The following is a 57671-nucleotide window of genomic DNA, read 5'->3' on the forward strand; positions in this document are numbered from 1 at the left end:
CGGCAAGCTGTATCGCGGTGGCCAGTGCTGCGTAGTAAAGAATATTGCCGACGAACGACAGCTTGATCGCCGCGATCCAGTCGGCGCGCGTCAACGCCGCGATGCGTTGCCGGTCGAAGAAGGCCGGCACCAGCGCGATCAAGCCAAAGCCGATATAGCGGCCAAACGACAATACCAGGCCAGGATAGTCGCCCAGCATCAAGGGTGCGACGAATACCAGGCCCCACATCAGGCCCGCTCCCAGTGCGCAAAGTAAACCGATCAACATGATGCAGAAGAAAAAAGTGCAAGAGCGCCCGATTATGCGCGCGACGATCCTGGCGGTCTTGTACCGATTTGCTGTTGATACTGCGCCGGCGTCACGCCGTAGGTGCGCTTGAACCAGCGGTTCAGGTGACTTTGGTCGGTCAGGCCGGCGGCGGCTGCCGCGTCGGATGGCGTGGCGCGCCGGGCCAGCAGGAATTTCGCCCGCGCCGCGCGCCGCGCCTGCAGGTACTGGTGCGGCGTCGCATGAAAGATCGCGGAAAAAGTACGGACGAAATGAAATACCGACAAGCCGGCTTCGGCTGCCAGGGTTGCAATGCTGAGCGTCTGGTCGAGATTGGCCTCGATGCAATCCAGCACGCGCTGCATACCCGCCATCCGCTGCTGCGTGCGTGCGCTGGCTGGCGAGATGTCGCGTGCATTGCGCCCATAGCGCGCCACAAGCGCGTCCACCAACTGTGTAAAGCCTGACACAAAGGCAATGTCGTCGGGCGCATCCCACATCTGGCGAAATACCGCCTGATAGGCGGCAGCCAGCGCGGGGTCATGCACGGCAGCGTCTGGAAAGAAGGCTTCGCTGCCGGTCATCGCACGCAGCGTATCGGGTTCGATGTACAGCATTTGATAAGTCCAGCCGGTCGCAATTTCGGCTTTTCCGGTATGCAGTTCGTCCGGATTCAGCATGACCAGTGTCCCGGCCGGCGCGATGTGTTCCTCGCCCTGGTAACGGAAACGTTCGACCCCGGCTTCTATCGCACCCAGCGAATAGCCGTCATGCACATGCGGCGCGAATGCATGATCGATCAGGCGCGCGGAATACAACTCTACTCCCGGCAGATGCGGACTGGCTTTGAACATAACGAATTCGGATGGATGCTGGAACATGCGCGCTTGGCATTTTGCGCATCTTGCCTGGTCGGCAAGATGGCGCGTGGCGAAAGACAATTGCCATGATAAGTCTTTATCGCTCCAGCCGTGCGCAAGCTCAGACACCGAAATGCGTCGCCATGCGCCGCCGTGCAAAACCGATGGCAGCAGACAGCAATTGCCGCGGCGAGGACCGAGCCTGTTCGTCAATAACGCAAAGCAACTCGGCTGAAGTCTGTGCGGTTACCCGGATCCAGCCTGGATCGGCAGGCACATGCGCTTGGCCTTCGTGCAGGATGGATTTCGGGCTGATCATCCGTTCGCCAAGCGAGGCGAGCGGCCCGTCGATGCGCACGCGGCCGCAAGCCGCAACAATGCGCATGCCGGCAGCGCTGTGTAGTTGCAGCGCCTGTCCCGGCTGCAAGATAATTCTTTGGGGAAAGCGTTCCATGATCTTCATCCCGTTCGGTGAATTGACATGGCCCCATGTTAAAAAGCGCACGTGCATCGCAACAGGTACAGGCAGGCATCAACTGCACCGTAACAGATCGGCATCCGAGCATCTGTTATTGTTCAATTTATCGATATCTATATCTGTTCCGGTTGGCCCGGACAGGCGATTATCCGGTATGGATCCGCAACCACTTTATCGGCAGTTGGCAAATCACTATCTCGGCGCCATCAAGGCCGGCACGCTGGGACAGGGCGAGCGCATGCCCTCGGTACGGTCGATGATGCGGCTGCACGATGTCAGCCTGTCGACCGCGCTCCAAACTTGCCGTCAGCTGGAAAGCGAAGGATGGATAGAAGCGCGGCCGCGTTCGGGCTATTTCGTGCGTCAGCCCAGGCGCGTGGCGATGATGCCGCCCGAAGAACCGAATTTCGGACTACCTCCCGATCCCGCCCAATATGTTGGCATCCATGCCCGCGTATCGGACTTCATCGCAAAGGGACGCGCTTCGCCGATCAAGGTCAATCTGTCTGGTGCGCGCGCCGCACCCGAACTGTATCCGGCCGCACAACTGAAGAATGCGGCCATTCGCGCCTTGCGCCGCAATCCGGAACTGCTGGTGCGCAGCTGTCCGCCCGGCGGCAATGCGCAGTTTCGCGCAATACTTGCCCGGCGCGCGCTCGCGCTCGGCATGGTGCTTTCGCCCGACGACATCACCATCACGCATGGTTGTATCGAAGCGCTGAACCTCGCGCTGCGCGCAGTGACGCAGCCGGGCGACACCGTCGCTGTCGAGTCACCGACTTTCTACGGCCTGCTGCAAATCCTGGAAAGCCTGGGATTGCGGGCGCTGGAAATTCCGGCGGGAACCGGTAGCGGCATTTCCATCGAGGCGCTGGAACTGGCAATGCAAACCTACGGCAACATCAAGGCCGTGGTGGTGGTGCCGCATCTGCAAAACCCGCTCGGCAGCATCATGACCGACGTCAGCAAGCAGCGGCTGGTGCACTTGTGCGAACAGCATGGCGTCGCGCTGATCGAAGACGATACCTACAGCGCGCTGGTGGAAAGCGAAGTGCCGCTCAATGCCCTCAAGGCATGGGACCGCAGCGGCAATGTGATCTATTGCGCCTCGCTGCACAAGATCCTGGCGCCCGGCATGCGGTTGGGATGGATGGTCGCCGGAAAATGGCAGGCGCGGGTGGCGATGCTGAAATATGCGCAGACACGTGACAATGAAGAATGGTCGCAGATCGCCGCGGCCGAATTCATTGCGTCCACCGATTTCGACCGTCACTTGCGCCGCTTGCGCGCCGCATTGCGGCCGCAACGCGAACGCATGGCCGAAGCGATCGCCGCCGGCTTTCCGCTCGGGACAAGGATGACCATGCCACAAGGCGGCATCACGCTGTGGATCGAATTGCCGCACAAGCTGTCCGCGAAAAAGGTATTCGACGAAGCGCTGCGTCATCAGATACTGATCGCGCCGGGATCGATGTTTTCAAACTCGAATCGATACGACGCATTCATTCGCGTAAGCTGCGGCTGGCGTTATTCCGAGGAGATTGATGACGCGGTGCGCCGGCTCGGCCATATCGTGTCCGGACTCGCGCGCTGAGCCGATAGCGGCAGCATCGCGAATCGTACGAGCGGTGTACCATTTGGGCAGCGTCTGTACCGGCACATACCCTGACAGAATAGACATCCTTCTTCCCGACACTGCAAAACATCTTGGCCAAACTCAGCGCGCGCTCCATCGGCATTCTTTGTCTGATCGTCACCTCGGTCGGCTGGGGCTTGAATTGGCCGGCAATGAAAATCCTGCTGCGCGAATGGCCGCCACTGTTTGCGCGCGGAACGGCAGGAATGACCGCGGCAATCATTATCGCGGCGATCGCCGCCAGAGCGGGCCAGACGCTTGCGGTGCCGCGCGGGCAGGCCGGCCGGCTGTGCATCAGCGCTGCCATCAACGTGTTTGCCTGGATGGGTTTTTCCACGCTGTCGATGCGCTGGCTAAGTGCAGGGCAAGGCGCATTGCTGGTCTATACCATGCCGGTGTGGGCGACGCTGCTGGCATCGGCTTTTCTCGGCGAGCGATTGACGACCAAGGCCATTTGTGGCCTGGTGCTGTGCATTGCCGGCGTGGGCATCCTGTTCGGCGACCAAGGCTTATCACTGGGCATAGACAAATTGCCGGGGATCCTGTTCGCACTCGGCGCCGCATGGCTGTTTGCATTGGGAACGATTGTGATCAAGCCAACTGCCATGCCACCGCTTTCCTCGGTCGCATGGCAATTGGCAATCGGTTGCCTGCCGATGATCGTGCTCGGTGTGCTGTTCGAGCATCCGCAATTGTCGGCGCTGTCTCCGGCTGGCGCGGCAGTGATGGTCTACATGACGATTGTCCCGATGGGCGTGTGCTATATCAGCTGGTTTGCAGCGCTGCGGAGGCTGCCGCCCGCCACTGCTTCGATGGCGACCTTGATGACACCGATCGTGGGCGTGGTCGCCGCTGCGATCAGCTTGGGTGAGCCTTTGGGGTTCAAGGAATTTGCCGCATTGAGTTTCACTATTGCCGGAATCGCACTGGCATTGCGGAGGCCTGCATGATTGGCGTATGTCGTGTGCATCGCGGTCTGGAAGTCCTATCTGCAAACTATCGTTCACGCAACGCACGCCGATACTGAATCGCCTCGGCCATGTCGGCAATCGTATTCAAATGCTAGAAGGAAAAATGCTAATGTAGAACTAGCAACAATATTTCAGGTGCTTCTACACCACGTAACGTACATTTGTTCACTTCACCGACTCAACAAGGAAACAGCTGGATGAGAGTGGTTTCGAGCGATGTTATATTTTTCTAACTGTTCAAACCATACGAGGAGGAGCGGTGCTTTATCTAACTTTGGTTGTTCCAATTTTCATAATCATTAGTCTCTACATGACTGTAGATAGCTGGTTCATGAAGCGCCCGTGGGTGTTACTTCTCATGGGATTTGTTACTGCTTCATTCGGACTAGGCATTAAAGCAATCCCGTTGACGCTCAAGTCATTTGAAGCCTCTGCGTTTGAAATAACTTTCCTCGAGATTGCAGCATCTGCTTTAGACCCTACGCTACTCGCTTTGGCCGGTGGATTGATTGCATCGGCATTCATTCTCAAAATCCAACATGACTATGACAATGTGAGCGCTGAAAACAAAGAAAGCTTCGCACGGGCCGAAGAGCACAAGAACGAAGCCGTGGAATATGCAAACGAGCTGGCAAGAGTTCGTCCAACTCTCTCAGAGGAAGAGTATGAACGTCGCCAACGGGAACTAGAGTTTAAGAGGGAGCTCGCGATCTGGGCGATGCAGAACGCAAAGGCAGCGTACCGTAGGCTGGAGGGACGGGGATGGAGCAAGAGCCGATGAATGGCATTCCACAATGTTCCCGGATGATGGCTGCCAGCGTGTCGAACGCCGACCGTATCTGTTCCACAGGTACGCAGGCATAGCCGAGCAACAGGCCGCTACGGGCGGTATCCGGGCCGGCGTAATAACCGGATAGCGGCCGCGCAATGATACCCGCCGCGCGAGCCGCGCGGCTGATCGCAACATCGTTGCTGCCCGGCGGCAGGCGCAGCACAAGGTGCAGGCCCGCCTCGTCGCCGATGGCCGCCATGCTGTCGCCGAAGTGGCCTTCTATCGCACTCCGCAGCGCCTGGAGGCGCTCGGCATACAGAATGCTCATGCGGCGCACATGCGATGCAAAGTGGCCCTCGTTCATGAAGTCGGCGAGCACCGCTTGCAGGAATCCCTGGCTGCCTCGATAGAGCTCGGAGACCGCAGTGCTGACCGCGGCCGCGAGCGATTCGGGCACCACAATGAAACCGACGCGCAGGCCGGGGAACAAGGTCTTGCTGAATGTTCCCATGTACAGCACCCGGTCGTGGCGGTCCATTCCCTGGAGCGAGGCCAGTGGGCGACTGCCGTACCGGAATTCGCTGTCGTAGTCATCCTCGATAATCCACGCCTTTTGGGTGGCCGCATATTCCAGCAGCAGGCGCCGCCGCGACAGGCTCATGACCATGCCCAGCGGGTACTGGTGCGAGGGCGTGACGCAAATGAAACGGGGCGGGCGCCGCAAATCCGCGCGCTGCAACGCAAGTCCTTCGTCGTCTACCGGGATCGCGACCGGCTTGATGCTGGTCGATTCGAGCACGCTGCGCGTGCCCCAATAGCAGGGGTCCTCGATCCACGCGCTGTCGCCGACTTCGCCGAGCAGTTTGACAACGACGTCGAGCGACTGGTGGGTTCCCGTGGTGATGATCACTTGTTCCGCGCGGCAGTTGACCGATCGCGCGATGCGCAAGTGTTCGGCAATGGCTTCGCGCAGCGGCGCATGGCCGCCGGCCCCTCCGTAAGTCAGCAGCTCGGCGCGCGAGCGGCGCCAGTGCTTGTTCTGAAGGCGGCTCCAGACCCTGTGCGGAAATTGCGTGACGTCGGGCACGCCCGGCATGAAGGCGCCCCACTGCAAATCGCTGGCGCCCGCTTGCGCAATCAGTTTGGCGCCCCGCGCCGACAGCTCGGGGCCATCGGGCGCTGCCGCCTTCGGGAACTGGCGTTGAGAAAACTGATCGGGCACGGTGTCCGCCACGTAGGTTCCCGCGCCCGTGCGGCTCTCCAGGTAACCTTCCGCCATCAGTTGGTCATACCCATAGGTGACGGTGTTGCGCGACATGCCGAGGCCTTTCGCCAGCTCGCGCGTGGAAGGCATGCGGAAACCGACCGGGAGCAGCCGCGCCAGAATCGCGTCGCGGATGATCAGGTAGATCTGGCGGTTCATCGGCTGGTCGGCTGATCTGTCAATGCGGATCAGTAAAAATTCGGCGAACGAAGCATCCTTCAAGTGGCACCATAAAAAATTCAAAAGTGGACCTATATTATAGGTCCACAGCCGCCGTAGTATTTGAAACCGCTTATTTACAACCACCAACTTACAACTACCAACGGAGCTACGATGCGCAACGCCGACCTGCAGCAGAGAAAAAACGCCGCCACCCCGCGCGGGGTAGGGGTCATGTGCGACTTCTACGCGGCATCTGCCCTTAACTCGGAAATCTGGGATGTCGAGGGGCGCCGCTTCATCGATTTCTCCGCCGGAATCGCAGTATTGAACACAGGACATCGCCACCCGAAGCTCGTGGCGGCGATCCAGGAACAGCTTGGCAAGTTCACGCATACCGCCTATCAGATCGTCCCCTATGCCAGCTATGTGGAACTGGCCGAACGCATCAATGCCCTGACGCCCGGCCGCCACGCCAAGAAGACTGCGCTGTTCTCGACCGGCGCCGAAGCGGTGGAAAATGCGATCAAGATCGCCCGCGCGGCAACCGGTCGCACCGCCATCGTCGCCTTCGGCGGCGCATTTCACGGCCGCACCATGATGGGCATGGCGCTCACGGGTAAGGTCGCGCCGTACAAGATCGGCTTCGGCCCCTTCCCAGGTGATGTCTACCATGTGCCGTTTCCCACCGCGCTGCATGGCGTGACGACGGCGGATTCGCTGGCGGCGCTGCAGACCCTGTTCAAGGTAGATGTCGATCCCAAGCGGGTTGCCGCCATCATCCTCGAACCGGTGCAGGGCGAGGGCGGCTTCTATGCCGCGCCGACCGATTTCATGCAGGGATTGCGCAAGCTGTGCGACGAGCTCGGCATCCTGTTGATCGCCGATGAAGTGCAAACCGGATTTGCGCGCACCGGCAAACTGTTCGCGATTGAACATTCGGGCGTGGTCCCGGACCTCATGACCATGGCCAAAAGCCTCGCCGGCGGTATGCCCTTGTCGGCGGTATGTGGTCGTGCCGACATCATGGATGCCGCCGCGCCGGGCGGCTTGGGTGGAACGTATGCGGGCAATCCGCTGTCTGTTGCATCGGCGCATGCCGTCCTGGACGTGATCGAAGAGGAAGGCCTGGTGGAACGCGCCGCCGTTCTCGGAAAGCAGCTGACGACGCATCTGGAGCGGTTGCGCGAGGAAGTGCCCCAGATCGCCGAGATTCGCGGCCTGGGCTCCATGGTTGCCGTTGAATTCATGAAGCCGGGGACGCAGGATGCGGATGCCGACTTTACCAAAGCGGTCCAGGCTGAAGCGCTCAAGCGCGGCTTGCTGCTCCTGAGCTGTGGCACTTACGGCAATGCCATCCGCTTCCTCTATCCGTTGACCATTCCGGATGCGCTGATGCAGGAGGCGCTGCAGATCCTGAGCGCGGCCATGCAGGCAGCAGCGGCGCGTTAAGTTTTTCGTACGCGCCCCGAATCCACGCACCATATCGAATACGAACATGTCCCAATTGATCTTGAAAGACCCGTCGCTGTTGCGACAGCAGGCGTTCATCAACGGCGAGTGGGTTGATGCCGACAGTGGCGCAACTTTCGACGTTACCAATCCGGCAACCGGCGAAAAAATCGGCGTCATGCCTCAAATGGGCGCGGCCGAGACGCGGCGCGCCATCGCCGCCGCCAATGACGCCTGGCGCCAATGGCGCGGCAAGACGGCCAAGGAGCGCAGCGGCGTGCTGCGCCGCTGGCACGATCTGATGCTGGCCAACGCTGACGACCTGGCCCAAATCATGACGGCCGAGCAGGGCAAGCCGCTGTCCGAAGCGAAAGGCGAAATCGGCTACGCCGCATCGTTCCTGGAGTGGTTCGCCGAGGAAGGCAAGCGTGCGGGCGGCGACACGATTCCGTCGCCGTCCCCGACTTCACGCATCGTTGTCATCAAGGAGCCGATTGGCGTTTGCGCCGCCATTACGCCATGGAACTTCCCGTCGGCGATGATTACCCGCAAGGTCGGCCCTGCGCTTGCCGCTGGTTGCCCGATGGTGTTGAAGCCGGCGGAAGCCACACCCTTTTCGGCCCTCGCGCTGGCCGTGCTGGCCCAGCGCGCCGGCGTCCCTGCTGGGGTATTCAGCGTGATTACCGGCTCGCCGCAGGCAATCGGCGGGGAGCTGACGAGCAATCCGATCGTGCGCAAGCTCAGCTTCACCGGCTCGACCCAAGTGGGGCGGCTGTTGATGCAGCAATGCGCGCCGACCATCAAGAAGCTGTCGCTGGAACTGGGCGGCAATGCTCCTTTCATCGTGTTCGACGACGCCGACCTCGACGCTGCGGTCGAAGGGGCCATCGCCTCCAAGTACCGCAATGCAGGGCAGACCTGCGTCTGCGCCAACCGCATCTACGTGCAGGACGGCGTATACGAGGCATTCGCGCAGAAACTGGTTGCCGCGGTTGACAGGTTCAAGGTAGGAGACGGCCGACAGGAGGGTGTCACGCAGGGGCCGCTGATCGATCACAAGGCAGTTCAGAAAGTCGAAAGCCACATTGCCGACGCTGTCGCGAAGGGCGCGCGCGTGCTGATCGGCGGCAAGCGGCATGCCCTCGGCCAAACCTTCTTTGAACCGACGGTGCTGGCCGACGTGACCGCCGAGATGCTGGTCGCGAAAGAGGAGACCTTCGGTCCGATGGCGCCCCTGTTCCGCTTCCGCACAGACGAGGAAGTGCTGGCCATGGCGAATGACACCGAGTATGGACTCGCCAGCTATTTCTATTCGCGCGACATCGGCCGCATCTGGCGGGTTGCCGAGGGGCTGGAGAGCGGCATGGTGGGCATCAACACCGGATTGATTTCGAACGAGGTGGCGCCGTTCGGCGGCGTCAAGCAGTCGGGCCTGGGGCGCGAGGGCTCCCGCTACGGCATCGAGGATTACCAGGAAGTGAAGTACCTGTGCATGGGAGGTATTTAGAGCGTTTTAGGCGCCGCTCACCGCGTGTTCGTTCTGTATTGCTGTTTCAGCACCCGCCGCCATTGCTCGGCGGAACATATCAATAAGAGGAGATTTACAATGCGTGTTGGTTTCATTCATGCCTGTGTTGCCGCTGCCGCGCTGGCGACGTCGTCCCTGAGCCTGGCCCAGAATGCGGGCAACTGGCCCAACAAGCCGGTGCGCATCATCGTGCCGTTCCAGGCAGGCGCCGCCACCGACCTGATTTCGCGCCAGCTGGGCCAGGGGCTCGGCAAAGAGTACGGCCAGACCTTCATTGTCGAAAACAAGCCCGGCGCGTCCGCCATCATCGGCAGCGAAGCGGCAGCCCGCTCGCCCGCCGACGGCTACACGTTGCTGATGTCGGGTCCCGCTTCCATGGTGACCAGCCGTTTCCTGTACAAGAAACTTGGCTACGATCCGGATGCGTTCGAGAAGATCGCGGTGGTGGCCTATACGCCGAATATCCTGCTGGCCAATCCAGCGCTGCCGTTCAAGACCTTGCCGGAGATGATTGCTTATGCGAAGGCGAATCCGGGCAAGCTGTCCTATGCTTCGTTCGGCGCCGGCACCACATCCCACATGGCGGGCGAGATGCTCAAGACGCTGACCGGCGTCGACATCCTGCACGTGCCGTTCAAGGGCGCGGCCGAGGCTATCCCGGCGCTGCTGTCGGGCCAGGTCTCGATGTACTTCGATACCATCATGACCGGCCTGCCCTATGTGAAATCGGGCAAGCTGCGCGCGCTCGGCATGTCCAACAGCAAGCGTTCGGCGATGGCGCCGGATATTCCGACCATCGCCGAGCAGGGCTATCCCGGCTTCGATATCGCGCCCTGGTACGGTCTCGTCGCGCCCAAGGGTACCCCGGCCGAGATCGTCGCCAAGCTCAACGCGTCGGTCAACAGGCTGCTGCAGGATCCGGCTTTCCGCGAAAAACTGACGGCCAACGGCACCGAACCGCGCGGCGGCAGCGTGGCCGACTTCGCCGCGATGGTCAACACCGAGATCCCGCGCACCGAGAAACTGGTGAAGCAATCCGGCGTCACCATGCAGTGACCCGCGCGCCGCTCTCGCAATGACGCTATTCCCTAACTATTGAATCGACCTTATGTTGCCTTTCGACTGGACCTTCCCCTATCCCTCCCAGAAAATGCCGCTGCTTGCCGCCAACGCGGTCAGCACCAGCCAACCGCTCGCGGCGCAAGCGGGCCTGCGCATGCTTTACGAAGGCGGCAACGCCATCGATAGCGCAATCGCCACCGCCATCGCCCTGACGGTGGTGGAGCCGGTGATGAACGGCATCGGCGGGGACATGTTTGCGCTGGTCTGGCACGAAGGCCAGCTCTACGGTCTCAACTCCAGCGGGCGCGCGCCTGCCCGCTGGACGCCGGAATATTTCGCCGGCCGCGAGCGCATGCCTTCGGTAGGGTGGGATACCGTCACGGTACCGGGCCAGGTGGCCGGCTGGAAGGCGCTGTCGGCGCGCTTCGGCAAGCTGCCATTCGCGCGGTTGTTCGCACCGGCGATCGAGTACGCCGAGCAGGGCTTCCAGGTGTCGCCGCAGATCGCGCGCCAATGGGCGGCCCAGGTGCCGGTGCTGGCGGAGCAGCCGGGTTTTGCGAAGGCCTTTCTGCGCGACGGCAAGGCCCCGCAGGCTGGAGAGCGCTGGCGTTTCCCGGAGCAGGCCGCCACGCTCCAAAAGATCGCGGAAAGCGATGGCGAGAGCTTCTACAAAGGCGATCTGGCGGCGCGGATTGTCGCCTTCGCCGAAGAGACCGGCGGCGCAATGCGCGCCGACGACTTGGCGCAGCATACGCCCAACTGGGTGACGCCGCTGTCGCAGAATTTCCGCGGCTATACGCTGCATGAGATCCCGCCGAACGGGCAGGGGCTGGCCGCGCTGATCGGGCTCGGCATCCTCGACCGTTTCGACCTGGAGGGAATGGGGCGTGACAGCGCCGCCTTCTATCACGTGGGCATCGAGGCAATGAAACTCGCGTTTGCCGACCTGCACCGGCACGTGTCGGATCCTGCCACCATGCAGTGCGACCCGAAGTCCTTCCTCGATCCTTCCTACCTGGCCGAGCGCGCGGCGCTGATCGACCTGCAGCGCGCAAGCACACCGGAGGCCGGGATGCCCAAGACGGGCGGCACCGTCTACCTCGCATCGGCTGACGCCGGCGGCTCGATGGTGTCGTTCATTCAGTCCAACTACCGCGGCTTCGGCTCCGGCGTGGTGGTGCCGGGCACCGGGATCGCACTCCACAACCGCGGCGAGGGCTTCAACCTCAAGCCCGGCCATGCCAACTGCGTAGGCCCGCGCAAGCAGCCCATGCACACCATCATCCCCGGCTTTGTGACCCGCAACGGCGCGCCTGTCATGGCCTTCGGCGTGATGGGAGGCTCCATGCAGGCGCAGGGCCATGTGCAGATGATGGCGCGCCTGGCGGCCTTCGGCCAAAACCCGCAGGCGATGAGCGATGCGCCGCGCTTCCGGGTCGAAAACGGGCCGGTGGTCAACGTCGAGTCCCATCTGCCGCAGGACGTGGTGGCCAGCCTGCGGGCGATGGGACATCGCGTCGAGGTGGCGCCGGCGCAAAGCCTGGAGTTCGGTTCCGCCCAGTTGATCTACAAGGCGGAGCACGGGTATGTCGCTGCCTCCGATTCGCGCCGCGACGGCCAGGCGGTCGGCTTCTAAGGAAACGCCGATTTAATCGGCTGAGTTTGCCAACCACTTGCGTGCGCATGAGTTGGAGCCCGCCTGGCGATTTGCCGTGGCGATTGTGATTTGCGTTGGAAAGGGATGGAATTGGATATTGCAGCACAACTGCCATGGTATATGGCGTACTTGGTATTGGGATGCGTTGGCGGATTTGCCGCAGGCTTGCTTGGCATTGGTGGCGGCATGATTTATGTGCCGCTGATGGCAACGTTGTTTGAGGCGCAAGGATTTCCTTCGGCAAGCCTGATGCACCTGGCCCTCGGCACCTCACTGAGCACTATTCTCTTCACCTCGCTATCCAGTTTGCGGACGCATCATCAGAACGGCAATGTGGATTGGGGTATCGTCAAATCGATTGTGCCTGGCATCGTAGCCGGCGGGGTCATCGGAGGCCTGCTGGCCAGCCGGTTTTCGACAATGGCATTGGCGCTGACATTTTCTGTGTTTGTCTATTATTCAGCCGCGCAAATGTTCCTCAATGCGAAACCCAAACCATCCCGCCAGTTGCCCGCTCCGGCGGGGATGTTCGGCGCCGGTACGGTGATCAGCACACTTTCTCAACTCGTCGGCGCCGGCGGCGGATTTCTGTCGGTACCGTTCATGACTTGGTGCAATGTATCGATTCACCGTGCCATCGGCACCTCGGCCGCGGTTGGCTTGCCGATCGCTATCGTCGGCGCGATAGGTTATTTCATCAATGGCGCAGGGGCGGCCGGGTTACCGGCCGGTAGCGTCGGATATATCTATATGCCTGCTTTGCTGGGCGTGCTGGTGACCAGTGTGCTGTTGGCTCCCGTCGGCGCGCGGCTTGCCGCACGCTTGCCAGTGGCGACGCTAAAAAAGGTGTTCGCGATTTTCCTTTTTGTATTGGCGACCAAGATGCTTTTCACGGCGCTGAAATGACGTGACAGGGCTGTGTTCCCCCCTCGGCCAATCCTTCTTTGTTCTCAATAACAGCGCACAGGCAAATGCTTGATCCCCTGCCGCGTCCCGACTGGGACTGTTCGCGGGCAATTTCGATGAAGTCGGACACTACGGCGTGGTTGTGCGCGCCGCGCCGCCAGATCAGCCCCACATCGCCATACTGGGCTCCGCATCGCGCAGGTTGCGCCCCTCGATGTGATCGGCGTCCAGCGTCCACGGCCGGTAAAGAAAATCCGGCAAGACGGCGATGCCCGGCCCCACGCCGACCAGCGATCGAACCGCCCCAGCGACGAGGTGCGCATGGTCACTTTGGGACGCAGGTCATGGCGCGACCATACCGAGCGCTGCCCCCCTTCCACGCGATCCGCTTCGAGCACCACCTGCTGATGCGCGGCGCATTCGCTCAGCGTCAGCTCGGCACGCTCGGCCGGTGAGTCGACGACAGCCACACGCGATTCGGCGAACGGGTCAGCACCTCCACCACCAAGACACTGTGACCAATTGAGCCCTGACAATTCCTGGGTTTAATAAGGCACATTGTCAGGAAATTATGACCAATTGAACCCCCCATGGGATAGAAGCTTTATTTGGGGACACTGGAAAGGAATTATGGCCAATTAAACCTAAAAACCGAGTCGAGTCTCTGGAGCTTGCCCGATCGTGACCGTACCCGTGATACCTATTTCATGGGCAGCGCTAGACACATCGCGCTTACAAAAAAAGCTTGATATTTCTCAAAGGTAATTTGTCTTATGAGCATTTATCCCATAGATATGGGATGGTTTAAATAAAGATGCTTGGTTTAATTACCCATAGGAAATATTGATATGATTTAACTAGCTGGATTGGCTGGGCGCTATGACGTAATTGATGAAATGCTTTTGTCACTTTAGGAGAAGTTATGAAGGGAATTGTATTCCGTGAGTTTATCAACATGGTTGAAGAGAGTTTTTCTCCTGACATGGCCGATAAAATCATTAGCTCGTCCAAATTGACGACAGCAGGCGCATATACCTCGGTGGGCAATTATGATCATCGTGAAATCGTCGAGCTCGTCAGCCACTTAAGCGCAGCGACCGGGACTTCCGTACCTGATCTGCTGCGCGCGTTTGGCGAGCACCTGTTCGGGCGTTTCGCGGTACTGTATCCCTCCCACTTTGCCGCACAAGTTTCCGCCTTCGAATTCATCAGCATCCTCGACAACAAGATCCATGTCGAAGTGCAGAAGCTCTATCCTGATGCCGAACTGCCGCAATTCCAGCATGAATTTCCGACGCCAGACCGCATGGTGGTTGTATACACGTCGAAGCGGCCCTTCGCCGACTTGGCCGAAGGCTTGATCCGGGGCTGCATCAATTATTTTGGTGGGGGAATTAGCCTGACGCGCGAGAACCTGCCATGCGACGAGGGCGCCCATACCCGTTTCGCTCTGACGAGATAAACCAATGGCCGCGGATATCGCGCTGTACGAGCGTCGGCTGACACGAGAAATCAGCGCCCGCAAGCAGGCGGAGGCACTGCTCGAACAAAAGAGCCTGGAACTTTTTGCCAGGGAGGCGCAAGAACGGAAGCTGGCGGAGCTGGCCTTGCGAGAAAGCGAAGAACGCTACCAGTTACTGGTGGAGTTGTCACCGGATGCCATCCTGATTGAAGCCGGGGGGCGATTTATCTTTGCCAACGCAGCGGCTGTGCGCCTGTTCCGGGCGCAAGAGCCAGCTGATCTGCTGGGCTATCGGATGCTCACGCTTGCCGCCCCAAGTTGTCGGGCCGACGTGGAGGCGGCGGTCCGCGACCTGGTGCAAGGGAGATTTTGTCCGACTGTTGAAGAGCAAGCGGTTCGATTCGATGGAACGATCGTGGATGTTGCGGTGACGCGTCTCGCATTCGACTATCGAAACAAGCCCGCAATCCAGATAGTGGCGCGCGATATTTCCGAGCGCAAGCGCCTCGAAACGCAGCTCAATTACCTGGCCACGCATGACACAGTGACTGGATTGCCAAACCGCATGCTGTTGATGGATCGCCTGCGTCAAATGATCATGGACGCGAAACGCCGACACGACCAATTTGTCGTGTCCTTCATCGATCTGGATCGCTTCAAGTGGGTCAATGACAGTCTGGGCCACGAAGCAGGCGACACGCTGCTTAAAATCATGTCCCGCAGAATGTCCAGCTGCCTGCGCGAGTCCGACACGGTCGCGCGCATCGGCGGAGATGAATTCGTCCTTCTCACACAGGATGCCGGCAATCGGGAACAGACCATGCAAATGTTGGGCCGTGTGATGGCTGCGGTGTCCATGCCCTTGACCCTCGATGGTCATGAAGTGGCTGTCACCTGCAGTTTGGGCTGCAGCACCTATCCGGATGATGGGCAGGACGCCGAAGCGCTGCTCAAGTGCGCCGATGCCGCGATGTACAGGGCAAAGGAAATGGGGCGTAACAAAGTGCAGATTTATGACATGGAATTGCGTAGCCAGACCGACAAGAGAGTGAGGCTGGAAACCGATCTGCGCCATGCGGTCGAACGCGGAGAATTGGTTCTCCACTATCAACCGCAGGTCGATCTGCAGGATGGCAGCATTGTGGGGGTGGAAGCATTGCTGCGTTGGCAGCACCCCGAGCTCGGCAGCATCGCGCCTGCCGGCTTCATTCCCATTGCCGAAGATAGCGGCCTCATCGTACCTATCGGCGAGTGGGTGATCCATCAGGCCTGCATGCAAAACAAAGCTTGGCAACAAGCCGGCCTTCCACCGATACGGGTGGCCGTGAACTTGTCCCCGAAACAGTTAAGTGCTCCCGGACTGATAGACTTCATCGCCCAATGTCTGTCCACCAGCGGGCTCGATCCCTCCCACCTGGAGCTGGAGCTCACGGAAAGCGCGTCGATGGACGATCCCGACACGATCATCCCGCTCATGCACAAGCTGAAGACCCTAGGCGTGAGGCTGTCGATCGACGACTTCGGCACCGGTTATTCGAATATGCAGTATTTGAAAAACTTCCCGGTGGATAGCCTCAAGATGGATGGTTCCTTCGTCAGGGAGATCACGACCGATTCACGCAGCCTCGCCATCGCCGACGCGATTGTCGCCATGGCGCATCGGCTCGGTCTGCAGGTGGTCGCCGAAATGGCGGAAACCGAAGACCAGGTTATGCTGCTCGCGTCGCATGGCTGCGACCACGTACAGGGCTATTATTTCAGTCGTCCGGTAGGCGCTGCTGAGTGTGCGGAGCTGTTGCATGCCGCTCGCCTGCCTCTTCCTGAAAAGCGCAGATGGCAATGCACTGTACCGGGCAGATTGCCAGTGCCTTCACGTAAGGCTGTAAAAGTCGCTTAGGAATGTGTACGGAATAAGTTACCGATTTGGACGCGTCCGACGGGATGCGCTGCAAGGCGCGAGAAGGAGTCATAGCGAGCTATGGCGACGCCGAGCAACGCTGCAGCGCGCCCGTCAGACGTGAACCAAATCGGGAAATTATTTCGTGCACGTTCCTTAATGTTCGCGTAGTGCGCGCCGGTACTGAATCGCTTCGGCGATATGTGCCTGCCCGATCGTGGCTGCGCCCGCCAAGTCGGCAATCGTGCGTGCGACCTTGAGCACGCGGTGATACGCGCGCGCCGACCAGTGCAGTCTCGTCATCGCAGTACGCAATATCTGCTCGCCCGCCTCGTCGGGCTTGCAATGCAGATCGATCTCGGCAGTCGACAATGCATGGTTGCCCTTGCCTTGTCGCTGCAACTGCAGTGCGAAGGCGCGTTCGACGCGTTCCGTGATGCGCTGCGACGGTTCGCCGTCGGCTTGCTTCAGCAAGTCCTCATGCGGCAACGCGGTGACCTGAATCTGCATGTCGATGCGATCGAGCAGCGGACCGGAAATCTTGTCCTGGTATCGGGCAACCTGATCCGGCGTGCAGCGACAGCGATTGGCGGTGTGACCCAGATAACCGCAGGGGCAGGGGTTCATCGCCGCGATCAATTGAAAGCGGGCGGGAAAATCAGCCTGCTTCGCCGCACGCGAGATCGTGATATGCCCGGACTCTAGCGGTTCACGCAACACTTCCAGCACTTTTCTGTCGAATTCCGGCAGTTCATCGAGAAACAAGACGCCGCGATGCGCAAGCGAGATTTCACCCGGACGGGGTGAGCTGCCGCCGCCGACCAGCGCCACGCCGGAGGCGGTATGGTGCGGCGCGCGGTAAGGCCGAGCCTTCCAGCGCGCAATCGAAAAGCCGCTGGTCAGCGATTGCACGGCGGCCGACTCCAGCGCTTCGTCGTCGGTCATCTGCGGCAGGATGCCGGGGAAGCGCTGCGCCAGCATCGATTTGCCGGTACCCGGCGGGCCGGCCATCAAGACACTATGTCCGCCGGATGCCGCGATTTCCAACGCGCGCTTGGCCTGCAACTGTCCTTTAACGTCGGCGAAGTCCGGATAAGTCGGACGCGCCGGCGCCGCTTCGGCGCGATGCCGTGCGAGTCGGGCATCGCTGCCGCGCGAAGCGAAGTGTGCACACACCTGTAACAACGATTCCGCCGGATAGATGGCTGCGTCGGCGACCAGTCCGGCCTCGTCTGCATTGGCGCGCGGCAGGATGAATGCGCGTTGCTTGCCGGACCTGTCGGCCGCGCGGTGCATCGCATAAGTCATCGCCAGCGCGCCGCGAATCGGCCGCAACTCTCCCGACAGCGAGAGCTCACCCGCAAATTCATATTTGGCAAGTTCGTCGCCGGGCATCTGTTCGGAGGCAGCCAGGATGCCCAGCGCGATCGGCAGGTCGAAGCGGCCGGACTCCTTGGGCAGGTCGGCCGGCGCGAGGTTGACGGTGATGCGCCGCGCCGGGAATTCGAAGCGGGCGTTTTGCAAGGCGGCCCTGACCCTGTCCTTCGATTCCTTTACTTCTGTTTCAGGCAAGCCGACGATCGTGAAAGAGGGTATGCCATTGGCAAGGTGAACTTCGACGGTGACTTCCGGCGCCTGCATGCCGGACAGGGCGCGGCTTTTCAAGACAGCAAGACTCATTGACCCTCATGGAGCTTTTGTTTTTGGTATTCATACCGATGGCGTGCCGGATGATGGCTCACGCGAGTCACGCCAAGTCTGCGCAAACCGGCTGCCGGCCTTACGGTTTTTTGAGCTGGACTTCCAGTTCGGCTACCCGAGCTTCCAGCGCTTCCAGCTTGGCACGGGTCTTTGCCAATACCTGTGCCTGAATATCAAACTCTTCTCGCGTCACCAGATCGAGCTTGGAAAAACCCTGCGTCATCATTGCCTTGACGTTCTTTTCAACGTCCTTCATCGGTGAATTCTCGATGGCCTGGTTGATCTTGCTTTGCAGATCATTAAAAAAATCGTTCTTGTTCATGGTCAATCTTCTTTCAAAAATTCGCACTTGCTTGGTGCGTACCGTTTCGGTGCGCCTCAGCGTGGTGCGATATGTTGGTGCACGTCGCCAAACCCAGTGCGTTTACTTGCCGAAGCTCCATAAAATGGAAAGTTTGATAACGCAATTGTGGCATGAAAACGGTGGCATGAGTTCTGCTAAGTAGTTGGGGAAATGCAATGCCACGAATTTTTCTTCACCTACAAAAAGGGAACGACATGAAAAAAATGATTCTTGCTGCCGCGGTCTTCGCTGCTTGTGCGACGTCTGCCTCGGCACAGCAAGCCGCCCCGGCAGCTTCCGATCATACCTTTACCGGTAACCTGACTCTCGCAACGGATTATCGTTTCCGCGGCATTTCCCAGACTTTCGGCAAGCCGGCAATCCAGGGCGGTTTCGACTATGCGCACAGCAGCGGTTTCTATGTCGGTAACTGGAATTCCAATGTCAGCGGCAACCAATATCCCGATGGCGCCAGCATTGAGATGGACCTGTACGGCGGCTACAAGTTTGAAGTCATGCCGGACCTGACCGCCGATATCGGCTTGCTGAAATACTACTATCCCGGCGTTCGTATCGGCGGTATCAAGGCCGATGCGCTGGAGCTCTACGTCGGCGCGACCTACAAGTGGTTCTCGGCGAAGTATAGCCATGCAGTCAGCGACGAATACTTCGGCTTCACCAATGCCGATGGTTCCTATTATCTGGACCTGAACGCCAACTTTGAAGTCGCCGACAAGACTACGCTGGGCTTCCACGTCGGTCGCCAGAAGTTCAAGAACTCCGGCGCGTTCAACTATACCGACTACAAGCTTGGCGTCGCACGCGACGTCGGCTTTGCCACAGTCGGCCTGGCCCTGGTCGGTTCCAATGCCGATTCCGCTGTGTATACCGTTTCCAACACCAGCGGCACCAAGCGGAAAGACGTGAGCAAGAATACCGTCGTGCTGTCGCTCTCCAAGACTTTCTAAATCTCTTAGGGGTTCATCATGAAACTGATCACCGCCATCATTAAACCGTTCAAACTGGACGAAGTGCGCGAATCTCTTTCGGCGATCGGCGTGCAGGGCATTACCGTCACCGAAGTCAAGGGGTTCGGCCGTCAGAAGGGCCACACCGAGCTGTATCGCGGCGCGGAATATGTCGTCGACTTCCTGCCCAAGACCAAGATCGAGGCAGCCGTGGACGACGCTATCGTCGATCGCGCGATCGAAGCAATTGAAAGCGCGGCACGCACCGGCAAGATCGGCGACGGCAAGATTTTTGTCTACGACCTGCAGCAAGTCGTCCGTATCCGTACCGGCGAGACCGGCAAAGAAGCCCTCTAAGGAGATTTTGATGAAAAAATTAATTGCAAGCTTCCTGGCGACCAGCACGCTGCTGTTCGCGGTCGGCTTTGCGCAGCCAACGCTGGCTGCAGACGCCCCCGCGGCAACGTCCGAACCGATCGTGCTGGCGCAGGCAACTGCCCCGGCCGCCGATGCCGCAGCGCCGGCAGCAGCAGCTCCGGCTGCGACCGCACCCGCCGCCGCAGCAACACCGGCCGAAGCGGCAGCACCGGCCGCCGCACCCGTCCCTAACAAGGGCGACACCGCATGGATGATGATGGCCACCGTACTGGTCATCCTGATGACGATTCCTGGCCTCGCCCTGTTCTACGGCGGCCTGGTGCGCACCAAGAACATGCTGTCGATCCTGATGCAGGTGTTCATGATCTTCTCGATGATCGTGGTGTTGTGGGCCATTTACGGCTACTCGCTCGCGTTCACGGAAGGCGGCAGCTTCATCGGTTCGTTCGATCGCCTGTTCCTGAAAGGCATCACGCCGGAATCGGTCGCCGCGACCTTCAGCAAGGGCATCGTGATTCCCGAGTTTGTGTTCGTCGCGTTCCAGGCAACCTTTGCAGCGATCACTTGCGGCCTGATCGTCGGCGCATTCGCCGAACGCATCAAGTTCTCGGCTGCGCTGCTGTTCATCGTACTGTGGTTCACCTTCTCCTACCTGCCGATTGCGCACATGGTCTGGTTCTGGCCTGGTCCGGATGCCTATGTCGACGCAGCCGCTGCCGAAAAGGCGACAGCTGTTTCCGGCTGGCTGTTCCAGAAGGGCGCGCTTGACTTCGCTGGCGGTACTGTGGTCCACATCAATGCCGCGATCGCCGGTCTGGTCGGTGCTTATGTGATCGGCAAGCGTATCGGCTACGGCAAGGAATCGATGGCACCGCACTCGCTGACGCTGACCATGGTCGGTGCATCGATGCTGTGGGTCGGCTGGTTCGGTTTCAACGCCGGTTCGGCGCTCGAAGCAGGCGGCACCGCTGCGCTCGCACTGGTCAATACCTTGCTGGCAACAGCTGCGGCAACCCTGTCCTGGAGCTTCGGCGAATGGATGGGCAAGGGCAAGCCTTCGATGCTGGGTGCGGCTTCGGGGGCGGTTGCAGGTCTGGTCGCGATTACTCCCGCAGCCGGCTTCGTCGGCGTCATGGGTGGCCTGGTAATCGGCCTGCTGTCCGGTATCATCTGCCTGTGGGGTGTCAATGGCCTCAAGCGCATGCTGGGTGCGGATGACTCGCTTGACGTGTTCGGCGTGCACGGCGTCGGCGGTATCCTCGGCGCGCTGCTGACCGGCGTATTCGCGGCTCCTTCGCTGGGCGGCACAGGCATCTATGACTACGTTGCCAACAAGGTTGCCGCAGAGTACTCGATCGCAGGCCAAGTCTGGATCCAGTTCCAGGGCGTGCTGACCACGGTGATCTGGTCTGGCGTTGTGGCCTTCATCGCCTACAAGGTGGTTGACCTGATCGTCGGTCTGCGTGTGCCGGAAGAAGAAGAGCGCGAAGGCCTCGACATCTCCAGCCACGGCGAATCGGCTTACCACTCGTAATAGCCATACGGCAGCACTCATTTCCCCGCTTGCGTCAGCAAGCCTTGAAAGCGCCTCTTCGGAGGTAATGCCGTTCAGTTAAGAACTGAACGGCATTTTTGTTTTGGGAAACAGGTTGTAAACCTTGGGCGGTGATGTTAACTTTTCGGCTTCATGCTTGCCGACGCCCTGACCCTGCTGCTGGATGCACAAGACGCGCCCGACTGGGCGCGGTTGGGCGCGCATTTACCGTACGAGTGGATTGCGCAGGCTGTCGCAGAAACCGGCAGGGCCAGCCTCCGACATCGGCGCTTGCCGGCCGAACAGGTCGTGTGGCTGGTCGTCGCGCTGGCCTTGTATCGCCACCAATCGATTAGCGAGGTGATCGACGCACTCGATCTGGCGCTGCCGGCTGTGCAGGCACCGTTCGTGAGCAAGAGCGCGGTGGCGCAAGCACGCCAGCGACTGGGGGAAGCGCCGCTGAAATGGCTGTTCCAGACGTCGGCGCGGGCGTGGAGCAGCCAGGACAAGAATGCTTACCTGTTCAAGGGATTGAGTCTGTTGGCAATGGACGGGACGACCTTGCGAACAGCGGATAGCCCCGCCAATCGGGAACACTTTGGCGCCCAATCGTATGCCAGTGGCGCGGTGGCGAGCTACCCGCAAGTGCGCGGGGTAACACTGACGGCTATTCCCACCCACCTGGTGGTCGATGCCGCCTTCGGCCGGTACGATAGCAATGAAATGCTGTACGCAAAGACGCTGGTGCCGGGCATCCCGGATCATACGCTGACAGTGTTCGACAAGGGCTTTCTGGCCGCGGAAATCCTGTGCGGGCTCACGGCCAACGGACAGAACCGGCACTTCCTGATACCGGCCAAAGGCAACACCCAATGGGAAGTGGTCGAAGGCACACCGGAAGATGCGATCGTGCAGATGCGCGTGTCGCCGCAGGCCCGCAACAAGTCGCCCACGTTGCCCCAATTCTGGCGTGCACGCGCCATTGCAGCAATTGATCCGCAAGGCCGCAAAAAAGTGCTGCTGACCTCGCTGACCGACCGCCAACGCTTCAAGGCGAGCGAGATCGTCGCTTGCTACGGCCGCCGCTGGCAGATTGAAACGAGCTATCGTGAACTCAAGCAATCGATGATGGGGAGGGCACTGACCCTGCGCAGCAAGACCGTAGAAGGCGTCCAGCAAGAGATCTGGGGGGCGCTCACCGCCTACAACCTGATCCGAGTGGAAATTGCGAAAGCCGCATTGGAAGCCAACTGCGCGCCTACCGAAATCAGTTTCGTGCGCGCATTTCACACGATCCAATATGAACTGCGCTGGGCCGCTGTCACCCGCGCCCAGGGAAAACTGCCGGCCTTACTGCAGCGGCTGCGCCAGCGTCTCGTCAGCATCCTCAATGAAAAACGACCCGGGCGCCGGTGCGACCGAGTCGTTAAGTCAACGCCAAAACGTTATGCCGTTCGGGTGCTCAAGAAAGTCCTTATCTGAACAGCATTACCTCTTCGGAGGCGCTTTTTTTTCGTCGTAACATGCGGGCATGTCGTCCTGACAAACTGCATCGGCCCGATGATGTTGCAAAGATGGCAAACTTTGTTGCGATATGCGCCCGAATCGTTTGCTGCAAAGCCGCATTGGAGGGCGCATCCCACGCAAAACGAGGATTACTATTAGAATCAATACCGCTCCAGCATTGCAATATTCGCAGCGATCAGTTGAAAAGACGCCGTTTGCCCCGACCTTCAAGCGGTAGCGACGCAGGCGACTGAGGCTGATCCAGGCGATTTGCAAGCGCATCACACATTTGGAAGGTTAAGGAAGGTTAATATGGTTCCGCATCTCGTCACGGCCCTCAACGGCCCGCTTCTCGACCTCGAAAAAAAGATCCTTGCCGCGACGCCGGCAATCGAGCGCTGGTTCCGGCTCGAATGGCAGGAACACACGCCGCCTTTCTACTGTTCGGTCGATTTGCGCAATGCCGGCTTCAAACTCGCACCGGTCGATACCAACCTGTTCCCGGGCGGCTTCAATAATCTGTCGGCGGAAATGCTGCCGCTGGCAGTGCAAGCCGCAATGGCGGCCATCGAGAAATACTGTCCCGATGCCAAGAACCTGCTGCTGATCCCGGAACGCCACACCCGCAATACCTTCTACCTGCAGAACGTCGCCCGCCTGATCCAGATCTTCCGCCAGACCGGCCTCAATGTACGGCTCGGATCGCTTTCCGACGAGGTCAAGGAGCCGACCAATATCGATCTGCCCGACGGCAGCACGCTGACGCTGGAGCCACTGGAGCGTTCGGCCAATGGCCGCCGCGTCGGCTTGAAGAATTTCGATCCTTGCACGGTGCTGCTCAACAATGACCTGTCTTCCGGCATTCCGTCGGTGCTCGAAGGTTTGCATGAACAAAATCTGTTGCCGCCGCTGCATGCCGGCTGGGCGGTGCGCCGCAAGACCAATCACTTCGCCGCCTACGACGAAGTGGTCAAGAAGTTCGCCAAGCTGATCGACGTCGACGGCTGGATGCTCAATCCGTATTTCTCCCGCTGCGGCGAAATCAACTTCCAGGAACGCACCGGCGAGGAATGCCTGGCGTCGAATGTCGATACCCTGCTGGCCAAGATCCGCAAGAAATACAAGGAATACGGCATCAAGGAAACACCGTTCGTGATCGTGAAGGCCGATGCCGGCACCTATGGCATGGGCATCATGACGGTCAAGGATGCGAGCGAGGTGAAAGACCTCAACCGCAAGCAGCGCAACAAGATGTCGGTCGTCAAGGAAGGCCTGGAAGTGTCCGACGTGATCATCCAGGAAGGCGTGCATACGTTTGAGCACATCAACGATGCGGTGGCCGAGCCGGTGGTCTACATGATCGACCGCTATGTGGTCGGCGGCTTCTACCGCGTGCACGCCGAGCGCGGCGTCGATGAAAACCTGAATTCGCCGGGCGCGCATTTTGTGCCGCTCGCCTTTGCGCAGCAGCATGCCTTGCCCGACCTGCAAGCCAAACCGGGCACTGCGCCGCCGAACCGTTTCTACATGTATGGCGTGGTGGCACGCATGGCCTTGCTGGCGGCGTCGCTCGAACTCGAAAAAACCGATCCGAACCCGGAAGTCTACTGATGAAATTCGCTTTCCTCGCCGATCCGCTCGACCACTTCAAGACTTACAAGGACACCACCTATGCGATGATGGTCGAAGCGGCGCGGCGCGGTCATGCGATCTACGCGTTCCAGCAAAAGGACATGGCGCTCGAAGGCGGCACCGTCACCGCCAACGTGTCGCGCATCACGCTGACCGGCGATCCCGATGACTGGTACCGCGCCGACGCGCCGGAAGCGGTTCAGCTGACCGCCTTCGACGCGGTCGTGGTGCGCAAGGATCCGCCGTTCAACATGGAGTACATCTACCTGACCTATCTGCTGGAACTGGCGGAGCGGCAGGGCGCGCGGGTCGTCAACCGGCCGCAGGCAATACGCAGCCACAATGAAAAGCTGGCGATCGCGCAGTTTTCGCAATTCACTTCTCCCACGCTGGTCACCAGCGATGCGGCCCGACTGCGTGCCTTTCATGCGCAGCACAAGGATGTGATTCTCAAGCCGCTCGACGGCATGGGCGGCACCGGCATTTTCCGCGTGCGCGAAGATGGCATGAACCTGGGGGCTATCATCGAAACCCTGACCGCCAATGGCGTGCATTCCATCATGGCGCAGCGCTTCATTCCCGACATTGTAAAAGGCGACAAGCGGGTGCTGCTGATCGGCGGACAAGTGGTGCCGTTTTGCCTTGCGCGGATTCCGCAAGGCACCGAAGTGCGCGGCAATCTCGCGGCCGGCGGTCTTGGGGTGGCGCAGCCGATATCCGAGCGCGACCGCGAAATCGGCGAAACGCTTGCACCGGTACTGTTTGAACGCGGCTTATTGCTGGTAGGATTGGATGTCATCGGGAATTATTTGACCGAAGTCAATGTGACTAGCCCAACCTGTTTCCAGGAAATCAAGCAACAGACCGGATTCGATGTGGCCGGCATGTTCGTCGATGCGCTGGAAAAGCAATAAGGCGCAAGGCTGAGCAAGGCACAGTTCGGATGAGCCGGTGCTGCGCGCCGGACGATCTGGCGGCCGTCGTCGCGGACATCGATTTGTTTAAAGAGTAATCATGATTGGCATTCTTCTTCTTACGCATGCGCCTCTGGGTAACGCCTTCATCGAGGCGGCCACCCATGTCTTCCGCGCGCGGCCGGAAAGAATGGAAGCCATCGACGTGCATGCCGACCAGGACACCGCAGAAGTCAATCGTGTCGCACAGGAAGCGATCAAGCGGCTCGACGATGGTTCCGGCGTGCTGGTCATCACCGATGTGATGGGGGGGACGCCATCGAACTGCACCCTGCGCCTGTGCCATCCCGGCCATATCGAAGTCATTGCGGGAATCAGCCTGCCCATGCTGTTGCGTGCACTGACTTACCGTAACGACACCATCGATGTCGTGGTCGAAATGGCGCTGGCCGGCGGCCAGAGCGGGGCGGTGCGGGTCGATAACCGTGTGCGGATTTCGCCGATCTGAGGCGCGTCGATAAAGCGAGCGCCCGACATACCGACGACAGAACACCATAACGACAACGATAGCGACTAGCACATGATTCAACAGGAAATCGAAATCATCAACAAGCTCGGTCTGCATGCGCGCGCATCGGCCAAGCTGACGCAACTGGCAGCAAAATTTCAGAGCGAGGTATGGATCAGCCGCAATACACGCCGCGTCAATGCCAAATCCATCATGGGAGTGATGATGCTGGCCGCAGGCAAGGGTGCCAAGGTAACATTGGAAGCCGATGGCGCTGATGAAAAGGCCGCGTTCGATGCGCTGGTCGAATTGATCCAGAACAGATTCGGCGAAGGCGAATAACGAACAATACGGATAACAACGTCGATGGCATCCTTCACCTTACACGGCATTCCGGTATCGCGCGGCATTGCAATCGGCCGCGCGCATCTGCTCGCCCCCGCCGCACTCGACGTCAAACACTACCTGGTGCCGCAAGAACAGGTGGAAGCCGAAGTGCAGCGCCTGCAAAAAGCCATCGCTACCGTACACAAGGAATTGCAGACCATCTGGAATGACTTGCCCAAGGATTCGCCGGCCGAACTTGGCGCATTCATCGATGTGCATGCGCTGATCCTGTCGGACCCGATGATCGCGGAAGTGCCGCTCGATATCATCCGCTCGCGCTCCTACAACGCGGAATGGGCGCTGGTCACGCAGATCGATGAATTGTCGGCGCAATTCGACGAAATCGAAGATGCCTATCTGCGCGAGCGCAAGAGCGATATCCAGCAGGTCGGCGAGCGGGTGCTCAAGGTCTTGACCGGCACCGCGACGGCCTTGCCGCCGCAAGCCGATGGCGAAGAATCGGCCGGCCGCATGATCGTCGTCGCGCATGACATTTCGCCTGCGGACATGCTGCAGTTCAAGGACCGCGCCTTCGGCGGTTTCGTGACCGATCTCGGTGGTCAGAACAGCCACACCGCGATCGTTGCGCGCAGCCTCGACATTCCCGCCGCAGTCGGCATGTATAACGCTTCCGCGCTGATCCAGCAGGATGACTGGGTGATCATCGATGGCGATGCCGGGGTGGTGATCGTCGATCCGGCGCCGAACGTGCTCGAACAATACCGCGAGCGCCAGGCCCGTCTGCTGCGCGAACGCAAAAAGCTCGGCAAGCTGAAGAAGACCCCGGCGGTCACGCGCGACGGTACGCCGATCATGCTGCTGGCCAACATCGAGCTGCCCGACGATTGTCCGGCTGCGATGGAGGCGGGCGCGATGGGCGTGGGCTTGTTCCGCTCCGAATTCCTGTTCATGGGCCGTACCGGCTATCTCAACAAGCTGCCGTCCGAAGATGAGCAGTTCGAGTCCTACCGCAAGGCGGTCATGGCAATGAAGGGCCGGCCGGTCACCATCCGCACGCTCGACATCGGCGCCGACAAGCCGCTGGACGCGGCCGAGCAAACCTCGCTCAATCCGGCGCTGGGTTTGCGCGCGATCCGCTTCTGCCTCGCCGAACCGCAAATGTTTCTGGCCCAGTTGCGCGCGATTCTGCGCGCGTCCGCGTATGGGCCCATCAAGCTGCTAATCCCGATGCTGGCGCATGCATTTGAAATCGACCAGTCGCTGGCAATGATCGAGCAGGCAAAGAACCAGTTGCGCGATGCCGGCAAAAAGTTCGATCCGCTGATCCAGGTCGGTGCGATGATAGAAATTCCGGCCGCCGCATTGACGCTGCCGATGTTCGTCAAGCGCATGGACTTCCTGTCGATCGGCACCAATGACCTGATCCAGTACACGCTGGCCATCGACCGCGCCGACCATGAAGTCGCGCATCTCTACAATCCGCTGCATCCGGCCGTGCTCTACCTGTTGTCGAGCACCATCGCGATCGGGGCGAAGGCGGGAATACCGGTATCGGTCTGCGGCGAGATGGCGGGTGACATCAAATTGACGCGGCTGTTGCTGGGCATGGGCCTGCGCGAGTTCTCGATGCATCCGACCCAGCTGCTCGCGGTAAAGCACGAAATCCTCAACAGCGACCTGATGCTGATTGCGCCGCACATGAAGAAAATCCTGCGTACGATGGAGCCCGCCATGATCATGAGTGCGGTGGAGCAATTGCGGGCGGATTAATCGAATTGCGTAATACGCATTCCGCTGATGAAAAGAGAAAGGGCCCCGCAGGGCCCTTTCTCTTTTACCCGAGACAGGCTTAGATTAGCGCTACGGCGCAGCCGTCGCACCCCCCACCGGCGGGTGCTTCTTCGATGCGATACGCTTCCAGATCGGCGGGCCGACCAGCAGCAGGAAGGCAATTACCAGCACCGTTGCCGAGATCGGATGCGTAAAGAAAATCGACGGGTCACCCTGGCTGATCGACAGCGCGCGGCGCAACTGCTGTTCCGCAATCGGGCCCAGGATCATGCCAACAATGGTCGGTGCGACCGGAATATCGTAACGGCGCATCATGAAACCGATCAGGCCGATGATGTACAGCAGCAGCAGATCGAACCAGGAATTGCGCAAGCCGTAGGCACCCAGCGTTGCGAAAATCAGGATGCCACCGTACAGCAGCGGACGCGGGATCGATAGCAGTTTGATCCACAGGCCAACCAGCGGCAGGTTCAGCACCAGCAGCAGCACGTTGCCGATGTACATCGATGCGATCAAGCCCCAGACCAGCAATGGCTGGGTATCGAACAGCAGCGGCCCCGGCTGCAAGCCGTATTGCTGGAATGCAGCCAGCACGATGGCAGCGGTCGCCGACGTCGGCAAGCCGATGGTCAGCAGCATCGCCAGCGTGCCGGTGCTGGCCGCATTGTTCGCGGCTTCCGGACCGGCGACGCCTTCGATCGCGCCGTTGCCGAACTCTTCCGGCTGCTTGCTTAGCTTCTTCTCGATCGCATACGACAGAAAGGTCGGAATTTCCGCGCCGCCGGCCGGCATCGCACCGATCGGAAAGCCGAGAAAGCTGCCGCGTATCCAGGGTTTCCAGGAACGCCCCCAGTCCGACTTCGACATCCAGATCGAACCCTTTACCTGTTCGATGGTGTCGCCGATCTTGTTGAGGTAAGTCGCCAGATAGAGCGTTTCGCCGACGGCGAACAAGCCGACAGCGGCGACCACGACATCAATGCCGTCCAGCAGTTCAGGGATGCCCATCGTAAAGCGCGCCTGGCCGGTCTGGCCATCGATGCCGATCAGGCCGATCCACAGGCCGAAAAACAGGCTGGCGAGCCCGCGCGCCATTGATGAGCCAAGCAGCGTCGATACCGTGATGAAGGCCAGCACCATCACGGAAAAATACTCGGTCGGGCCGAACTTGAGCGCGAGGTTGACGACCAGCGGGGCGACCGCGGTCAGCATGATCACCGACAGCGTGCCGGCGACGAACGAGCCGATCGCCGATGTCGACAGTGCCGGGCCCGCGCGGCCGCGCTTGGCCATCATGTTGCCTTCGAGGGCGGTGACGATGGTCGCCGATTCTCCCGGCGTGTTGAGCAGGATCGACGTGGTCGAACCGCCGTACATCGCACCGTAATAGATGCCGGCGAACATGATCAGCGCACCGGTCGGATCCAGGCTGGAGGTTGCGGGTAGCAGCAGGGCCACGGTAAGGGCGGGGCCGACGCCTGGCAACACGCCCACCAGCGTTCCCAGCGTGACGCCGATGAAACCCAGCAACAGATTTTGCAAGGTCATCGCGACCGCAAAACCGGACAGCAAAGCGTTCAAGGTTTCCATGATTACAGGCCTCCGAGCAAGCCTGCCGGCAGGTTCAAGCCGAGGGCGCGGGTGAAGATGAAGTAGGCGGCGGTCGACAGCACCAGGCCGACGACGATGTCGCGCACCAGTTTGCGGCTGCCGAAGCCGCGCGCGATCAGGATGAACAGGAACGTCGAGGCGAGCACAAAGCCGGCCCAGGCGATCGCCGCCATATGCAGCAGGATGGCGCCGGACAGGATTCCGAAGGCGAGCCAATCGGGCTCGTTATGCGCTTCGTCCTGCGGTACGTTGCGCCAGCCGCCGGACACCGCCTGCCAGCAAAGTATGCCGCCCAGCGCCAGCAGGCCGGCGCCGATCATGTAGGGAAAGGCGCGCGGGCCGATCTGCGAATAACCGCCGCCGGTGGAGATGTCTTGTGAGCCGATTATCGTAAACAGGCCGAGACCGGCAAGGCCGAGTGCAACCAGCAGCTCTCCGAAAACGATGGGAGAACGAGATGTCATGTGATCACCTAGTAGTGAGGGCTATGTCTGGTTCTGGAAGCGAACCGGAACGGCGGGCGTGGTCGCCGGCCATTCCGGATTGCATACCGAAGTACAGTGTGCCGAAGTACAGTGTGCGTTACTGCCGCCGAACAGGATGCGGATCGCCGGGTTCACGCAGTGCGTCGAGCAGTGCAGGCAGCCGGGAAACCGGGCTGCCTGCCGACGGCATTATTTTTTCACCAGGCCGAGGTTGGTGATGATCTTTTCAGTCTTGGCAACTTCATTGTCCAGGTAAGTCTTGAACGCGTCGCCGACCAGGTAGGCATCGCTCCAGCCGTTCTTGGCCAGCAAGTCTTGCCAGGTCTTGCTGCGGACTGCCTTGTCGACGGCTGCGGTCAGCTCTTTCTTCTGCTGCTCGGTGATGCCGGGAGCGGCGAACACCGCACGCCAGTTCGACAGCTCGACATCGACACCTTGCTCTTTCAGGGTCGGGACATCGATGCCTGGCAGGCGCTGGCCCGAAGTCACGGCGATCGGACGCAGCTTCTTCGCTTCGATCTGGCCGGCGAATTCGTTGTAGCCGGACAGGCCGACGGTCACGTGGCCACCCATGATGGCAGCTTGCGCCTCGCCACCGCCTGCGAACGGAATGTAATTGATCTTGGCGACGTCGACGCCGGTTGCCTGGGCAATCATGGCGACGATGATGTGATCGGTGCCGCCTGCGGAACCGCCGCCCCAGGAAACGCTGCCCGGATTCGCCTTGAACTGCGCAACCAGATCTTTCATCGATTTGATTGGCGAACTGGCCGGCACGACCAGGACGTCGTACTCGCCAGTCAGACGGGCGATCGGGGTGACTTGGGACAGGTTGACCGGCGACTTGTTGAGGGCGATACCGCCCACCATGACGCTGCCGCCGACCAGCAAGGCGCTGCCGTCACCCTTGGCTGAATTGACGAATTGCGCGAGGCCGATGGTGCCAGCTGCGCCCCCCTTGTTGTCGACCTGGACTTTCTTGACGGCCTCGCTTTGCTGCAGCGCTTGTTGCAGGCCGCGACCAGTCTGGTCCCAGCCGCCGCCCGGATTGGCCGGCACCAGCATCTTGATGCTGTCCAGCGCCAGCGCAGGACCTGCGGCCAGCAAGCCGAGCGCCGTGACGGACGTGGCGACCCAGCGGGTCAGGGACAAGTATTTTCCTGATTTCATGTCTTTGCTCCTTCTTCCAGAACTGATAACCCCGGTTATTGGTATGGTCGGCACCGGGTTGTATGCCGTGTTTCTGACCTAGGTTTTTACTCCCAAGTCCTTACCTTTTCACACTTTAATCCACCCTAGCTTGCAGTTTGCTTTCGATCGCCGGTTTTTTGGCCGGACTTGAGAATTGTCTACAAAGGCTGCTCCCGCGCCATGCGTGCACGGTGTAGTTGCGCGATTGTGCCGCCGCGCCGGAGGAATCTTGTCATCAAGACATGCATGGCTTGCTTGTATCAGGCAAGCCGCTTGAGCACCGAACGGGTGGAGAAGGCCGATCCCACTACGTCCCAACCGCTATGGCCGCCGTCGCGAGTTTGACGCGATGAATCGACTTAGTTATTCTTACGCAATGCGCCGATTTGATAATCAGCTTGCGGGCGCGTAATAAATACGGCTAAAGCGTGCCTGACCATGCGCCCCAATTTAGCCCGACAAGCTGCCGCTGTCGGGCTTTTTTGTTTTCCGGTCCAGGCCAGCTCCGGCCCTTCAGGGTTGCAGCGGGTTTATCCGCAACCCAGGTCAGAAGTTTTCTTTTTGGACGACTATGTCATCTGTTGGAATCGTAACGCCACAATCGCTGCATTTTTCCGAGCCGCTGCCGCTGTCCAGCGGCGCGTCGCTCGCCGATTACACCCTGGTCTATGAGACTTACGGCACGCTCAATGCCGATCGTTCCAACGCGGTGCTGATCTGCCACGCGCTCAACGCATCGCATCACGTTGCCGGCATGTATGAAGGGGTCGATGGAAGCAAAAATGTCGGCTGGTGGGACAACATGGTTGGACCCGGCAAACCGCTCGATACCGATCGCTTCTTTGTCATCGGCGTCAACAACCTCGGTTCCTGTTTCGGCTCGACCGGGCCCATGCATCCCAATCCGGCCACCGGCAAACCCTATGGCGCCGACTTTCCCGTTGTTACGGTCGAAGATTGGGTACATTCCCAGGCGCGTCTGGCCGATGCACTGGGCATACGGCAATTCGCGGCGGTCATGGGCGGCTCGCTCGGCGGCATGCAGGCGCTGTCATGGAGCATGATTTTTCCCGAGCGCCTGCGTCACTGCATCGTGATTGCATCGACCGCCAAGCTGTCGGCGCAAAATATCGCCTTCAACGATGTGGCGCGCCAATCCATCCTGACCGATCCGGATTTCCATGGCGGCGATTTCTACGCGCACGGCGTGGTGCCCAAGCGCGGGCTGCGGGTGGCACGCATGATCGGGCACATCACTTATCTGTCCGACGACAGCATGGCTGAAAAATTCGGCCGCGAACTGCGCAATGGCGGCTATCAGTTCGGCTTCGGCATCGATTTCGAAATCGAGTCTTATCTGCGCTATCAGGGCGACAAGTTTTCCGAATACTTCGATGCCAATACCTACTTGCTGATCACCAAGGCGCTCGACTATTTCGATCCGGCCAAGGATTACGGCGACGATCTGACCAAGGCGCTGCACAACACGCAGGCGCAATTCCTGCTGGTGTCGTTCACCACCGACTGGCGCTTTTCACCCGAGCGCAGCCGCGAAATCGTGCAGGCATTGGTGCAGAACAAACGCAAGGTCTCGTATGCCGAAATCGACGCACCGCATGGACACGATGCCTTCTTGCTGGAAGACAAGCGCTATATGAATACTGTACGTGCCTATTACGACAAGGTCTGGCAAGAAATCGACAGGAGGCACGCATGAACTTCCGTGAATTGAGCGTGCTGCGCGCCGACCTTGCCTTTATCGCCCACTGGGTACCCAATGCATCGCATGTGCTCGATCTCGGGTGCGGCGATGGCGTGATGCTGGATTATTTGCAGACCGACAAACATTGCATCGGCTATGGCGTTGAAATCGATGATGAAAAAATCCCGCGCTGCATCGATCGCGGCGTTGCGGTGATCCAGCAAGACCTGGAAGGCGGACTCGCGATGTTTACCGACAATGCCTTCGATACGGTGCTTTGCTTGTCTGCCTTGCAAATGATGAAGAATGTCGAAGGCGTGCTGCGCGACATTGCCCGGGTCGGTCGCGAAGCCATCGTATCGTTTCCAAACTTTGCATACTGGCCACACCGGATGGCGCTGCTCGGCGGCAGAATGCCGGTGTCGAAGTCATTGCCGTATGAATGGTATGACACGCCGAATGTCCGCTGCGCAACAATTAATGATTTTGAGGAACTTGCCAACCAGGTCGGGCTCGAAGTGCTCGAATGCATTGCATTGCACGAGGGCAAGCCCGTGACTTTCCTCCCGAATTGGCGTGGTAGTCTTGCCGTGTTTCGTCTACGTAAGAAAACGCACGCATGAGTGTCTCCGCAACCCAGACTGTCGCACCCCCAAAAATCCTCCGTTCCAAGCTGTTCTGGATCAGCTTGTTGTATTTTTCAGAAGGCTTTCCGCTAGGCTTGTTCTTCGATCTGTTCCCGGTGTACTTCCGCCAGCAGGGAATCGAACTGTCCAAGATCGGACTGCTCAGCCTGCTCGGGCTATCATGGACGCTCAAGTTCCTGTGGGCGCCGCTGATCGACTTTACCCGTCGCCATCGCTACTGGATGGCTGCCGCCGACGTCGGCATGGGTATCGTCATGATCATCTGCGCGCGCGAAGCCGGCTTCGGCCCCTGGGTCTGGTTCGCGATCGGCGCGTTCACCGCGCTGTCCGCCACCAACGACATCGCCATCGACGGCTATACCATCGAGCAGCTCGACAAGCGCGAACTCGGCTTGGCCAACGGTTTCCGGATCGGCTTTTACCGCGTCGGCATGCTGGCCGCCGGTATCCTGCTGTGGTTCTCGGATGTGGCCGGATGGACATCGACCTACGGTCTGGCGGCGCTGCTGTTTTTCGGGATTGCCGCCATCAGCCTGTTCGCGCCGAAGGAACCGCCCCGGCCGGCGCGCGATGCGCCTTCCAGCCTGCGCAGCGAAATGTCCGCGCTGGCGCAACAGCCGATCCTTATCGTTGCACTCGCATTGTTCATTGCCGGCCTGTTATGGCCGGTGCTGGGCGCGATTGATGCGCAATGGCTCAAGCCATTCAAGAGCGCATGGTGGTTCAAGGGTGGAGTACCGGTCGCACTGATCTTGCTGTCGGCTTATCTGTTCACCAAGGGTATACGCGGTCAATCGGCGCAGTTGTCTGCGGCGTCTTCCAGCGGGCCGATGTTCGGGGCCATCGTGTCGTTGCTGAACAAACCGCATGCGCTGCTGCTGATCGGCTTCATTCTGATCTTCAAGCTGGCCGATTCCTCGATCGGCTTCATGATCAAGCCGTTCTGGGTCGATAGCGGTTTTACCAATACGCAGATCGGCCTGGTGTCCGTGAACCTTGGCCTTGGTCTCTCGATTGCGGGCGGTATCATCGGCGGCTGGTACACGGATCGCGTCGGCATCTTCCGCGCGCTCTGGGTACTCGGGCTGTGGCAGGCCTTGTCCAACGTCGGCTATGTCGCTGCGGCTTACTTCATTCCAAAGGCGACGCAGGGTGCGGACATCGCGATGGCGCACCAGGTCCTGATGTACAGCGCCAGCGCGATCGAGTCGTTTACCGGCGGTCTTGGTACGGCGGCCTTCCTGGCCTTTTTGATGGCGATCGTCGACAAGTCGCGCGCCACGACCGAATATGCGATCCTGTCCTCGATCTTCGCTTTTTCACGCTCGATCGCCGGCTGGGCGGGCGGTATCGGCGCGCAGGAAATGGGCTACGCCAGCTATTTCGCGTTGACTTTCATCCTTGCGTTTCCGGCTTATGCCTTGCTGCCCTGGATTAAAACGATACTGACCTCTTCCGAGGAGCACCGCACATGAACAGGCACACGCCGCTTACCCTGACGCTGGCCGCACTGGTGTCGATATCGCCGCTGGTCATGGCCAAGGACGAAGTCAGCTCCGACGGCGTGAAGGTCGACAAGATGTCGCCGCTGCGCAATCTGGTGCCGGAAGAGCAACTCGAGGCGGCGGCATCGGAGCAGTATGTCGGCATCAAGCAGCAGGCAAACCAGCACAAGGCGCTGGCTGCCGATGATCATCCGGAGGTGCAGCGGCTGCGCGCGATTGCGCGCAAGCTCATTCCGCATGCGGTGCGCTGGAACGATCGCGCATCGAAATGGCAATGGGAAGTCAATCTGATCGGTTCAAAGGAAATCAATGCCTTCTGCATGCCCGGCGGGAAGATTGCCTTTTTCAGCGGCATCCTGAGCAATTTGAAACTGACCGATGATGAAGTCGCCATCGTCATGGGGCATGAAATCGCCCACGCCTTGCGTGAACACGGCCGCGAGCGGGTGGCGAAGTCCGGCCTGGCCAGCGCTGGTGCAAAGATCGCGGGTATCGGGTTATCGGCATTGTTGGGCGTGGACCCCAATCTCGCTACCGCCGCGACAGGCGGCATTGCCAACCTCACCATGCTGAAATTTTCACGCGACGATGAAACCGAAGCCGATCTGGTCGGCCTCGATATCGTCGCGCGCGCCGGCTACGATCCGCGTGCCGGCATCGCGTTGTGGCAAAAGATGGGCATGATCAGCAAGAACGCACCGCCGCAATGGTTCTCCACCCACCCGGCCGGCAAGAGCCGCATTGCTGAAATGCAAAAGCACATGCCTTCGGTCGTGCCTTTGTATGCGAAGGCCAAGGGCGTGCAGCCTACGTCGCTGCCGCCTTACGAATCGAATGTGAAGGGAATTGCGCCGATTCGGTGAATAGAAGGTAGAAGGGGCAGGGCGGAAAATCGCCTCTGCCTCGGTTACAGTCAATTTGAAATGGTGCCGGCGCTATCAAGCGCCCATGAACACCGACGCGCCGTTGTACTCTACCGTCAGCGGCGCATGATCGGAAAAACGCTCGGTCTTGTAGATCGACGCGGCACTGGCCTTCGATGCCAGATTCGGTGTCGATACATGGTAGTCAATCCGCCACCCGACATTGTTCGCCCACGCCTGCCCGCGATTGCTCCACCAGGTGTAGGCATCGCCGGTTGTTTCGGGATGTAGCGCGCGGTACACATCGACCCAGCCCACATCGCCCAGCACCCTGCTCATCCACGCGCGCTCTTCCGGCAGGAAGCCGCTGTTCTTCTGGTTCGATTTCCAGTTCTTCAGGTCGATTGCTTTGTGCGCGATATTCCAGTCGCCGCAAATCACGACTTCCTGCCCGCATGCACGCAGCTTTTCCAGATGCGGCAAAAACACTTCCAGGAAACGAAACTTCGCCTGCTGCCTTTCCTCGCTGGATGAGCCGGAAGGGCAATACACGGAAATCACGCTCAGCTTGCCAAAATCGCACTGCACATAGCGGCCTTCGGCATCGAATTCGGCGCAGCCAAAACCGATCTGCACCGCATCCGGTTCATAGCGTGAGTACACGCCGACTCCGGAATATCCCTTCTTCTCGGCGTAGTGAAAATGGCCATGGTAGCCATGTGGCCTCAAAAACTCTGGCGTCATATCGGCCGCCTGGGCCTTCAATTCCTGAACGCAGACGAAATCAGCGGATTGTTTTTGCATCCAATCGAAGAAGCCTTTCTTAGCGGCGGAGCGGATGCCGTTGAGGTTGGCGGAGATAACTTTCAGCATGGTTTCCTGAGCGATAACGACGAGGGGCTTAGGATAACTTATCCGGCTGTTGAGTGTGACGAGTCGTTGCTTCGGAGAGGGATGCAATCCGGTTTCGGAATCAAATACTGTGCTTTTCTTTTTTCGGCGGGTGTATCAATCGTCATGTTTGATTAATGATTCGTTGCTCCGGTTTCGACGTGTCGTTGTATATACACGCAGCCTGAATGGCATACCCTTTGGACGTTTTATTGAGTTATTCTTTTTCCTGGCTCATCGTGTGCTTCAAGTGCTATTGAAGTAGCTTGAATTCGAATTTCAAGCTCGCTATGCTCGCCGGATGCAGATACCGAATTGACGTTAACAATGATTAAGTACTTTCCAAGGTTATCTGCAAGTTGTTCAGCGCGAATATCGTTTATCGAATCATTCGGAAGAATTCCCGGCGGATCAAGAACAATGCTTTCTACGCCTTCAAAAACAATATATCCGTCGATCAAATCTTCAGCATCGTAATAATTCCATGACTCCGAACGCACACGGGAAATACAAGTCACTTGCATTTTGACTTCAGAATTCCATCCATCGATCAACAATGATTTGCATCCGCGCTCACCAAGATAGATGGTTTTTAAGAACTCGATAACATTCATTTTTCATCACTTTTTATCGTTCGCGAGTTCAAAGACCAAGTGCAACTGATGAATAATGAGGTCCGGTGGAAAGATGCGATAGCATGCGAGTCTCCAGACCGCCAAGTCAAAGTTGCACTTCGTATTCGAACTCGCGTTGGAAAACCTACTTCGTTCAATTAATGTGGTGTCCTCCAATTAGATAGGATTTGGATGAACTCATCCAAACTTATCCAGAGTGGTTCTGATTCATCCTCCCATAAATTTTCTATGGATACACCTTTTAGGGAAAATTTTACATTGAATGCGTTACCTGTCAGCTCAAGCTCGTCGTGGTGGCCAGACAGCACATTATTTGCGTAACCTAAATACTTGCGCTGAGTAAGTGGCGTTTGAACATCGCTTTCTAGAAAATCGCTTATGGTTTTCATACTGTAACTACCCCATTTACATTTTTGGAAAAGCTGTATTGATTTTTCCCGAAGTATCTAAATACCCTTCCATTTTTACTCCACTTGTTGATCGCCCTTTGAAACTTCTGCCATCAATAGCACCTTTCGTTACTGCGTCTTGATAGGCTGAACGAATTTCAGTAAGAGTTTGGGCTCTTGACCATGTGTTAGGAAACATTGTTGAGGTTTTGATTTGATAAATACCGGTGGCAGGATTAAATACTCCAACATTAGCTTCGTAAACGCCGTGTTTATTTGCTGGGCCTCTTTGGGTAACTATCGCATTGTCGACATGGCCAATTGATCCTTCGTGGTGAAATCCAGTTGGCCGCCCCCTGCGATTAGTTTCACCATGAAATATATGTTTAAGATTGATTTGTGGAGAGCATGGGCAAGAAGATAAGCCGAGCGGATCGATCCACGCTATGGGATTTGGCGCATATTGATACAGGTTATCGCCGCCCTGCAGCCCGATCGGATCCTGGCTGATGAACCGTCCTATATCCGGATCGTAGTACCGGAAGCGGTTGTAATGCAATCCGGTTTCACTATCGCAGTATTGCCCCTGGAAACGGATCGGCTGCACCTCGGCAAACGTGTCGGCGCCGGGCGTGCTGCTCGCGTCGGGTTCAGGTTCCAAGGTTACGGCCAGCGTATTGCCCCATGCCCGGTAGGTCGCTGCCCACACCAGCTTGCCGTCGTCGGCAGTCAGTTCGCGCGGCGTGCCCAGATGATCGACATGCAGATGCCGGATGCGCTGTGCCTGGCGACGGCTCCCTGTGGCTTGCCCGACCTGCGGGGCGCTGTTCTGCACCTGCGCCAAGGGCACGAACGACTCCGGCTCATACACATGGGTGCGCATGTGACTGCCCCTCGTCTCGCACAGCAAGCGGTTGCCATCCCAGAGGAACCGCGTGGTGCCGAACGCATCGCGCTTGAACAGGCGCCGTCCGAACGGATCATAGCCATAGCGTACCGTTTGCACTGCCGGCTGGTCTTCCTGCGCAGGGCGGGTGACGTTCGCTTCGACCAGTTGATGCTCGGCATTCCAGCGCAGCGTCATCTGCGTATGGCGGCCGATCTTCTTGTCGATCAGGTTGCCATGCGTATCGTATGCAAACCGCTTGTCTTCATGCACGGTGACCCGGTTGTTGACGATGCGCCCGGCGCTGCCGGTGGCGTGCTGCGCATCGAGCAGGTTGTGCGCCGGATCGAAGGCAAAGACTTCCGCCAGGGTCGGCTGCGTGGCTTGCAGCAGGCGGCCGATGGCGTCGTACTGGTAGCGGGTAAGCCCGCTGCGGCGGTCCTCCAGCGTGGCCAGGTTGCCGGCACGGTCATAGCCGTAATGGCGGCTGAGGAGGCCGTCTTCTCCCTTGCTGGCCTGCTGGGCGGTCAGCCGTCCCGCCGGGTCATACTGGAACCGGCTGGCCATCGCCCCCTGGGTGCGGCCGATCACCCGATGCAGCGCATCGCGCTCCAGATCGGTGACCACCTCGCCGTCCAGGCTGATCTGGTGCAGATGCCCGCTGCCGTAATACAACTGCTGCATCACCCTGCCATCGGGCAAGGTGGTCTGGAGCCGGTTGCCCAGCGCATCGTAGGCATGGGTGAGCGTGGTGGCGCGGCCTTCGGCGGTGGTGGTCTCGGCCACCAGTTGCCCGATCGCGTCATACTGCAGCTGCACATGGGCGTGCTGGTTTCTGGCTTGCACCAGCCGGCCCAGCTTGTCATACGCATAGACGCTGCGCAATTGCTCGGCCTGGGCGGCCCCGGTCAGGTGCGAGACGATCTTTTCGAGCAGCCGGCCACCGCCATCGCGGCGGTAGGTGGTTTCGATCGCTGCGCTCTGTGCCGTCGCCAGCGGCGCCAGGTTGGGCAGCGTGCCCAATTCTTCCCTGGCCACCGGCCAGCCGGAGGCATCATAGCGGTAGCGCGTGACCCGTGCATCCACCCTGATTTCCTGCACCAGCCGGTCCGCCGCATCGTAGGCAAAGGCATGCACCGCCCCATTCTCGTTGACCAGTTGCACCAGTCGCCGGGCGGCGTCGTAGCGGTATTGCACCGCATGCCCGAGCGCATCGGTACGGGTCAGCGGCTTGCCATCGACATCGCGCGCATAGACGGTGCGCTGACCGGCGCCATCGACATGGGCGATGAGCCGGCCCAGCGCATCGTAGTCCAGCTGTTCTTCGCGGCCATCCGGATACACGATCGCGGCAAGCCGGCCAAGTTGATCATGGCGATAGCGGGTGACGTGTCCCAGCGCATCCCGGAGCGCGATCAGCCGGCCCTCGTCATCGTAGTCAAAGCGGGTGGTGTGCTGCGCGCAATCGGTATGGCTGCGTACCTGACCGCTGCTGTCATACGCGAAGGTGCGGGTCTTGCCGTGCGCATCGATGATGGCCAGCGGCAAGCCGCGCCCATCATGGCGGTAGTGCGTGCGCTGGCCCAGCGCATCGGTGACCGAAGCCAGGTTGCCGCAGGCATCGTAGCGGTAGGCGGTGATGCCGCCTTCGGCATCGGTCACCAGCGCCGGCTGGCTGGTGCGGCCGTCGTACACGATGCGGGTGATGCCGCCCTCGGGCGCTTCGATGCGGATCAGCAGGCTGCGGCTGTCGTAGCGATAGCGGGTGGTGCGCCCGGCCGCATCGGTGGCTGCCAGCACATTGCCATAGTCGTCGAGCAACTGCTCGGTACGCTGCCCCAGCGCATCGGTAGCGCCGGTATAACGCTGCGCGCGGTCAAAGCGGTACGTATGGCGGCGCCCGAGCCGGTCGGTGACCACCGTTTCATGCGGCCGATAGTCGAACGACCAGGATTGGCCGCTATTGGTCCAGTGCCGGAGCACGCGGCCGGCGGGGCGGTAGTCATCGTACGTGTATGCGGCGATCAATCCGCCGGGCTGGCTGTGGCGGATCAGGAGATGGTTGCGGTAGCCGAATTCACGCACCGTCTGGCCCAGCCGGTTGCGGACCCGGATCAGGTCGCCGGCGGCATCGTAGTCGTAATGCACCAGCGGCACGGCGCTAGGCGGCACCGGCGCCTCGGGGGTGTCGCGCAACAGCGAGACCGTGCGCAGGCGCTGCCCGCTAAAGTCCAGCACATAGGTGCGGCCGGCGCTGTCGAACAGGCGCGTCGGTTGCCGGCATTCATCGTAGAGAATGCGGGTGGTGTTGCCGTTGCGGTCGGTGATGTCGGTCAGGTGGGCCATCCCGGCATGCGGGTCCGCCAGCGCAAAGGTGCTGTGGGTCTGGTCGCGGTCGATCAGCGCAAAGCACAAGGCAGACAGCCGCACCAGCGTGACTTGCTCGTAGGGCGAATACAGGCGCTGGCCGATCTGGGGCAGGCTGAAGCTGACTTCCCGCTGTTGCGGATCGAGCACGACGACGCGGTCGGCGCTTACCTGCAATGCCAGCGAGATCGGCAGGCTCCAGCCCTGGCCGAGCCAGCCGATGCGGGGATTGTCGGAACTGTAGCTGCGCTGCCAGAGCAGGGGCAGCGGCGCGGGCAAGGCGAAATCGCGCTCGAGCTCGCCGGTGAGCAGCTTGTTGCCGAAGATCGGGTTGACTGGATGGCCGACGGTCACGCATTGCTTGCAGGATTTGCCGCGGCCCTCGCTGGTCTGGCCGGCCGGGGCGGGCGCGGCAGCGGGTCGCGGTGCAGGGACCGGTGCAGGAGCAGGCTTGGAACGTACCGGAGGACGCTCGGCCGCCGAAGCGCCGGGTTGCAAGACCGGGCTCTTGTGCAGCGCCGCTTCATTGGCGGCCACCCATTGGGCAAACCGCGGCCCCAGCTTGCTCCCAGCCAGTTCCTTGAGCAAGGTATCCCGCGCGTGTACCCCGCGCGAAAAATACTGCAACACGCTCGACAGGATCATCACAATCAGCAGTATCTTGCCTTCTGCAAAAGCCTCGGCCGCATTGGCCATGTCCGCCACATAACGGCCAGGCGCGCTGTCTTTGTAATGGATCGCATTCCAGGACAGTGCAAATCCGCGGGCAAACTGCCTGGTCATCTCGGAAATCGTATGAAACACGCCGTCGGCCAGACTGGCCAGTCCCATCAGCGCCATCACCTGGCCACCCAGTTTGGCCCCGGCGGCCGCGCCCAGCGCCGCCCCGGGGATGGCTCCGACGCCGCCGGCGAAGCTGCCGGCAATGCCGCCGACCACACCGCCCAATACCGCGCCGCCGCCAACATAAATTGCCACTTCCTTGGCTGTCGCCAGCAGCAGATGCGCAATCGTCTGGCCGACGCCGCTCCAGTCGAAGGCCGGCAGCCGCTCGCGCAGGAGCGCATACAGACGCGCATCACTGCGGCTCAGCGCAGCGGTTACGCATTGCCCGTTGCGCACGCCCGGTACGCTGGCAAGACCATCGGCGACTTCGTCATAGGCGCGGCTGACCTGATGCGAATAGATGCCGATGCGGCGCTGGATGTCCGCCTGCACCTGGGCGCTGGCGGCGTGAAAGGCGCGCTCGTACGACTGCAGCACGAAGTCGAGCGAGACAGGCGGCTGGGAAGAGGGTGAGGAACGGCGCGAAGACAGTAAGACGGGCAGCATGAAGGAATACAGCGCGAAGCAGCAGAAGTTGTTATATAGATATGTTAACAATACATTAACATTTTGCTGTTGCACAAGAATTTATTGGTGGCTGCAAAGGTTCGCTAATACCAATCCTGACTCGTAACGTAATGACAAATGATCCGATTGCGGCTTTCAGCCTAAAGCCGTGCCGACATTGCTTTTCAAAGAGGTATAGGACTTAAAATATCGGCTTTGTCGTGTGGATGCGGGACGCGCGTTTCCGTCTATCGCTCCACCGTGTTCGCTATTTCGTCTATCCCATCATCTCTACCGAGGACCACCTTGAGCCAACTACGTCAGGAATTCATCGCCTTCTCCGTCTCTACCGGAGTACTGCGGTTCGGCGATTTCGTCACCAAGGCAGGGCGTAATTCGCCTTACTTTTTCAATGCGGGGCTGTTCAATGAAGGCGCGACGCTGGGCAAGTTGGCCGATTTCTATGCGCAGACGCTGATCGATTCAGGTGTCGAGTTCGACATGCTGTTCGGTCCGGCGTACAAGGGCATTACGCTGGCCGCCGCGACATCGGTCGCGCTGGCCAACAAGGGACGCAACGTTCCATTCGCCTATAACCGCAAAGAGGCAAAGGACCATGGAGAGGGCGGCACCATCGTCGGCGCCACGCTGCAGGGAAGGGTAGTGATTATCGACGACGTGATTTCGGCCGGTACGTCGGTGCGTGAATCGGTCGAGATGATCCGCGCGGCAGGCGCGACGCCATGTGCGGTATTGATTGCGCTGGACCGGATGGAACGCTCGGGCAAGGATGGCGCCTTGTCCGAACATTCGGCGGTGCAGGAGGTGGCCAATGCCTATGGCATGCCGGTGATTTCGATCGGCAATCTGGCTGATTTGCTTGAATATATTTCGCAGGCGGGCGCGAACCAGGATCTGGCCCAATACAAGGATGCCGTGGCTGCCTATCGCAGCCGTTACGGCATTGTGTAACTGCTATTGGTGCAGTTGACTGGCGGCGCGCATCACGCCGCCAGAGTCTTTCAACCCACCAGCTTTTGCTTCAGCAATTCGGTCAACTGCGCCGGATTGGCCTTGCCCTTGGTAGCCTTCATCGCCTGGCCGATAATCGCATTGAAGGCCTTTTCCTTGCCGGAGCGGTACTCTTCTACCGATTTCGCATTCGCGGCCAGGACTTCGTCGACGATCTTTTCCAGCGCGCCGCTGTCGGAAATCTGCTTCAAGCCCTTGGACTCGATAATGTCGTCGGCGATGCCGGCCTTGTCCGACTTCGCTTCCCACATGCCGGCGAATACTTCCTTGGCGATCTTGTTGGAAATCGTGCCGTCGGCGATTCTTTGCAATAGCAGCGCAAGCTGTTCCGCTTTCACTGGCGAGTCGGCAATGTCCACGCCTTCGCGGTTCAGCGTCGATGACACGTCGCCCATCAGCCAGTTTGCGGCGGGCTTGGCCTGCTCCCTGCCGGCCTTGCCGACCACGGCTTCGAAATACGAGGCCATCGCTTTCGATTGGGTCAGTACCGCCGCGTCGTATTCCGGCAAGCCATAATCGTTGACGAAGCGCTCGCGCATCGCGCCGGGCAATTCCGGCATGCTGGCCTTCACGCGATCAATCCAGTCCTGCGCGATGACCAGCGGCGGCAAATCGGGATCGGGGAAATAGCGGTAATCCTGCGCGTCTTCCTTGCTGCGCATCGAGCGCGTTTCCTTGCGATCCGGATCGTACAGGCGGGTTTCCTGCACCACCTTGCCGCCATCCTCGATCAACTCGATCTGGCGGCGCACTTCATAGTTGATCGCCTCTTCAAGGAAGCGAAACGAGTTCAGGTTCTTGATTTCGCAGCGCGTGCCGTATTCCTTCTGGCCGAATGGGCGCACCGATACGTTGGCGTCGCAGCGGAACGATCCTTCCTGCATGTTGCCGTCGCAAATGCCCAGCCACATCACCAGCGAATGCAGTGATTTCGCATAGGCGACCGCTTCGGCGGCGCTGCGCATGTCGGGCTCGGTCACGATTTCGAGCAGCGGCGTGCCGGCGCGGTTGAGGTCGATGCCGGACATGCCGTGATAATCCTCATGCAGCGACTTGCCGGCGTCTTCTTCCAGGTGCGCGCGCGTGAGTTGTACGCTGCGCATCTCCGCCTTGCCATCCTTTTCAAGCACGAAGGAAACCGTGCCGCCCTGGACTACCGGAATTTCATACTGGCTGATCTGGTATCCCTTGGGCAGGTCGGGATAAAAGTAATTCTTGCGCGCGAAGATGGATTGCGGCGCAATCTTGGCACCGATCGCCAGGCCGAACTGGATCGCGCGTTCGACCGCGCCCTTGTTCATGACCGGCAGCACGCCAGGCAACGCGAGGTCGACCGGCGAGGCTTGCGTATTTGGCTCGGCGCCGAAGCGTGTCGACGCGCCGCTGAATATCTTGGATTGGGTCGAGAGTTGCGCGTGCGTCTCAAGACCGATTACGACTTCCCATTGCATGGTGTTGTCCTCATTTTGCTTGCTTCCCGCCGCCTGCGCCAAGCAGACGCAAACGGGCGGCAGGTTGCTGATTATTCTTCATACCGGCATTGTCCGGTCTTCAGGTGGATCGACAATTCCGAAAAATTCTCGCGCGATCCGCACAGGGCGGGACAGCTTGGCTTGACGCTCAGGGTATCGCCGTCTCGCTCCAGCCGGATCGAGCAATTCAAGCGCCGACCGAAATCGAAGCCGCGTTGTGCGCGCGCAGCGGGTGCATCCTTGAGCGCGACGCGCCAGCTTGCGCGCGTGTTGTCGTCGCGGACCTCGGCTTGCAAGCCATCGCTTTCATCGATACTGCAATCGAAGCCATGCGTACTGCGAAACAGGGACGACTCCCAGCGAAAGGCTTCGATCCGGCTGCCGTTGAGACGGAACTCGCCATTGTCGGCATAGGTGGTCGTCTCCGCTGCGTCCTTGCGCGTGGTGCTGCAGGAAAAGCGCGCATCGAGCTGCTGCGCCAGCGCGCTGGCTGCAGCCAGCGACAGCAGTGCTCCAGCGACGATGGCGCGCGGCGTCATGCTTATACGCCTTCCGGTGCGCGGCGGTGCCAGTCGGTCGCCAGCTGATACTGGTGCGCGACATTGAGCAGCTTCGCTTCTTCGAAATAATTGCCGATGATCTGCAGTCCGACCGGACGCTTGCCATTCTTGTCGCCCTGGCCGAACCCGCAGGGAATCGACATGCCGGGCAAACCGGCCAGGCTGGTCGACAGCGTGAAAATATCGGCAAGATAGTTGGCCACCGGGTCATCGGTCTTGTCGCCGAGATCCCATGCCACGGTGGGTGATACCGGGCCCATGATCACGTCGCACTGCGTGAATGCATTCTGAAAATCCTGCGCGATCAGACGGCGGATCTTTTGCGCCTGCAGGTAGTAGGCATCGTAATAACCGTGCGACAGCACATACGCGCCGACCAGAATGCGGCGCTTGACTTCATCGCCGAAGCCTTCCGCGCGCGACTTGCGGTACATGTCGCCGAGGTCCTTGTATTCCTTGGCGCGATGGCCATAGCGCACGCCATCGAAGCGGCTGAGGTTGGACGATGCTTCGGCCGGCGCGATCACGTAGTACACCGGAATCGACAGCTCGGTTTTCGGCAGCGAGATATCGACCAGTGTCGCGCCCAGCTTTTCATATTCGGCAAGCGCTGCGCGCACCGCCTGCTCCACATCCGGCGCCAGGCCTTTGCCGAAATACTCACGCGGGATGCCGATCTTCAAGCCCTGCAGCTTGTTGTTCAGGTCGCGCGTGAAGTCTTCCGCCGGAAGCTCAAGACTGGTCGAGTCGCGCGGATCGAAGCCGGTCATCGCATTGAGCAGCAGGCCACAGTCTTCCGCGGTCTGCGCCATCGGTCCGCCCTGATCCAGCGACGATGCAAAAGCGATCATGCCAAAACGCGAGACGCGGCCATAAGTAGGCTTGATGCCGGTGACGCCGCACAGCGATGCCGGCTGGCGAATCGAACCGCCGGTATCGGTTGCGGTGGCGGCCGGTGCCAGTCGCGCGGCAATGGCAGCCGCCGAGCCGCCGGACGAGCCGCCGGGAATCGCATTGCGGTCCCAGGGGTTCTTCACCGGGCCGAAGAAAGAGTTCTCGTTGGAAGAACCCATGGCGAATTCATCACAATTGAGTTTTCCCAGCGTGACCATACCTGCTGTGCGGAACTGTTGGACCACAGTTGCATCGAAGGGGCTGGCGTAATTTGCGAGCATCTTCGAGCCGGCGGTGGAACGCCAGCCGCGCGTAACGAAGATGTCCTTGTGCGCGATGGGAATGCCGGTTAGCGGTGTCGTGTCATTTTTGGCAATGCGCGCATCCGATTCCGCAGCCTGCTGCAGTGTCAGGTTTTCATCGACGTGGATGAAGGCGTTCAGGTCGCTTTGTTTGATGCGGTCAAGGAACAGCCTCGCCAGTTCAGTGGCGGAAACCTGTTTTGCATGCAGCAATGCGGAAAGTTCTTTTAGGGTCTTGGTATGCATAAGGTGTGCGGCCGGTCCCGAATGGACCAGTAGATATTCCGACAAGAGGTTATTCGATGACTTTGGGCACGAGGTACAGACCGTCCTGCGTTGCCGGCGCGACCTCCTGGTAATCGTCACGGCGGTTTGGCTCGGATACCTGATCTTCGCGCAGACGTAATGCAACATTGTCCTGATAGGCGGCAATCGGATGATTCAGAGGTTCGACGCCGCTGGTATCGACTGCGCGCATCTGCTCCACGAGATCGAAGATGCCATTGAGCTTGGCTAGGGTTTTGCCGGCCTGGGCTTCATCCAGATCGAGTTGCGCGAGACGGGCGAGGCGCTTAACGTCGTTGAGGTCGAGTGACATGATTATGTAGTTGGAACGGACCGTTGTCGGTCGGTATTTTCAGAAAACAAATGTGTTTTAGTTCTGGCAAAAACTTGTCAAAAGGGCCGATAAAGCGTGTATCCGGACCACATTTTTGGAGTTTCCCTCGACTAATTTCGGTTAAATTATAAGGTAGAATGACGGGTTAAGACCTTGCCGGCCCAGTGTAGTAAACCGCAAAGGTTACCCGGATTTTCACCACCAATGTTAAGCGCGCCATTGTTGCGCATCAGGACACTACATGTTTGGATTTTTACGCAGTTATTTTTCTAACGACCTGGCAATCGATCTGGGCACCGCCAATACGCTGATCTACGTGCGTAACATGGGTATCGTGCTGGACGAGCCGTCGGTCGTGGCGATTCGCCAGCAGGGTGGCCCGAATGGCAAGAAAACCATCCAGGCGGTCGGCAAGGAAGCCAAGCAGATGCTGGGCAAAGTTCCAGGCAATATCGAAGCGATCCGTCCCATGAAGGATGGCGTGATCGCTGACTTCACGGTGACCGAGCAGATGCTCAAGCAGTTCATCCGCATGGTCCATGATTCCAAACTGTTCAAGCCTTCTCCTCGCATCATCATCTGCGTCCCCTGCGGTTCGACCCAGGTCGAACGCCGCGCGATTCGCGAATCCGCACTGGGCGCGGGCGCATCTCAGGTGTACCTGATCGAAGAGCCGATGGCCGCCGCGATTGGCGCCGGCTTGCCGGTCTCCGAGGCAACCGGTTCGATGGTGGTCGACATCGGTGGCGGCACGACAGAGGTCGGCATCATCTCGCTGGGCGGCATGGTGTACAAGGGTTCGGTCCGTGTCGGCGGTGACAAGTTCGATGAAGCGATCGTGAATTACATCCGTCGCAACTACGGCATGCTGATCGGCGAGCAGACCGCCGAAGCGATCAAAAAGGAAATCGGTTCCGCCTTCCCCGGTTCCGAAGTCAAAGAAATGGAAGTCAAGGGCCGCAACCTGTCCGAAGGCATTCCGCGCTCCTTCACGATTTCCAGCAACGAGATCCTCGAAGCATTGACCGATCCGCTCAACAACATCGTCTCCGCCGTCAAGAACGCGCTGGAACAGACGCCGCCGGAGCTCGGTGCGGACATTGCCGAAAAAGGCATGATGCTGACCGGCGGCGGCGCGCTGCTGCGTGACCTGGACCGTCTGCTGATGGAAGAGACCGGACTGCCGGTCATCGTCGCCGAAGATCCGCTGACCTGCGTGGTGCGCGGTTCCGGCATGGCGCTCGAGCGGATGGACAAGCTCGGCTCCATCTTCTCCTACGAGTAATACACAATGCACGCGCGCCCGGCGGTCAATACCGGGCGCGCCAGGCGGACCGATATCCCAGTCACATTCCCGGAATATAGTTAGCCCCTGATGGAATACAGTCCACCGCCACTCTTCAAGCAAGGCGCCTCCGCGCGCGCCAAAGTGGGGTTCTTCTCCCTGATTGCACTGGTCCTGCTGATTGCCGATTCGCGCTTGCATACGCTCGGCATGATCCGCCAGCTGGTCGGTACCGGTCTCTACCCGCTGCAAGTCGTGGCGCTGCTCCCGCGCGATGCGGTCTATATGGTCGGCGACTATTTTTCGTCGCTGTCCTCGGTGCAACGCGAAAACAACAAGCTCAAGCAGGAGCAGGTCGCCAATGCGCATACGCTGCAGCAGGTGCAGCAGCTTGCCGCCGAAAACGCACAGCTGCGCCGCCTGCTCGATGCGAACGAACGCTTGCCGGTCAAGTCGATCATGAGCGAAATCCTGTACGACGCGCGCGATGCGTTCACCCGCAAGGTCGTGCTTGACCGCGGCAGCCGGCACGGCGTACGGCCGGGACAGCCGGTGATCGATGATGTGGGCGTGGTCGGTCAGGTCACCCGTGTCTTTCCGTTTACTTCCGAGATCACGCTGCTGACCGACAAGGATCAGGCCATTCCGGTTCAGGTGGTGCGCACCGGTTTGCGCAGCATCGCTTATGGACAAGGCCATTCCGGTGCGCTCGATCTGCGCTTCATGCCCGCCAATGCCGACATCAAGAGCGGCGATATGCTGATCACCTCGGGTATCGACGGCATCTATCCGGCGGGCTTGGCCGTCGCCAAGGTGACCCAGGTAGAAAGCAAATCTTCCGATGCCTTTGCCCGCATCAATTGCCTGCCGGTAGCCGGTGTGGATCGCAACCGCCAGTTGCTGATCCTGCTTACTGAAAGCAATTTCCCGGAGCGGCCCGCGCCGGAAGAGGCGAGAGACAAGAAAGACAAAGCCAGCAAGAAGAAAGCGCTGGAAGCCGTCAAGGATGTGGCGAAAGATGCACCCAAGCCAGCTCCTGCGGCGCATTCCGCAACGCCTGCGACAATTGCTGAACCTGCTGCAGCCAAACCTGCTGCAGCCAAACCTGCTGCAGCCAAACCTGCGGTAGCGGCACCTGCCGCTGCTGCAAGCAAGCCCGATGCGACGAGTACCGCTACCTCCAACAAGGCGGCGGCTGCAACGCGGCCGGTCGCGCCGGCACGCAACAATTCGAACGCGCAAGCGACAACCGGTACGGCGCCCGCCCCTGTTCCCCCTGCGACTCCGACTCCTGCCCAGGTACAAAAGCCATGAATAGCCCGCATTACATCCTGTTGCCGGCGAATCCGCTGTTCATTGTCTCCAGCCTGGTACTCGCCTTTTTGCTGAATCTCTTGCCTTGGGGCCACTGGGTCGGCGTGCCGGATTTCGTCGCACTGGTCCTGGTGTTCTGGAGCATTCATCAGCCGCGTAAAGTCGGCATCGGCATAGCATTCATGATGGGCCTGCTCATGGATGTCCATGATGCCAGCCTGCTGGGTGAAAACGCCTTGTCCTATACCTTGCTGTCGTATTTCGCGATCATGATCCATCGCCGGGTGCTGTGGTTCAAGATACCGACGCAGGCCACGCACGTGCTGCCATTGCTGCTGTTCATGCAGACGGTGCAACTGGTGGTGCGCATGCTCGTCAGCGGCAAGTTTCCCGGCTGGTCGTATTTTCTGGAAAGCATCGTCGCCGCCGCACTGTGGCCCATCGTTTCTGCAATTCTGCTGGCGCCGCAGCGCCGCGCCATCAATCGCGATGACACGCGGCCGATCTGATGCAAGCGTCAAGACTTGTTTGGCAGTCCGCATGACGGACTGAGCTGGAAAATGGCGAATGCTGCTGAGGGCATTTGCATCGGCCCGGTTGCCGTCGCGGCAGCAGGGCAGCGTAATGGCATGGGCGGATCGACTTCATCCGCGCAAGAAGGATCATGACCGAATTCAAAAACACCGAACGCGAAGTGCACCTGTTCCGCATGCGGCTTTCCGTCGCCGGAATATTCGTGCTGATTTGTTTCGGCCTGCTGGCGACGCGCTTCGTCTGGCTGCAAGTCGTCAGGCACAACCACTATGCCAGCCAGGCGGAAGACAACCGCATATCGGTCGTGCCGGTCGTTCCCAATCGCGGCTTGATCCTCGACCGCAACGGCGTGGTGGTCGCGCGCAATTTTTCTGCCTATACGCTTGAAATCACGCCCTCGAAGCTGGCCGAACCGCTGGATGCGGTGATCGAAAGCCTGGCTACGCTGGTCGATATCCAGCCCAAGGACAAACGCCGCTTCCGCCGACTACTGGATGAAGCAAAGAACTTCGAAAGCGTGCCTATCCGCACCCGCCTCACCGATGAGGAAGTGGCGCGTTTCACGGCGCAGCGCTATCGTTTCCCCGGCGTTGAAATCCAGGCGCGCCTGTTCCGCCAGTATCCCTTGGGTGAAACCGCCTCGCACGTGATCGGCTATATCGGCCGCGTCAGCCAGCGCGATGCGGAAAAAATCGAAGAGATGGAAGACGCCGCCAATTATGCGGGCACCGATTACATCGGCAAGGAAGGGCTGGAAAAGAAATACGAAAAGATCCTGCACGGCACCACCGGTTACGAAGAAGTCGAAGTATCCGCCGGCGGACGCGCGGTGCGCACGCTGTCGCGCACACCGGCCACACCGGGCCATAACCTGATCTTGTCCATCGATATCGAGTTGCAGAAAGTGGTCGAGGAAGCATTCGGCGACCGGCGCGGCGCGCTCGTGGCAATCGAGCCCGCCACCGGCGATGTTCTCGCTTATGTCTCCAAACCCACCTTCGATCCCAATCTGTTCGTGGACGGCATCGATCCCAAGAGCTGGGATGCACTGAACAATTCACCGGACCGGCCGCTGCTGAATCGCCCGCTGATCGGCACCTATCCGCCGGGCTCGACTTACAAGCCTTTCATGGCGCTGGCTGCGCTGGAACTGGGCAGGCGCACGCCCAACCAGGCCATTTCCGACCCGGGCTATTTCTGGTTCGGCAATCACAAGTTCCGCGACGACAAGGAAGGCGGCCACGGCATGGTGGACATGTACAAGTCCGTCGTGCATTCCTGTGATACCTACTATTACATCCTCGCCAATGAACTCGGCGTCGATACGATCCACGACTTCATGAAGCCGTTCGGATTCGGCCAGCTTACCGGCATCGATCTCGAACACGAGCGGCCCGGCATCCTGCCGTCGACCGCCTGGAAGCGCAATGCCTATCGTCGTCCGGAGCAAAAGAAGTGGTATGCGGGCGAGACGATCTCCATCGGCATCGGCCAGGGCTATAACTCGTTCACGCCGCTGCAGCTGGCGCATTCGACGGCTATCCTTGCCAACAACGGCGTGGTGATGAAGCCCCATCTGGTCAAGATCATCGAAAACGGCGCGACCAAGGAGCGCACACTGACGGTTCCCAAAGAGAGTTACCGTATTCCGCTCAAGCAGGAGAATATCGACTTCGTCAAGAATGCGATGGCCGGTGTGGTCAAGGAAGGCACTTCTGCGCGCGCATTCGCAAAGGCCGGCTATGTCTCGGCGGGCAAGACCGGTACGGCACAGGTGATCGCGATCAAGAAGAATGAAAAGTACGATGCCAGCAAAATCGACGAGCGGCATCGCGACCATTCGCTGTACACCGCGTTTGCTCCGGTCGACAATCCGCGCATTGCCATCGGTATCATCGTCGAGAACGGCGGTTTCGGTTCGGCCGCCGCCGCCCCTATCGTGCGCAAGGCGCTCGATTACTATCTGCTCGGCAAGCGGCCTGAAGACAAGGACAAACCGGCTGCGCCGGTTGAAAAAGTGGATGTCACCACCACCCGGCCGGCGGCGGCAGTGAAGGCTGAATCGGAGTCGATCGGCGGTCCGCGCCCGGGCGCCGAAACCATGGGAAATGTAGACTGATGGCCACCATGCAATTGACTGAACGTCGCGCCCTGTGGCCGACCATCAAACCCTACCTGGCTGTGTTCGACGGCCCGCTGGCGCTCATCGTGTTCCTGATTTTATCGGTCAGCACCATCTGCATGTTTTCGGCCGGCCTGGATGCGCCCGGGCGTTTCGAAGGACACATGCGCAACATCCTGATTTCCTTTGTCGTCATGTGGATCGCCGCAATCATGCCGCCGGCGATGTTGATGCGCATTGCCGTTCCTCTCTATACCGTTGGCGTTGCGTTGCTGATTGCGGTTGCCACCTTCGGCATCATCAAGAAGGGCGCGCGGCGCTGGGTGAACGTCGGCGTCGTCATTCAGCCTTCCGAACTTCTCAAGATCGCGCTGCCCTTGATGCTGGCCTGGTTCTTCCAAAAGCGCGAGGGTCAGTTGCGATGGCAGGAATTCGCCGTGGCCGGCGTACTGCTGGCGATTCCCGTCGGCCTGATCGCCAAGCAACCCGATCTTGGCACAGCCATCCTGGTCATGTCGGCCGGCTTTTATGTGATCTTCCTGGCAGGATTGTCCTGGAAGGTGCTGATCGGACTCGCGATCACCGGTGCCGCAAGTCTGCCTGTCGTATGGTCGGTGCTGCATGATTATCAGCGCCAGCGCGTGATGACGCTGATCGATCCGACCACCGATCCGCTCGGCAAAGGCTTTCATATCATTCAATCCATGATTGCGATCGGCTCGGGCGGCATCAGTGGCAAGGGCTGGATGAAAGGGACGCAGGCGCATCTTGAATTTATTCCCGAGCGAACGAGCGACTTTGTCTTCGCCGTGTATTCCGAAGAGTTCGGCCTGGTAGGCAATCTTGTGCTGCTGGTGCTCTACCTGTTGCTGATCGGGCGGGGTATGCTGATCGCGGCAAACGGCCCGACAGTGTTCTGCCGCCTGCTCGCGGGTGCGATCACGCTGATCTTTTTCACCTATGCCTTTGTCAACATGGGCATGGTCAGCGGCATCCTGCCGGTGGTCGGCGTACCTCTGCCTTACATGAGTTACGGCGGCACCGCCTTCGTAACCTTGAGCTTGGGACTGGGCATGCTGATGAGCATACAGCGCCATCGCAAGCTGGTGCAAAGCTGACACGTTGACCTTCGATCATGCCGGGCAAAATGACACCGGCAGCCTGACGGTCGATCCCTCCGCAACGCTCGCCGACTCCGGCGAGCGGCATGGTTCTCTTACAATTTTTTAAAACTCTCTCCTTGCGGCAAATGTCTTGCCGAGGCACACTGTTGCCAGTTTTGCCTGGCGCGCTGATCGACCGACTCTTGTGCGCCTTGCATCGATAACAAGCATTTCAGGGAGAGCGCGATGTCAATGCGCATTCAAGCGCGCCGCTATCAGGGCGTCGCACGGCTGCTTCTGATCATGCTGCCGCCGCTGGCGCTGATCGGCTGCAACAGCGTTCCGGTCAATCCGCCGGCTGCCGAAAAGTCCGCAAGTCCGGCGCCGGCGACAAAATCAAGCAGTTCGACACTACCTGTCCTTCCGCGTGCGGGTTCAGGACGTGGCGGTTACTACATGGACGATGGCCCCGGCGATTCGCCGCCGGAAGGCTTGCTCGATACGCCCGATGCCGAACCGCGCATCGAGCCTTACTATGCGAGGAACAGCCGTCCGTATGTTGTATTCGGCAAGACCTATACCCCGATGACCGACGAGCGTCCGTTCAAGCAGCGTGGTGTCGGCAGCTGGTACGGCAAGAAATTCCATGGGCAAAAGACAGCGTCTGGCGAGCTGTACGATATGTACAAGATGACAGCCGCGCATCCCACGCTGCCGATTCCATCGTATGTGCGCGTCACCAATCTGTCGAATGGCAAGCAGGTGATCGTCAGAGTCAATGACCGGGGGCCGTTTCACTCGGGGCGCATCATTGATCTGTCTTACACGGCTGCGCTCAAGCTCGGCTATCTCAGCAATGGCAGCAGCCAACTGGAGGTCGAACGCTTGCTGCCGGACGACATCGCGCGAATGAACAGCGGTGCGGCCGCCAAGCGCGTGGCGGACATGCCGGTGTCGCAGACAAATGTGAAACCCGTAACGAGCCAGGCGGGCGCGGTGGTTGAAGCGACGCCTGTCGCATTGACGAACGACACATCGACGTTTGCGTTGCCGGAAACTGTTCTTGCAACGGCCGATGCGGCAATGGGCATCGTTCCCGCCGTTGTAACGTCGACCGGCAGTATCGGCGCCGGTGCAAGGCCCGGTTCGGCTTACTATCTGCAGCTTGGCGCCTACGCGCAGGCAACCAATGCGGACTCGGTTCGCGCACGCCTGATGCAACAGACCGCAGGCAAGCTGGAGACAATCGAAATCGTAGGATCAGGGCCAGTCCATCGCCTGTTCGGCGGTCCGTTTGCGACAAGAGCGGAGGCTGCCGCCGTAGCAGTGCAACTGCAGGAAAGCGGAATGAAGCCAGTGATCGTGCAACGCTAATCAGGAATTGCCTTTCAACTGTAGCGCGCGTTCATACAAGGCATTTTTTTTCTTCCCGGTGAGGCGCGCTGCAAGAGCCGCAGCCTGCTTTAATGGCAATTCGTCCAGCAGGATGCCGAGCACGCGTTCGGCATTCGCATCGTCACTGTCGTCAGTGGGCCGCGCGCCTTCGACCAGCACCACGTATTCGCCTCGTTCGCGATGCGCATCCGCTGCAAGCCAGGCAGCTGCCTCTCCAAGTGGGCAACGGTGCATCTCTTCAAACAGTTTGGTCAGTTCCCGGGCAAAGACCACTTGCCGCTCTGGTCCGAAAGCGGCTGCCAGCGCATCGACTGTTTCCGCAATCCGGTGCGGCGCCTCATAAAATATCAGCGTTGCAGGCACGGCATGCAAGCCATCTAAAACACTTTCACGCTGTTTGGATTTGGAAGGCAGGAAACCGACGAAGTAAAACCGATCGTTGAGCAAACCGCTTGCCGACAATGCCGACACGGCGGCGGAAGGACCCGGCAGCGGCATGACGCGCAGTCCGGCGGCGCGCACCGCGTCGACGATGCGTGCACCAGGATCCGAAACGGCCGGCGTGCCGGCATCGGAAACCAGTGCAATCCGTTGCCCGTCGTGCAAGCGGGCGATCAGCTTGTCCGCTACCTCGCGCTCGTTATGCTCATGCGCGGCAATCAATTCTTTGGACAAGCCATAACGCGTGAGCAGCTGCGCGGTGTTGCGCGTGTCTTCGCAAGCGACTACGTCCGCGATGGCCAGCACATTGATGGCTCGCAACGTGATATCCCCGACGTTCCCGATGGGAGTAGCCACCACATATAATGTCGACAACGGATAGGTTTGTTGCGCCAGCTCTTGCCGAAGGGAGGCAAGGGTGGGGATGTCGGAAGCGGACGAAGTCATGAGGGAGCGTGAATGTTGAGCCAATTGGCAAGAGCGGGTGCGCTGGCGGCGGTGCTGAGTGGATTCTGCCTGCCCTTGGCGGCAAATACAACTACCACAACTGCCGCCAATGCTGCGCCGGCCGCCTCGACGCCATGGATCATGGCGCAAACGGATTTGTCCATTCTGCGCGAAGCGCCCGCATACATTGCGCCAAGGCAGGTACGCGTCGGTTTGTTGCTGCCCCTGCGCTCTGACACGCTCGGCCCGGTTGCCGACGCGGTGCGCGCCGGTGTACAGGCTGCTCACGAGCGCGAGCCCGACGGAATCGATCTCAGCATTATCGACAGTGGCGATGCGCCGCAGGAGGTGTTGAGTCGCTACCAGGAGGCGACAGCGTTGAACGATATCGTGGTCGGCCCCTTGTCGCGCAGCGGTGTTGCAGCGGTGGTGCAGAGCGGCAGCCTCGCCAAGCCGACAATTGCACTGGCCCAGATCGAGACTGCATCTGATGCCCCTGCAACCATGCCGCCCCAGATGCTAAGTCTGGGTTTGTCGATCGAAGATGAAGCGCGACAGGCCGCCGAATGGGCTGCACGCGACAATGCCGGTGCGACGGCGGTCATCCTTTACACCGGTGTCGCATGGCAACGCCGTGCCGCGAAGGCATTCGACATCCAATGGCAGCAACGCGGGCGGCAATCGCAACAACTCGAACTTGCATCCAATGACGGCTTTCTCAATGGTCGTAGCTTGCTGCAGTTGAAAAAAGATCTGCCCTCCGACAAGCCGGCCATTCTGTTTGCGGCGCTCGACGCAAGGCAGGCGCGCCAGGTGCGCGCCATCATCGGCAGCAGTGTCATCCTGTATGGCACTTCGCAGCTCAATCCTTTCGCCTTGTTGGATCACAGTCTCGAAGATCGCATGGTCGACATGGAGGGCGCGCGCTTGGTCGATATGCCATGGCAATTGCAGCCCGACCACCCAGCGGTCATGGTTTATCCGCGGCCTGTGGTCGCTGCCGACCAGAAGCGCAGTGCAGACCTTGAACGTTTTTATGCGATCGGCATCGATGCCTATCGTGTCGCACGCGAGATCGCCCTTCAAGGCGACAGCTTCGAACTCGATGGCGTCACCGGAAAACTGGCTGTGCGGTTCCGTTCGGGCAGCATGCGTCTGGAGCGGACTGCGCAGCGCGCCGTCTATCGCGATGGTAGCGTCGTACCGATCACGGAGCTTCCGTAATGGGCTTGCTGAACGCATTCAGTCGTCCGCGCACCGCCGAACAGATCGCTGGCGCACAAGGTGAAGACAGAGCGTTGCATTATCTGCAGCAGCAAGGCATGTCACTGGTGGAGCGCAATTTCCGCTGCAAGGGTGGAGAAATCGATCTCATCATGCAAGACCGCAGCAGCCTCGTCTTTGTCGAAGTGCGCAAGCGTGCGGCGAGCCGCTACGGTGGTGCAGCCGCCAGCATCACCGGGCGCAAGCAGGCGCGCCTGATACTGGCCGCGCAAATTTTTCTGCAACGTTATCGCATGCCGCCGGCCTGCCGCTTCGACGTGGTGGCAATCGATGGCGACGCCTTGTCGTGGTTAAGGAATGCGATCGAACAATGAGCGCTTGCATGGTCGATTTGACACGGCCCGCCGCCACCTCGACTCCGACAAGGA

50 protein-coding genes (1 of these 50 cut by a window edge) are annotated in these 57671 nt (G+C 59.7%); 32 read left to right on the plus strand and 18 right to left on the minus strand.

Annotated elements, in window-relative coordinates:
- The 3 genes from D3871_RS02220 to D3871_RS02230 all read right to left on the minus strand — a co-directional run.
- Positions 1-268, minus strand: partial view of a DMT family transporter gene (locus D3871_RS02220; protein WP_119767423.1) — the 5' end (the start) only. The gene continues 704 nt to the left of window position 1, outside the view; only the first 268 of its 972 coding nucleotides appear in the window; it begins with the start codon at positions 266-268; its stop codon lies off the left edge, out of view.
- A 32-nt stretch (positions 269-300) separates the two neighbouring features.
- A complete protein-coding gene (locus D3871_RS02225; protein WP_233575482.1) occupies positions 301-1122 on the minus strand; it encodes an AraC family transcriptional regulator in 822 nt (273 codons plus the stop codon).
- Positions 1123-1249: 127 nt separating this feature from the next.
- Positions 1250-1582 (minus strand): hypothetical protein, encoded by a 333-nt coding sequence (locus D3871_RS02230; RefSeq protein WP_119767425.1) that lies wholly within the window; start codon positions 1580-1582, stop codon positions 1250-1252.
- A 178-nt stretch (positions 1583-1760) separates the two neighbouring features.
- On the opposite strand from D3871_RS02230, the gene D3871_RS02235 reads away from it, so the two are divergent.
- From D3871_RS02235 to D3871_RS02245, 3 genes are all read left to right on the plus strand, one after another.
- On the plus strand, positions 1761-3200 hold the full coding sequence (locus D3871_RS02235; protein WP_119767426.1) for an aminotransferase-like domain-containing protein: 1440 nt from the start codon (positions 1761-1763) through the stop codon (positions 3198-3200).
- A gap of 113 nt (positions 3201-3313) precedes the next feature.
- Positions 3314-4192 (plus strand): DMT family transporter, encoded by an 879-nt coding sequence (locus D3871_RS02240; RefSeq protein WP_233575483.1) that lies wholly within the window; start codon positions 3314-3316, stop codon positions 4190-4192.
- A 280-nt stretch (positions 4193-4472) separates the two neighbouring features.
- Positions 4473-4994 carry a hypothetical protein gene (locus D3871_RS02245; RefSeq protein WP_119767427.1) on the plus strand — a complete coding sequence of 174 codons (522 nt, stop codon included), beginning with the start codon at positions 4473-4475 and terminating at the stop codon, positions 4992-4994.
- On the opposite strand, the gene pdxR is transcribed toward D3871_RS02245, so the two are convergent.
- The gene (gene pdxR, locus D3871_RS02250) at positions 4906-6471 is read right to left on the minus strand and encodes a MocR-like pyridoxine biosynthesis transcription factor PdxR (protein WP_119767428.1); all 1566 of its coding nucleotides are present in this window, start codon (positions 6469-6471) and stop codon (positions 4906-4908) included. The two genes, D3871_RS02245 and pdxR, sit on opposite strands and share 89 nt — an antisense overlap.
- Before the next feature lie 111 nt (positions 6472-6582).
- Between pdxR and gabT the strand changes: the two genes are divergently transcribed.
- The 5 genes from gabT (at position 6583) to D3871_RS02275 (ending at position 13013) form a co-directional block, all read left to right on the plus strand.
- Positions 6583-7860 carry a 4-aminobutyrate--2-oxoglutarate transaminase gene (gene gabT, locus D3871_RS02255; protein ID WP_119767429.1) on the plus strand — a complete coding sequence of 426 codons (1278 nt, stop codon included), beginning with the start codon at positions 6583-6585 and terminating at the stop codon, positions 7858-7860.
- 46 nt (positions 7861-7906) lie between these two features.
- Positions 7907-9367, plus strand: a complete 1461-nt coding sequence (gene gabD, locus D3871_RS02260) for an NADP-dependent succinate-semialdehyde dehydrogenase (protein WP_119767430.1) — start codon at positions 7907-7909, stop codon at positions 9365-9367.
- 99 nt (positions 9368-9466) lie between these two features.
- Entirely contained in the window at positions 9467-10444 is a 978-nt protein-coding gene (locus tag D3871_RS02265; RefSeq protein WP_119767431.1) for a Bug family tripartite tricarboxylate transporter substrate binding protein, read from the plus strand.
- 52 nt (positions 10445-10496) lie between these two features.
- Complete coding sequence (locus D3871_RS02270) at positions 10497-12086, plus strand: gamma-glutamyltransferase family protein (protein ID WP_119767432.1); 1590 nt, start codon at positions 10497-10499, stop codon at positions 12084-12086.
- A 105-nt stretch (positions 12087-12191) separates the two neighbouring features.
- Positions 12192-13013, plus strand: a complete 822-nt coding sequence (locus D3871_RS02275) for a sulfite exporter TauE/SafE family protein (protein ID WP_233575484.1) — start codon at positions 12192-12194, stop codon at positions 13011-13013.
- Between the two features lie 44 nt (positions 13014-13057).
- Here D3871_RS02275 and D3871_RS29705 read toward each other — a convergent pair whose 3' ends face one another.
- On the minus strand, positions 13058-13483 hold the full coding sequence (locus D3871_RS29705; RefSeq protein ID WP_147376735.1) for a hypothetical protein: 426 nt from the start codon (positions 13481-13483) through the stop codon (positions 13058-13060).
- Between the two features lie 452 nt (positions 13484-13935).
- Here D3871_RS29705 and D3871_RS02280 point away from each other — a divergent pair, with 452 nt between their 5' ends.
- Together D3871_RS02280 and D3871_RS02285 are read left to right on the plus strand one after the other, a co-directional pair.
- Positions 13936-14475 carry a heme NO-binding domain-containing protein gene (locus D3871_RS02280; RefSeq protein WP_119767433.1) on the plus strand — a complete coding sequence of 180 codons (540 nt, stop codon included), beginning with the start codon at positions 13936-13938 and terminating at the stop codon, positions 14473-14475.
- A gap of 4 nt (positions 14476-14479) precedes the next feature.
- Positions 14480-16372: a putative bifunctional diguanylate cyclase/phosphodiesterase gene (locus tag D3871_RS02285; RefSeq protein ID WP_119767434.1), complete on the plus strand. Its 1893-nt coding sequence runs from the start codon at positions 14480-14482 to the stop codon at positions 16370-16372.
- A gap of 156 nt (positions 16373-16528) precedes the next feature.
- Here the strand turns inward: D3871_RS02285 and D3871_RS02290 are convergent, their stop codons facing one another.
- The gene (locus D3871_RS02290; RefSeq protein WP_119767435.1) at positions 16529-18052 is read right to left on the minus strand and encodes a YifB family Mg chelatase-like AAA ATPase; all 1524 of its coding nucleotides are present in this window, start codon (positions 18050-18052) and stop codon (positions 16529-16531) included.
- A 100-nt stretch (positions 18053-18152) separates the two neighbouring features.
- Positions 18153-18395 (minus strand): accessory factor UbiK family protein, encoded by a 243-nt coding sequence (locus D3871_RS02295; protein ID WP_119767436.1) that lies wholly within the window; start codon positions 18393-18395, stop codon positions 18153-18155.
- A 236-nt stretch (positions 18396-18631) separates the two neighbouring features.
- Here D3871_RS02295 and D3871_RS02300 point away from each other — a divergent pair, with 236 nt between their 5' ends.
- The 9 genes from D3871_RS02300 to ptsP all read left to right on the plus strand — a co-directional run bounded on the left by D3871_RS02300 (position 18632) and on the right by ptsP (position 27974).
- Positions 18632-19384 carry a TorF family putative porin gene (locus D3871_RS02300; protein ID WP_119767437.1) on the plus strand — a complete coding sequence of 251 codons (753 nt, stop codon included), beginning with the start codon at positions 18632-18634 and terminating at the stop codon, positions 19382-19384.
- 18 nt (positions 19385-19402) lie between these two features.
- A complete protein-coding gene (locus D3871_RS02305) occupies positions 19403-19741 on the plus strand; it encodes a P-II family nitrogen regulator (protein ID WP_057292358.1) in 339 nt (112 codons plus the stop codon).
- Positions 19742-19751: 10 nt separating this feature from the next.
- Positions 19752-21296: an ammonium transporter gene (locus D3871_RS02310; protein WP_199724715.1), complete on the plus strand. Its 1545-nt coding sequence runs from the start codon at positions 19752-19754 to the stop codon at positions 21294-21296.
- 153 nt (positions 21297-21449) lie between these two features.
- Positions 21450-22778, plus strand: coding sequence for an IS4 family transposase (locus D3871_RS02315; protein ID WP_119767438.1), 1329 nt, complete (start codon positions 21450-21452; stop codon positions 22776-22778).
- 336 nt (positions 22779-23114) lie between these two features.
- Positions 23115-24413: a glutamate--cysteine ligase gene (gshA, locus tag D3871_RS02320; RefSeq protein WP_119767439.1), complete on the plus strand. Its 1299-nt coding sequence runs from the start codon at positions 23115-23117 to the stop codon at positions 24411-24413.
- Positions 24413-25348 carry a glutathione synthase gene (gshB, locus tag D3871_RS02325; RefSeq protein WP_119767440.1) on the plus strand — a complete coding sequence of 312 codons (936 nt, stop codon included), beginning with the start codon at positions 24413-24415 and terminating at the stop codon, positions 25346-25348. The genes gshA and gshB overlap by 1 nt, the downstream gene beginning before the upstream one ends.
- Positions 25349-25448: 100 nt before the next feature.
- The gene (locus D3871_RS02330; RefSeq protein ID WP_119767441.1) at positions 25449-25856 is read left to right on the plus strand and encodes a PTS sugar transporter subunit IIA; all 408 of its coding nucleotides are present in this window, start codon (positions 25449-25451) and stop codon (positions 25854-25856) included.
- A 72-nt stretch (positions 25857-25928) separates the two neighbouring features.
- A complete protein-coding gene (locus tag D3871_RS02335) occupies positions 25929-26198 on the plus strand; it encodes an HPr family phosphocarrier protein (RefSeq protein ID WP_119767442.1) in 270 nt (89 codons plus the stop codon).
- A gap of 24 nt (positions 26199-26222) precedes the next feature.
- Positions 26223-27974 (plus strand): phosphoenolpyruvate--protein phosphotransferase, encoded by a 1752-nt coding sequence (gene ptsP / locus D3871_RS02340; protein WP_119767443.1) that lies wholly within the window; start codon positions 26223-26225, stop codon positions 27972-27974.
- Positions 27975-28064: 90 nt separating this feature from the next.
- Here the strand turns inward: ptsP and D3871_RS02345 are convergent, their stop codons facing one another.
- The 3 genes from D3871_RS02345 to D3871_RS02355 all read right to left on the minus strand — a co-directional run bounded on the left by D3871_RS02345 (position 28065) and on the right by D3871_RS02355 (position 31261).
- Positions 28065-29585: a tripartite tricarboxylate transporter permease gene (locus tag D3871_RS02345; RefSeq protein ID WP_119767444.1), complete on the minus strand. Its 1521-nt coding sequence runs from the start codon at positions 29583-29585 to the stop codon at positions 28065-28067.
- 2 nt (positions 29586-29587) lie between these two features.
- Complete coding sequence (locus tag D3871_RS02350; protein ID WP_119767445.1) at positions 29588-30070, minus strand: tripartite tricarboxylate transporter TctB family protein; 483 nt, start codon at positions 30068-30070, stop codon at positions 29588-29590.
- A 210-nt stretch (positions 30071-30280) separates the two neighbouring features.
- Complete coding sequence (locus D3871_RS02355; RefSeq protein WP_119767446.1) at positions 30281-31261, minus strand: Bug family tripartite tricarboxylate transporter substrate binding protein; 981 nt, start codon at positions 31259-31261, stop codon at positions 30281-30283.
- 592 nt (positions 31262-31853) lie between these two features.
- Here D3871_RS02355 and metX point away from each other — a divergent pair.
- From metX to D3871_RS02375, 4 genes are read left to right on the plus strand one after another with little or no spacing between them, the layout of a single operon-like run.
- The gene (gene metX / locus D3871_RS02360) at positions 31854-32999 is read left to right on the plus strand and encodes a homoserine O-succinyltransferase MetX (protein ID WP_119767447.1); all 1146 of its coding nucleotides are present in this window, start codon (positions 31854-31856) and stop codon (positions 32997-32999) included.
- Positions 32996-33607 carry a methionine biosynthesis protein MetW gene (metW, locus tag D3871_RS02365; RefSeq protein ID WP_119767448.1) on the plus strand — a complete coding sequence of 204 codons (612 nt, stop codon included), beginning with the start codon at positions 32996-32998 and terminating at the stop codon, positions 33605-33607. Before metX ends, metW begins: the two co-directional genes overlap by 4 nt.
- Positions 33604-35106 carry an MFS transporter gene (locus D3871_RS02370; RefSeq protein ID WP_119767449.1) on the plus strand — a complete coding sequence of 501 codons (1503 nt, stop codon included), beginning with the start codon at positions 33604-33606 and terminating at the stop codon, positions 35104-35106. Before metW ends, D3871_RS02370 begins: the two co-directional genes overlap by 4 nt.
- Positions 35103-35999, plus strand: a complete 897-nt coding sequence (locus D3871_RS02375; protein WP_119767450.1) for a M48 family metallopeptidase — start codon at positions 35103-35105, stop codon at positions 35997-35999. The genes D3871_RS02370 and D3871_RS02375 overlap by 4 nt, the downstream gene beginning before the upstream one ends.
- Before the next feature lie 75 nt (positions 36000-36074).
- Here the strand turns inward: D3871_RS02375 and D3871_RS02380 are convergent, their stop codons facing one another.
- The 3 genes from D3871_RS02380 to D3871_RS02390 form a co-directional block, all read right to left on the minus strand.
- Positions 36075-36872 carry an exodeoxyribonuclease III gene (locus D3871_RS02380; RefSeq protein WP_119767451.1) on the minus strand — a complete coding sequence of 266 codons (798 nt, stop codon included), beginning with the start codon at positions 36870-36872 and terminating at the stop codon, positions 36075-36077.
- A 227-nt stretch (positions 36873-37099) separates the two neighbouring features.
- Entirely contained in the window at positions 37100-37504 is a 405-nt protein-coding gene (locus D3871_RS02385; protein ID WP_119767452.1) for a DUF6258 family protein, read from the minus strand.
- A gap of 426 nt (positions 37505-37930) precedes the next feature.
- Positions 37931-42499, minus strand: a complete 4569-nt coding sequence (locus D3871_RS02390) for a DUF6861 domain-containing protein (protein WP_147376736.1) — start codon at positions 42497-42499, stop codon at positions 37931-37933.
- A 306-nt stretch (positions 42500-42805) separates the two neighbouring features.
- Between D3871_RS02390 and pyrE the strand changes: the two genes are divergently transcribed.
- On the plus strand, positions 42806-43471 hold the full coding sequence (gene pyrE / locus D3871_RS02395) for an orotate phosphoribosyltransferase (RefSeq protein ID WP_119767454.1): 666 nt from the start codon (positions 42806-42808) through the stop codon (positions 43469-43471).
- 50 nt (positions 43472-43521) lie between these two features.
- Here the strand turns inward: pyrE and gatB are convergent, their stop codons facing one another.
- The 4 genes from gatB to gatC form a co-directional block, all read right to left on the minus strand.
- Positions 43522-44982, minus strand: a complete 1461-nt coding sequence (gatB, locus tag D3871_RS02400; RefSeq protein WP_119769834.1) for an Asp-tRNA(Asn)/Glu-tRNA(Gln) amidotransferase subunit GatB — start codon at positions 44980-44982, stop codon at positions 43522-43524.
- A gap of 71 nt (positions 44983-45053) precedes the next feature.
- Positions 45054-45542: a hypothetical protein gene (locus tag D3871_RS02405; protein WP_119767455.1), complete on the minus strand. Its 489-nt coding sequence runs from the start codon at positions 45540-45542 to the stop codon at positions 45054-45056.
- Positions 45543-45544: 2 nt separating this feature from the next.
- A complete protein-coding gene (gene gatA / locus D3871_RS02410) occupies positions 45545-47005 on the minus strand; it encodes an Asp-tRNA(Asn)/Glu-tRNA(Gln) amidotransferase subunit GatA (RefSeq protein ID WP_119767456.1) in 1461 nt (486 codons plus the stop codon).
- Positions 47006-47054: 49 nt separating this feature from the next.
- On the minus strand, positions 47055-47357 hold the full coding sequence (gatC, locus tag D3871_RS02415) for an Asp-tRNA(Asn)/Glu-tRNA(Gln) amidotransferase subunit GatC (RefSeq protein WP_119767457.1): 303 nt from the start codon (positions 47355-47357) through the stop codon (positions 47055-47057).
- Positions 47358-47619: 262 nt separating this feature from the next.
- On the opposite strand from gatC, the gene D3871_RS02420 reads away from it, so the two are divergent.
- From D3871_RS02420 to D3871_RS02445, 6 genes are all read left to right on the plus strand, one after another.
- Positions 47620-48663: a rod shape-determining protein gene (locus tag D3871_RS02420; RefSeq protein ID WP_119767458.1), complete on the plus strand. Its 1044-nt coding sequence runs from the start codon at positions 47620-47622 to the stop codon at positions 48661-48663.
- Positions 48664-48753: 90 nt separating this feature from the next.
- Entirely contained in the window at positions 48754-49977 is a 1224-nt protein-coding gene (gene mreC / locus D3871_RS02425; RefSeq protein WP_119767459.1) for a rod shape-determining protein MreC, read from the plus strand.
- Positions 49974-50486 (plus strand): rod shape-determining protein MreD, encoded by a 513-nt coding sequence (gene mreD / locus D3871_RS02430; protein WP_119767460.1) that lies wholly within the window; start codon positions 49974-49976, stop codon positions 50484-50486. Before mreC ends, mreD begins: the two co-directional genes overlap by 4 nt.
- Before the next feature lie 155 nt (positions 50487-50641).
- A complete protein-coding gene (mrdA, locus tag D3871_RS02435; RefSeq protein ID WP_119767461.1) occupies positions 50642-52630 on the plus strand; it encodes a penicillin-binding protein 2 in 1989 nt (662 codons plus the stop codon).
- Between the two features lie 8 nt (positions 52631-52638).
- Positions 52639-53751 carry a rod shape-determining protein RodA gene (gene rodA, locus D3871_RS02440; protein WP_119769835.1) on the plus strand — a complete coding sequence of 371 codons (1113 nt, stop codon included), beginning with the start codon at positions 52639-52641 and terminating at the stop codon, positions 53749-53751.
- Between the two features lie 237 nt (positions 53752-53988).
- Positions 53989-55110, plus strand: coding sequence for a septal ring lytic transglycosylase RlpA family protein (locus tag D3871_RS02445; RefSeq protein WP_119769836.1), 1122 nt, complete (start codon positions 53989-53991; stop codon positions 55108-55110).
- Here D3871_RS02445 and rsmI read toward each other — a convergent pair whose 3' ends face one another.
- A complete protein-coding gene (gene rsmI, locus D3871_RS02450) occupies positions 55111-56019 on the minus strand; it encodes a 16S rRNA (cytidine(1402)-2'-O)-methyltransferase (RefSeq protein ID WP_119767462.1) in 909 nt (302 codons plus the stop codon).
- 12 nt (positions 56020-56031) lie between these two features.
- Here rsmI and D3871_RS02455 point away from each other — a divergent pair, with 12 nt between their 5' ends.
- Positions 56032-57243: a penicillin-binding protein activator gene (locus D3871_RS02455; protein ID WP_119767463.1), complete on the plus strand. Its 1212-nt coding sequence runs from the start codon at positions 56032-56034 to the stop codon at positions 57241-57243.
- Positions 57243-57617: a YraN family protein gene (locus D3871_RS02460; RefSeq protein ID WP_119767464.1), complete on the plus strand. Its 375-nt coding sequence runs from the start codon at positions 57243-57245 to the stop codon at positions 57615-57617. Before D3871_RS02455 ends, D3871_RS02460 begins: the two co-directional genes overlap by 1 nt.
- The last annotated feature ends 54 nt before the right edge of the window (positions 57618-57671 follow it).

The sequence above is a fragment of the Noviherbaspirillum saxi genome (assembly GCF_003591035.1).
Classification (GTDB): Bacteria; Pseudomonadota; Gammaproteobacteria; order Burkholderiales; family Burkholderiaceae_D; genus Noviherbaspirillum; species Noviherbaspirillum saxi.

Excerpts from the sequence above, each read along its gene's own strand:
- D3871_RS02385 (WP_119767452.1), bottom strand. The coding sequence starts at position 37,504 with ATGAATGTTATCGAGTTCTTAAAAACCATCTATCTTGGTGAGCGCGGA.
- D3871_RS02420 (WP_119767458.1), top strand. The coding sequence starts at position 47,620 with ATGTTTGGATTTTTACGCAGTTATTTTTCTAACGACCTGGCAATCGAT.
- D3871_RS02270 (WP_119767432.1), top strand. The coding sequence starts at position 10,497 with ATGTTGCCTTTCGACTGGACCTTCCCCTATCCCTCCCAGAAAATGCCG.
- D3871_RS02335 (WP_119767442.1), top strand. The coding sequence starts at position 25,929 with ATGATTCAACAGGAAATCGAAATCATCAACAAGCTCGGTCTGCATGCG.
- gabD (WP_119767430.1), top strand. The coding sequence starts at position 7,907 with ATGTCCCAATTGATCTTGAAAGACCCGTCGCTGTTGCGACAGCAGGCG.
- D3871_RS02355 (WP_119767446.1), bottom strand. The coding sequence starts at position 31,261 with ATGAAATCAGGAAAATACTTGTCCCTGACCCGCTGGGTCGCCACGTCC.
- D3871_RS02265 (WP_119767431.1), top strand. The coding sequence starts at position 9,467 with ATGCGTGTTGGTTTCATTCATGCCTGTGTTGCCGCTGCCGCGCTGGCG.
- mreC (WP_119767459.1), top strand. The coding sequence starts at position 48,754 with ATGGAATACAGTCCACCGCCACTCTTCAAGCAAGGCGCCTCCGCGCGC.
- rsmI (WP_119767462.1), bottom strand. The coding sequence starts at position 56,019 with ATGACTTCGTCCGCTTCCGACATCCCCACCCTTGCCTCCCTTCGGCAA.
- D3871_RS02445 (WP_119769836.1), top strand. The coding sequence starts at position 53,989 with ATGCGCATTCAAGCGCGCCGCTATCAGGGCGTCGCACGGCTGCTTCTG.
- D3871_RS02280 (WP_119767433.1), top strand. The coding sequence starts at position 13,936 with ATGAAGGGAATTGTATTCCGTGAGTTTATCAACATGGTTGAAGAGAGT.
- D3871_RS02225 (WP_233575482.1), bottom strand. The coding sequence starts at position 1,122 with ATGTTCAAAGCCAGTCCGCATCTGCCGGGAGTAGAGTTGTATTCCGCG.
- gatC (WP_119767457.1), bottom strand. The coding sequence starts at position 47,357 with ATGTCACTCGACCTCAACGACGTTAAGCGCCTCGCCCGTCTCGCGCAA.
- D3871_RS02330 (WP_119767441.1), top strand. The coding sequence starts at position 25,449 with ATGATTGGCATTCTTCTTCTTACGCATGCGCCTCTGGGTAACGCCTTC.
- ptsP (WP_119767443.1), top strand. The coding sequence starts at position 26,223 with ATGGCATCCTTCACCTTACACGGCATTCCGGTATCGCGCGGCATTGCA.
- D3871_RS02230 (WP_119767425.1), bottom strand. The coding sequence starts at position 1,582 with ATGGAACGCTTTCCCCAAAGAATTATCTTGCAGCCGGGACAGGCGCTG.
- gshA (WP_119767439.1), top strand. The coding sequence starts at position 23,115 with ATGGTTCCGCATCTCGTCACGGCCCTCAACGGCCCGCTTCTCGACCTC.
- D3871_RS02405 (WP_119767455.1), bottom strand. The coding sequence starts at position 45,542 with ATGACGCCGCGCGCCATCGTCGCTGGAGCACTGCTGTCGCTGGCTGCA.
- D3871_RS02350 (WP_119767445.1), bottom strand. The coding sequence starts at position 30,070 with ATGACATCTCGTTCTCCCATCGTTTTCGGAGAGCTGCTGGTTGCACTC.
- rodA (WP_119769835.1), top strand. The coding sequence starts at position 52,639 with ATGCAATTGACTGAACGTCGCGCCCTGTGGCCGACCATCAAACCCTAC.
- D3871_RS02345 (WP_119767444.1), bottom strand. The coding sequence starts at position 29,585 with ATGGAAACCTTGAACGCTTTGCTGTCCGGTTTTGCGGTCGCGATGACC.
- mreD (WP_119767460.1), top strand. The coding sequence starts at position 49,974 with ATGAATAGCCCGCATTACATCCTGTTGCCGGCGAATCCGCTGTTCATT.
- D3871_RS02455 (WP_119767463.1), top strand. The coding sequence starts at position 56,032 with ATGTTGAGCCAATTGGCAAGAGCGGGTGCGCTGGCGGCGGTGCTGAGT.
- D3871_RS02310 (WP_199724715.1), top strand. The coding sequence starts at position 19,752 with ATGAAAAAATTAATTGCAAGCTTCCTGGCGACCAGCACGCTGCTGTTC.
- D3871_RS02275 (WP_233575484.1), top strand. The coding sequence starts at position 12,192 with ATGGAATTGGATATTGCAGCACAACTGCCATGGTATATGGCGTACTTG.
- D3871_RS02315 (WP_119767438.1), top strand. The coding sequence starts at position 21,450 with ATGCTTGCCGACGCCCTGACCCTGCTGCTGGATGCACAAGACGCGCCC.
- D3871_RS02390 (WP_147376736.1), bottom strand. The coding sequence starts at position 42,499 with ATGCTGCCCGTCTTACTGTCTTCGCGCCGTTCCTCACCCTCTTCCCAG.
- D3871_RS02375 (WP_119767450.1), top strand. The coding sequence starts at position 35,103 with ATGAACAGGCACACGCCGCTTACCCTGACGCTGGCCGCACTGGTGTCG.
- metX (WP_119767447.1), top strand. The coding sequence starts at position 31,854 with ATGTCATCTGTTGGAATCGTAACGCCACAATCGCTGCATTTTTCCGAG.
- D3871_RS02370 (WP_119767449.1), top strand. The coding sequence starts at position 33,604 with ATGAGTGTCTCCGCAACCCAGACTGTCGCACCCCCAAAAATCCTCCGT.
- gabT (WP_119767429.1), top strand. The coding sequence starts at position 6,583 with ATGCGCAACGCCGACCTGCAGCAGAGAAAAAACGCCGCCACCCCGCGC.
- gatB (WP_119769834.1), bottom strand. The coding sequence starts at position 44,982 with ATGCAATGGGAAGTCGTAATCGGTCTTGAGACGCACGCGCAACTCTCG.
- D3871_RS02460 (WP_119767464.1), top strand. The coding sequence starts at position 57,243 with ATGGGCTTGCTGAACGCATTCAGTCGTCCGCGCACCGCCGAACAGATC.
- D3871_RS02305 (WP_057292358.1), top strand. The coding sequence starts at position 19,403 with ATGAAACTGATCACCGCCATCATTAAACCGTTCAAACTGGACGAAGTG.
- D3871_RS02380 (WP_119767451.1), bottom strand. The coding sequence starts at position 36,872 with ATGCTGAAAGTTATCTCCGCCAACCTCAACGGCATCCGCTCCGCCGCT.
- D3871_RS02235 (WP_119767426.1), top strand. The coding sequence starts at position 1,761 with ATGGATCCGCAACCACTTTATCGGCAGTTGGCAAATCACTATCTCGGC.
- D3871_RS02290 (WP_119767435.1), bottom strand. The coding sequence starts at position 18,052 with ATGAGTCTTGCTGTCTTGAAAAGCCGCGCCCTGTCCGGCATGCAGGCG.
- metW (WP_119767448.1), top strand. The coding sequence starts at position 32,996 with ATGAACTTCCGTGAATTGAGCGTGCTGCGCGCCGACCTTGCCTTTATC.
- mrdA (WP_119767461.1), top strand. The coding sequence starts at position 50,642 with ATGACCGAATTCAAAAACACCGAACGCGAAGTGCACCTGTTCCGCATG.
- D3871_RS02295 (WP_119767436.1), bottom strand. The coding sequence starts at position 18,395 with ATGAACAAGAACGATTTTTTTAATGATCTGCAAAGCAAGATCAACCAG.
- D3871_RS02285 (WP_119767434.1), top strand. The coding sequence starts at position 14,480 with ATGGCCGCGGATATCGCGCTGTACGAGCGTCGGCTGACACGAGAAATC.
- D3871_RS02300 (WP_119767437.1), top strand. The coding sequence starts at position 18,632 with ATGAAAAAAATGATTCTTGCTGCCGCGGTCTTCGCTGCTTGTGCGACG.
- gshB (WP_119767440.1), top strand. The coding sequence starts at position 24,413 with ATGAAATTCGCTTTCCTCGCCGATCCGCTCGACCACTTCAAGACTTAC.
- gatA (WP_119767456.1), bottom strand. The coding sequence starts at position 47,005 with ATGCATACCAAGACCCTAAAAGAACTTTCCGCATTGCTGCATGCAAAA.